Here is a 51,542-nt window from a genome sequence, read left to right on the forward strand (position 1 = left end):
CACGAGTTCGGCGAGGAGCACGAGGCCTGCCCCGGCCCGGGGGAGCCTGCCCCGGTGATGCAGCAGCAGACGTACGGCCTGCGCGGCTGTGTCGCGAACGCCTGGCCCTACGTCGACGGCCGTCGCTACGCGGGTGACATCGTCCCCTGATCGACCGGGTCGTCGGTTATTCCCGCTCCCGCATCGCGGACCAGTGTCGTCCCTCATGGCCGAGCGGGGCTCCCGCGAGCAACAATGGCGCGGTTCACACCGCCGATCCCGGGGAGTCCACCGTGTCGTTGCCCCCGCTCGTCGAACCCGCCGCCGAGCTGACAGTTGACGAGATCCGCCGCTACTCACGCCATCTGATCATCCCGGATGTCGGGGTGACCGGGCAGAAGCGGCTGAAAAACGCCCGGGTGCTCTGTGTCGGCGCTGGTGGCCTCGGCTCGCCCGCCCTCATGTACCTTGCCGCGGCCGGGGTCGGCACGCTCGGCATCATCGATTTCGACACCGTCGACGAGTCCAACCTCCAGCGTCAGATCATCCACGGCGTGTCCGACATCGGCCGGTCCAAGGCCGAGTCCGCCGCCGCGTCGATCCGCGAGATCAACCCGCTGGTCCAGGTGGAGATCCACAACACCGCGCTGGACCGGGAGAACGTCCGGGAGATCTTCGCCCAGTACGACCTGATCGTCGACGGCACCGACAACTTCGCCACCCGCTACATGGTCAACGACGCGGCGGTGCTGCTCGGCAAGCCGTACGTCTGGGGCTCGATCTACCGCTTCGACGGCCAGGCGTCGGTGTTCTGGGCCGAGCACGGCCCGTGCTACCGCTGCCTCTACCCGGAGCCGCCGCCGCCCGGCATGGTCCCCTCCTGCGCCGAGGGCGGCGTGCTCGGTGTGCTCTGCGCGTCGATCGGCTCCATCCAGGTGAACGAGGCGATCAAGCTGCTGACCGGCATCGGTGAGCCGCTTGTCGGCCGCCTGATGGTCTACGACGCCCTGGAGATGGAATACCGCAAGATCAAGGTACGGAAGGACCCGAACTGCGCGCTCTGCGGCGACAACCCGACGGTCACCGACCTGCTGGAAGACTACGAGGACTTCTGCGGCGCGGTCTCCGAGGAGGCCCAGGAGGCGACCCTCGACGCGACGATCACCGCGTTGGAGCTCAAGGAGTGGCAGGACGCCGGCAAGGACATCTTCCTGGTCGACGTACGGGAGCCCGCCGAGTACGAGATCGTCCGCATCCCGGGCGCCACCCTCATCCCCAAGGGCGACATCATCTCCGGCGAGGCGCTGGCGAAGCTCCCGCAGGACAAGCAGATCGTGCTGCACTGCAAGTCCGGCGTCCGCTCGGCGGAGGCCCTCGCCGCGGTCAAGGCGGCCGGTTTCCGCGACGCGGTGCACGTGCAGGGCGGCGTGCTCTCCTGGATCAAGCAGATCGATCCCTCGCTTCCCGCGTACTGAACGACGACCGGGGCCGGCGGCGGGCCACTCACCCGCCCCGGCCTCGGCCGATTCCCCGAGGCGCGACGACCTTTACGCAGGTAGCGTGACCGCCGTGGTGGACATGGACGCCGCTATCGGCTTCGTCGTGGCGCACGGGGACGCGGTCGACCGCGCGCGTCTCTCCCGGCTGCGCACCGGTGCGCCGGTGCCGGACCGCGTGCTCGACGCCGCCGAGACCGGGCAGACGCCCGACGGCGGCTGGCCGGCCGTCCTGGACGGTGCCGTCGGCTCCGTCGACGCGACCTGCTTCCGCCTGGCCGAGCTGGACGACCTCGGTGCCCTCGGCCGCCCGGCGGCCCGGCACGCGCTGGACTGGCTCGCCGCCTCCCAGCTGCCCGACGGCGGCTGGGACGAGGACCCGTCGCTGGCCGACCTCGCCCCGGAGTGGGCCCGGCCCGGCGACCCGGAGGCCCGCCTCTACCTCACCGCCAACGCCGGCTTCTGGCTCAGTGTCGGCGGGCTGGACGCCCGGGCCGCCGGGCCGCTGGACCACCGCGTCGGCGGGTCGTACGCCGGGGTGGTGCAGGCCGCCGCGCAGGCGCTCGCCGCGCAGCTCGCCCCGGACGGCCGGTGGCCCTCCTTCGTGCCCGCCGGCTGGCTGAGCGCGGCCGTGCTGCACCGGCAGGAGATGTACTACGAGTCGGCGCTGATCCAGTCGGTGCTCGCCGAGCGGATCCCCCAACTGTCCCCGGCGGACGTGGCCTGGCTGGCGGGGACGCTGCGCCGGGTCGACATGGGCGAGGAGCACTGGTTGCTCGTCGCGGCCCGCGAGCGGCTCACCAGGACCCAGCGGAGCGACGGGGGCTGGGACAGCGACGACGGTCACCAGTTCGACGTGCACACCACGCTGCGGGCGATCCGGGCCTGTCAGCCGGTCACGTCAACTGGCTGATCACCAGCGGCCACCAGCCGTCCGGGGCGAAGGCGGCCGGGTCGATGCCCTCCAACACCGTCCGCAGCGTCTCGGCCCGCTCCGCCCGGCCCGCCTTGCCCTCGTCCGCCTCGACGAAGAGCGCGAACTGGTAGAGGAACTCGACGAACGTGCGGAAGCTGCTGTTGACGCCCTGGATGTCCTTCTGGTTCAGATCGAACTGGAGGATCTCACCGTTGCGCGGGTCCAGCACGTAGAGCAGGTCGGGGTTGTCGGCGACCGCGCCCACCACGATCAGCCGGATGTCGAGCGAACCGTCCTCGGTGCTCAACTGCATGGTGTCGTACAGCTCGATGTCGTCTTCGAGGAAGGCCGTGTAGACGACCGCCACGTCGAGCGGGATCTCGTCACCGGCGGGGAGCAGGTCGGGGCTGAAGCCCCCGTCCAGCCACGCCTCGCGCGGGTACGGGATGAGCTCGTCCTCGTGCCACAGGGCACGGAACCGGGGGTCAGCGGCCATGACGATCCTTCGTGGTCACAGGAGTCGGGTCGGTCAGGACGACAGGCCGGCGGTGATCAGCAGACGCCGCCAGTTGTCGGCGTACTCGCCGGCGTGCCGGCCCTTGCGCAGCCGCTGCTCGGGGGCGGCGGGACCGAGGACGATGGCCGTCAGCTCCGGGTAGCGGGGGCCGAGCACGTGTTCGTCGAAGAACGTGGCGACGTCGGGGGCGATGATGGTGAACTCGACGTCCTCGTCGGGGTGCTCGTACTGGTAGACGTAGGCGCTGGACTCCATGTAGTACACGTCCAGGTCTTCCCGGTCGAGGTAGAGCGGGTCGCCGCCGCGGATCTCGGACCGTAGGCCGGTGGGGACGCTGTCGATCTCGTAGCCGACGATCAGCGGGCTGCCCATCGGGTCGGTCGGGTCGACCTCGTCCTCCGCCCAGGCCTGCGGGGTGAGGATCTCCTTCGGCGCGTGGAACCGGAAGTTGTCGCCCTCCAGGCGCTGGAACAGGGCGTAGACCTCGGCGACGCCGGGCAGGTCGGCGATCGGTTCCAGCGGGGCCGCCCCCTCGATACGCACACCGAAGCCGTGTTCGGCCTCGACCCGGGTGAGCAGCTCCAGCTTTTCGGCGATCCGGGCGAGGACGGTGGGGTCCGCGCTGGTCATGGCAGGAACTTCACGATGATCGGGGTGCCCTCGGGGACGTCGCGCAACGCCACGGAGATATCGCTGCCGAGCTGGCGGTTGGTCCAGGCGTCCATCAGCCTGAGGTTAGCGTATTCGTCCTTTCCGTCGAGTTGCAGCTCGTGGATATGGTCCGGGTCCAGTCCCTCGCCCCGGGCCCGGATCGGCCCCCGGCCGTCGTAGAGGCGATCGACGAGTTTCTTGTTGGCCAGGTACTGGTTGGTCGTCCGGTCACCGTGCTGCTGGGTCAGCTTCTCGTTCTTCGTCAGCCGACGGATCACCCGGTCCCGGAAGACGTTGGTGCGGGTCCGGGTGCCCGGCTTGGTCCCTCGGCCCCCGCGGTGGTAGACGTTGTTGGCCGTCCGGTCCGACTTCGCCTTGCTCAGCCGGCCCTCCTGGCCGAGCCGGACCAGGTCCCTGGCCTTGCGGTCGAAGTCCTTCTTGTCGAAGTCCGGGCGGTTGCGCAGCACCAGCACGGCCGGGCCGCGGGGGGTGGTGCCGGCCGTCTTGGCGGTGCGGAACACGTCGGCGTTCTCCAGGAACGCCGAGACGATCCTGGCGCCTTTCGCCTGCGTCTGCCGGGGCGGCGAGGTGCGCTTCTTAGCCATTGAGCACCGCGTCCACCGTCATGCCGATCAGCTGGTCGATGATCAACCCGGTGATCATCTTGAAGATCGGGATCTCCAGCAGCGACGCACCGAAGGTGACCACCGCGGTCGCGATCGCCTGCGCGATCTGGATCGCCAGCAGGATGAGCTGCACGATCACCTGGATCTTCAACGCCAGCACGACGCCCGCCCCGGCCATCAGCCCGATGGCGATGATGTTCGTCGGGTCGGTGGCGTCGGCGATGTTGCGCGCGGCCGACTCCCCGTCGTTCCACTCGTCGGCGAAGGCGGTGAAGCTCTCGCCCCGGTTGGTGTCCAGCACCGTCCGCGCGGCCGACTCCAGCTGGGCGACCGACCCGTTGATCCGGTCGGCCATGCCGGTCCACTCGCCGGCGAGCTGGAACAGTGCCGTCTCGTCCGACTCCGGCCAGTCGTACCCGATCATCGAGAGCAACGACACCAGCTCACCCGGAAGCGTCAGGCCCACCGTGACTCCTTTCCCCGTGCGGCGGGCTCAGCTGCCGAGCTTGCCGAGAATTGATTGGAAGAGATCGCCGACGCCCTCCTCGACGGCCCGGTACCCGTCCGCCATCGAGTGCAGGCCGGCAGCGTAGTTGTCCAACTCGACGAGGTTGGTGCTGAGGCACTCGGTCAGCCCGTCCACGCAGGCCTGGTGGGCGACGCCGAGCAGCATCCCGATCTCGTCGCCGCCGAAGGCCTGCGCGTAGCTGCCCACCGCCGCCTGGAACGCCTCGAAGGCCTGCCCGACCTGCTCCTTGGCCTGGGCCAACTGCTCCGCTCCGCGGCGTACCGAGTCGACGTCGACATCCAGCGGGTCCATCGTCAACTCTTCCCGTGCAGTTTCCGCATGGTCTCGCCGACCGCCAGGGTGATCTCCCGCATCTGCCGCAGGCCCTCGTCCTGGAGCCGCTCCACGGTGGCGGCCATCGCGGCCAGGTCGGGCATCGGCTCCGTCCCCGCCGCCGCCTCGTCCTGCCCGTCGAGGGCCGCGTTCACCGCCCGGCGCAACTCCTCGGCGAGCTGCTCCGAGCCCTCACGCAGCACCCGGGGATCGAGGTCGACGGCGCTGACCCGCCGGTCGCTGCCGACGGTGACCCGGATCCGCCCGTCGGCCGCCTCGCCCACCGACTCGACAGGTTCCGGGGGCGCGACGGTGCGGCTGACATCCCGCAGCGCGGCACGTGCCTGCGCCAGTTGCTCCTCCAGGGCCTTCTCGCCCAGCATGTCGCCTCCCCGGACTAGCCGCGCCGAATCGACCTCAGACTAGCGACCCGGCACACAGTGGTGGGACCACGTCCACGGAGGACTGTCAGTCGCGCAGGTGCCCGTCCCCGGTGACGACGTACTTGGTGCTGGTCAGCTCGGGCAGGCCCATCGGGCCACGGGCGTGCAGCTTCTGCGTGGAGATGCCGATCTCCGCGCCGAAACCGAACTCGCCGCCGTCGGTGAAGCGGGTCGAGGCGTTCACCATCACCGCGGCCGAGTCCACCCGCGCGACGAATTCCCGGGCCGCGCTCGCCGAGTCGGTGAGGATCGCCTCGGTGTGCCCGGTGCCGTAGCGCCGGATGTGCCCGACGGCCGCGTCCAGGGACTCGACCACCGCCACCGAGATGTCGGCGGACAGGTATTCGGTGGCGAAGTCCTCCTCGGTGGCCGGGACCACGGCGGCGGAGTACGCGGCCACCTCTGGGGAGCCGTGCACGGTCACCCCGGCCTCGGCGAAAGCGGCAAGCATCGGCGGCAGGAACGCGTCGGCGACGCCGGCGTGCACCAGCAGCGACTCGGCGGTGTTGCAGGTGGACAGGCGCTGCGTCTTGGCGTTCAACGTCACCGCGACGGCCTGTGACACGTCGGCGGCGGCGTCCACGTAGACGTGGCAGTTGCCCACCCCGGTCTCGATCACCGGCACCGTCGACTCCTCGACGACGGTGCGGATCAGGGACGCGCCACCGCGGGGGATGAGCACGTCGACGAGGCCACGGGCGCGCATCAGCTCCTTGACGGAGTCGCGGGAACTGGCGTCGAGCAGTTGCACCGCGTCGGCCGGGAGCCCGGCGCCGGCGACCGCGTCGCGCAACACCGCGACGAGCGCGGCGTTGGAGTGCGCGGCCGAGGACGACCCGCGCAGCAGCGCCGCGTTGCCGGACTTCAGGCAGATCCCGGCGGCGTCCACGGTCACGTTCGGCCGCGCCTCGTAGATGATGCCGACCACCCCGAACGGCACCCGGATCTGGCGCAGCTCCAGCCCGTTGGGCAGGGTGGAACCGCGGACCACCTCGCCGACCGGGTCGGGCAGCGCGGCCATCTGGCGCAGCGCGTCGGCGATGCCGGCCACCCGACCCGCGTCGAGGGCGAGCCGGTCCAGCACGGCCGCGCTCAGCCCGGCCTCCTGGCCGGCCGCCAGGTCCGTCTCGTTCGCGGTCAGGATCTCCGGGGTACGCGCCACGAGCGCGTCGGCCATCGCCACGAGCGCGGCGTCCTTGACCGTACGGGTGGCCACGGCCAACTCCGCGGCGGCGTCCCGCGCCCGGTGCGCCTGCTCGACGACGCTCATGCCAACTCTCCTCGTTCGTGGGAAGGTTCTCTGCTCACAGCAGGACGAGGTCGTCGCGGTGGACGACCTCTCGTTCGTACGCCGGGCCCAGCGCCGCGGCGAGTTCGGACGTGGAGCGGCCGAGCAGCCCCGGCAGCTCCACCGCGTCGTAGTTGACCAACCCGCGGGCGACCGACGCGCCGGCGGTGTCCACCAGGTCCACGGGGTCGCCAGCGGTGAAGGTGCCGTCCACGGCGGTGATGCCGGCGGGTAGCAGCGACTTGCGCCGCCCGACGACGGCCGCCACCGCGCCCGGGTCGAGGTGCAGCCGCCCCCGGGGTGACGTGGCGTGGGCCAGCCAGAACAGCCGGGCCGTCGGGCGTTGCCGTTGCGGATGGAACAGGGTGCCGACCGGGTCGCCGGCCAGGGCCGACGCGGCCAGGTCGGCGGCGGTGAGCACCACCGGGATGCCGAAGCCGGTGGCGATCCGGGCGGCCTCGACCTTCGTCACCATGCCGCCGGTGCCGACGCCGGAGCGGCCGGCCCCGCCGATGGTGATCCCGGCGAGGTCCGCGTCGTCACGCACCTCCGCGATCCGGGTCGAGTGCGGCTTGGTGGGGTCGCCGGTCCAGAGCGCGTCCACGTCGGAGAGGAGCACCAGCAGGTCGGCGTGCACCAGAGCGGCGACCAGGGCGGCCAGCCGGTCGTTGTCACCGAACCGGATCTCCTGGGTGGCGACCGTGTCGTTCTCGTTGACGATCGGCACCGCCCCCAGGTCGAGCAGCTTGCGCAGCGTCCGGTACGCGTTGCGGTAGTGCGCCCGTCGGGTCACGTCGTCGACGGTGAGCAGCACCTGCCCGACGGTGCGGCCGTGCCGGGCGAAGCTGGTCGCGTACCTGCCGATCAGGAGGCCCTGCCCGACGCTGGCGGCGGCCTGCTGGGTGGCCAGGTCGCGCGGGCGTCGGGGCAGCCCGAGCGGGGCGAGGCCGGCGGCGATCGCGCCGGAGGAGACAAGCACGACCTCGCGTCCCTCGCTGGTCAGCCGACCGAGGGTGTCGACGAGCGTGTCGACGCGCTCGTCGGCCAGCCCGCCGGTCGCGGTGGTCAACGAGGAAGATCCGATCTTGACGACGACCCGCCGGGCTGCCGTGACTGCGTCGCGCACCCGACCATTCTGCGTGGTCACGGCCGCTGCGCCCGGCGGCCTTCCCATATGGTGGCGGATTGTGACTCCTGACGAGTACGTCGAGGCGGTGCTCGACCTGGTCGAGCGGATCCCGGCGGGCCGGGTGATGTCGTACGGCGCGGTCGCCGATGCGCTCGCCGAGCGTTCGGGTCGTGCCTCCGCGCGGCTGGTGGGCAGCATCATGGCCCGACACGGCGGCTCGGTGCCGTGGCATCGGGTGGTGACGTCGGGTGGCCGGCTGCCACCCGGCCACGAACGGGAGGCGCGGTCCCGACTGCGCGCCGAGGGTGCGCCGCTGCGCGGCGAGGGCGTGGACATGTCGGCGGCGCGATGGTCGCCGGAGGAGAGGCCGTGACCACCGGCCCGTGGTGTGCGGGACGGGTGCCCCCCGGGCCGGGGGGCACCTCGGGGTTGTTCAGAGCGGGATGGGGGACCGCACCACGTTGTCGTCTGGCTTGAGGTCGGGCCACCAGCGGCCCTGGGCGTCGCCGTGCACGACGGAGAAACTCACGGTGCGGGCGTCGGCACCCGGCTGGGCAGGTACCCGTTGGACGAACGTGTAGCGGCGCGACTCACCAGCCGGTACGCCCGGTAGCAGGCACCCCGGTCTGGTCGTGTCCCACAGCTTTCCCGGCTCGCATCGGGCCCATTCGCCGCCCGCCCGTTCGCCGTGTTCGATGTTCTGGAACGACACCCGCGGCGCGTCGACCGGGCCGGCGTTGGTGACCGTGAAGACCGTGGTGAGTTCACGCAGGGCGTCCGTACCGGGGACCTCGACCAGCTCGTGGGTCATGCTCATCTTCAGGTTGGTGAGCCGGGGATCCGGGCCGAATGTCGTGGGGCCGTCGGTCTGCTCGAACCACTCCCCGTCCCACCGGTACGTCCGCACCTGTTCCCGCCGGAGATACGTGGGGACCTCGCAACACGGCACGATGTCGGCCACCGTCACCCGCACCGAGCCGGTCGAGGTGATCTCCGCCGCGAGGACGTCCTTGAACTCGTCGTCGGTCCGGACCACCCGGCCCACCGTCACGATCCGGTCGTCGGCGTTCCGCTCGAAGGCCACCACCTGCTTCGCCGACGCTTCGCCGTACCGACAGGCGACGATGGCGATGGTCTCGTCGGCTCCGTCGCCATCGACGTCGCCGTACTCGAACTCGTCGTCGGCCAGCTCCGACACGTAGGTCTTCTTCGTGTTGGTCTTCAGCCGGACGTTCGAGGTGGTGCAGCCGCCCTCCGCCATGCCCGCCGGCCAGTTCGGCAGATCCACAGGTGTGGCGAGCAGTTGCGCCCGACTTATTCGCCCGTCCGGGCCGGTCGGGGCGGTGCCGGAGGGTGTCGGCGTCTGCGTCGGCGACCCGGTCGGCGTGGGCGTCGGCGGGGCCGGCGTGGACGGGGCCGGCGGTGGGACGGACTCCACCGGCACCGGCGGAGTCCGGTCGGCGTGCAGCGCGGCGTTGATGACGACGGGGGTCACCCCCAGGACGACCGCCACCGCGGCGGCGGCCACCGTCATCCGTCGACGTCGGCGCAAGAGCTGCCGGGCCTTGTCGGGACCGGGACCGGCCACCTGGCTGATCACGTCATTGCGGTACGCGCCGAGCCGCTCGCGCAGCAGTGGGTCGAGGTCAGACATCGCGTACCCCCTCGGTGTTCTCGTCGAGCAGCGCGGCCAGGGCGGTCCGTCCGCGGTGCAACCACGACTTGACGGTGCCCTCGGCCACCCCCTCCTGCGCGGCGATCTGGCTGACCGACAGGTCGGCCAGGTAGTGCAGGATGACCGCGCGGCGATGGTTGGGCGGCAGTTGCGCCAGCGCCGCGTCGATGGCGACCCGGTCGGGTGTCGGCCCGGCCACCTCGGCCTCGGTGCGCCGTTGTCGCAGCAGGTAGTCGCGGGCGGTACGAAGGCGTCGCCAGCGGCTGTGTGCCAGGTTCCAGGCGACCTTGCGGACCCAGGCCACCGGGTCGTCGTAGCGGACCAGGCGGTCCCAGCGGGCCAGCGCTCGGTAGAACGCCTCCTGGGCCAGGTCCTGGGCGTGGCCCAGATCCCCCGTGTACGCGCAGAGCTGGGCGGTCACGCTTCCGAAGTGCGCGTGGTAGAAGTCGTCGAAGGTGATCGTCTCGACCGCCGAACCGGCCGTCCGTACCGCCGGTGGCTCGTTGGCGCGGGCTCCCATCGTTGACGTCACTGTCCCTCCCCCGTGACCGCCAGGCTGATCTGCCCTCGGCGGTGGTAACACTCCAAGACTGCGGACGCGGTTGCGGCCTTCACTGCCGGCAACCTGACTTGTTTGATGCCCGCCACGGGTGGCGGGTTCACGCCCGCGTTGATGCCCGCCACGGGTGGCGGGTTCACGCCCGCAGAAGGGGGATGTGAGCTGCACCGCAACGTGAGTAATATTCGGCCCCATGAAACCGCCGCCGGGCGCCGGCTCGCTGCCTCGACGGGTGCACGCCGGCTATGCGCTCGGTTCCCTGGCCACCGGCGCGTTCGGTACCGTGCCCGGTCTGCTGCTGCTGCCCTACCTCACCGACACGCTGGGCGTGGCCGCCGGCCTGGCCGCCCTGCTGGTGCTGCTGCCGAAGGCATGGGACGTGCTCGTCAACCCGGTCGCCGGGCGGATCTCCGACCGCACCCGATCGCGCTGGGGCGCCCGCCGGCCGTACCTGCTCGTCGGCGGTCTCGCGCTCGCCGTCCTGTTCGCGTCGATCTTCGCCGCGCCGTTCGGTAACGGCTCGGTCGCGTACGTGGCGTTCGCCTTCCTCGCCACCGCCACCGCGTTCGCCTTCTTCCAGGTGCCGTACGTGGCGATGCCGGCGGAGCTGACCGACGACTACGCCGAGCGCACCCGGATGATGACCTGGCGGATCGCGGTGCTGGCGCTGGCCATCCTGGTCTCCGGCGCGGTCGCGCCGCTCGTGGTGAGCGCCGGTGGGGGCGGCGTGGCCGGGCACCGGTGGATGGGCCTGTTCGTGGCGGCGCTGATCGCCCTCGGTGCCCTCGGCGCGTTCCTCGGCACCCGGTCCGCGCCGACCGGCGCGGTGGGCGGCAGCGAGCCCACGCTGCGCGCCCAACTCGCCGTGGCCGGCGCCAACCGCCCGTTCCGGGCGCTGCTGATCTGCTTCGTGGTGCAGTCCGCCGGGGTGGCGACGATCCTGGCCGGGGTCAACTACTTCGCGGCGCAGATCCTGCGCGACGAGCAGAGCGGGCCGACCCTGCTCTTCGTCTGCTTCGTCGGACCGGCGCTGCTGGTGATGCCACTCTGGACCCGGGTCGGTGCCCGGCTCGGCAAGCGGACCGCGCTCGTCGTCGGCTCGCTGATCCTCGCCGTCGGGGCACTCGCCCTGGTCGCCGCGCCGGTGCTGCCGCCGGTCGCGGTCTACCTGGTGGTCGCGCTCATCGGCGTGGGGTACGCCGGGCAACAGGTCTTCGCGTTGGCGATGCTGCCGGACTGCATCGCGTACGACACGGCGCGCACTTCTCGACGGCAGGCGGGTGTCTTCACCGGCCTGTGGACCGCCGGGGAGACCCTCGGCCTGGCGCTCGGCCCGGGCATCTACGGACTGGTGCTCCAGCTCGCCGGCTACGTGTCCTCGGACACCGGCTCGGCAGCCGCCCAGTCCGACACGGCGAGACTAGGCGTCCTCCTCGGCTTCACGCTGATCCCGGCCCTGCTGATCGCCCCACCAGTCCTCCTCCTGCGCCACTACACCCTGACCCCCGCCGCCCTGGCCGCCGCCACCCGCGCCGAACGGGTCGATCATGGAGTTGTGGTGGGGGACGAAAGCCGTTGACAGTCACGAGAAGGGCACCATAACTCCATGATCGACGAGAGCAGGGTCTTGCCTCCCGGGGTTGCCGCGGACGTGGCGCTCACCGAGGTGCGCCAGTTGCGCGCCGGGGACCGGCCGACCCACGGGGGGAGGCTGTTCGCGTACGTCTACGACCCGGCGGTGCCCGGGCTGGACGAGTTGGCTGCCGCCGCGCACCGGGAGAGCGCGCACGTCAACGGACTGGACCCGACCGCCTTCCCCTCGCTGCTGGCCATGGAGAACGCGCTTGTCGGCGCCGCCGGCCGGGTTCTCGGCGCCGGCCCGGGCACGACCGCCCCGGACGTCGTCGGCAGCGTCACCAGCGGCGGCACCGAGTCGCTGATCCTCGCCGTCAAGACGGCCCGGGACGCGCACCCGGAGATCGCGGCGCCCCGGATCGTGGTGCCGTCGACCGCGCACGCCGCGTTCGCCAAGGCGGCGCACTACCTGCGGGTGGCGCTTGACGTCGTGCCGGTGTCCCCGGACACGCTGCGCCCCGACCCGGCCGCGATGGCCGCCGCGATCCGCCCGGAGACGGTGCTCGTCGCCTGCTCCGCGCCGTCGTACGCGCACGGCGTGGTGGACCCGGTCGCCGAGATCGCCGCCGTGGCGGCCGCCGCCGGGGTGCGCTGCCACGTGGACGCCTGCTTCGGTGGCTGGACCCTGCCCTACCTGCGCCGCCTCGGCGAGCCGGTGCCGGCGTTCGACTTCGCGGTCGGAGGGGTCACCTCCATCTCGGTGGACCTGCACAAGTACGCGTACGCGCCCAAGGGGGTGTCGGTGCTGCTGCACCGCGAGGCCCGGCTGCGTGCCCCGCAGTACTTCGCGTACGCGGACTGGCCCGGCTACACCATGATCAATCCGGTGATCGCGTCCACCCGTTCGGGCGGGCCGATCGCCGCCGCGTACGCGACTCTGCGGCACCTCGGCGACGACGGCTACCTGCGGCTGGCCGAAGTCACCCGGGACGCGGTCGCCGGCCTGGCCGACGCGGTCCGCGCCGTCGACGGGCTGCGGTTGCTGGCCGAGCCCGAGTCCACTGTTGTCTGTTTCACCGCCGCCGAGGGCGGCCCCGACCTGTTCGTGCTCGTGGACGAGCTGACCGCGCGCGGCTGGCACACCCAACCCCAACTGTCGTACGCGGGACTGCCGGCGAGCGTGCACCTCACGGTGACCGCCTCGGTCGCGCCCCGGGTCGGCGACTTCGGCCCGGACCTGGTCGACGCGGTGGACGCCGCTCGGGCGGCCGGTCCGGTCCATCTGCCCGCGGAGTTGACGGCGCTGGCCGGTTCCCTCACCCCGGACGCGCTGACCCCGGAGCTGGTCGCGGGGCTGGCCGCCGGGCTGGGCCTGGGCGGTGAGCCGGACGGTTCCCCGCTGCCGGGGCGGATGGCGGTCGTGAACACCCTGCTGGACGCCGCGCCGCCGGCGCTGCGGGAGCGGCTGCTCGTCGAGTTCGTCGGGCTGCTGCAACGTCCCACCTGGTGACACCGCGCGGTCCGGTCCGCGCGTCGGACGACGGCGGACCGGACCGGACCGGCTCAACGGTAGGTGATCTCGACTGTGTTGTCCGGGTCGTAGACCTCCTCCACGACGTCGAAGTCCGCGTCCACCGGCCGCGCGTCCACGTCGGCCTTGCCCGTACCGACAGTGGTGCCCGCCGCGACCCGGAAGCCCAGCGTCAGCAGAACCTCCTTGCCGGCGCCGAGCCCGTCGAGGTCGCAGGCCACCGGCTCCCGGGTCGTCTCCGGGTCGTTGCGGCAGGCCGTCCAGCCACCGCCGTCCGGGCGTACCGCCGCCGGCAGGCCGAGCCGCAGGGCCACGTGGGCGGCCAGTCCGGTCTTGTTGCGGACGCGCACGGTCACCGTGCCGACCCGGGAGCCGTCCGGCGCGTCGGCCAGCACCAGGTTCGTGGCGGTGACGGCAAGGTTGACGTCGTGCCGGTTCGGGCCGAAGCTCGTCGGCCCGGAGACCTGGGCGAAGGCGTCGCCCTTCCAGCGGTAGCCCCGCCACTGCCGTTGTGACCACTCGGCGGGCCAACCGCCGCCGGGCGCGATGTCACCGACCTCTACGCGGACCGTGCCGTCACTCACCACGTCGAGCGCGATCAACCACTGCGGCTTGTCGATGGTGGTCGCGACCACCCGGTCCAGCGTGACCACCTTCCCACCCTCGTCCCGGTCGAAGGCGACCACCTGCGTCGGCCCCCCGGTGCCGAACACGCACTGCACGAGCGCCACGGTCTCCACCGCGCCGTCCCCGTCGACGTCGCCGTGGTCGAGCGCCGCGAGCCAGTTGACGCCCTCCCGGTTGTCGCCGCTGAGCCGCGTCTGCGACGTCGGGCAGTCCGATCCGGCCGGCCACGCCGGCAGGGTCACCGATGCGCCGAGCAACTGTGCCCGGCTGATCCGGCCGTCGGGTACGGCGGAGGCGGGACCGCCAGGTGTCGCGGACGGGCTGGGAGTCGGGGTGGCCGAGCCGCCCGGCGTGGGCGACACCGAGATGCTGGGCGTCGGCTCGACCGGATCCGGCCGGTGGTCCGGCCCGTTCATCGCCGCGTACCCGAGGGCCGACCCGCCGAACAGCGCGAGCGCCGTGGTGGCGGTGGTCGCCAGCCGACGCCGGCCGCGGCCTCGTACCGTCCGCCGGACGGCGGCCGGGCCGGGCACCTCGACCTCTTCCAGGAGGGTACGGCGGTAGCGGGTGAACTCTTCGGCCAGGCCGACGGCCTCCTGCTCAGACATCCCGCACCTCCTCGTTCGTGTCGCGTAGCTGGGTGGCGAGCGCGGCCCGGCCCCGGTGCAGCCAGGACTTGACAGTCCCCTCGGCGACCCGTTCCTGGGCGGCGATCTCCGCGACCGTCAGGTCGGCGAGGTAGTGCAGCACGACCGCCCGCCGCTGGTTCGGCGGCAACGTCGACAACGCGGCGTGCAGGGCCACCCGGTCGGGACTGGGCTCCGGGACGTGCGTCTCCCGCTGCCGCAGCAGCCACCTCTGGGCGGTCCGCAGCCGCCGCCAGCGGTTGTGGCCGAGGTTCCAGGCGACCCGGCGGACCCAGGCCACCGGGTCCTCGTATCCGGCGATCCGGTCCCAACGGGCGTACGCCCGGCAGAACGCCTCCTGGACCAGGTCCTGCGCCTGCCCGAGGTCACCGGTGTACGCGGTCAACTGCACCACGAGTCCCCGGAAATGGGCGTGGTAGAAGTCGTCGAAGACCAGTTCGGCGGCCTCCGGCGCGGAGTTGCCCGGCGGGTCGGGTGGACGTCCGCCCACCCGTACTCCTCTTGTCACAAGCACTCGTCCTCCCCGTGGTGGCCGCGGGCGGCGTGGGTCGCCAGCACCCGTCACACACCTGGGCGCGTCGGCAGGTTGCGGGTGAGCCGTTCGACGTTCCTGTCCGGTCCGGGACAGCGCACCGGATGGCACAGATCGGTCAATCGAACATCAGTCATCAATATTAATATGTATAACTATATGTAGGTTTCATCGCATTCGCCGGTTCCGTACGGTCAAGTCATCAAGCACCACCGAGACGGGGAGAGAAAATGACGATGCGTCAGATCCTGATCAGCGGAGTGACAGCGGTGGCCGGGCTCGCCTTGGGCCTGGGAGGCGCGGCGGCAGCCGTCACGGCGATCGGCCCCGGCCCCGGTGCGCCGGGCGAGATCGGCCCCGGCCCCGGTGCTCCCGGTGAGATCGGCCCCGGCCCGGGCGTGTCCCTCGCCATCGGCCCCGGCCCGGGTGCTCCCGGGAAGATCGGTCCCGGCCCGGGCGTGATCCTTGCCATCGGTCCCGGCCCGGGTGCTCCTGGGAAGATCGGTCCCGGCCCGGGCGTGATCCTTGCCATCGGTCCCGGCCCGGGTGCTCCTGGGAAGATCGGTCCTGGTCCGGGCGTGATCCTTGCTATCGGTCCCGGCCCGGGCACTCCTGGGAAGATCGGTCCCGGCCCGGGCGTCGCGGAGTTGACCGCCGGCGCCACGGTGACGGCCTGAGCGGTGCGTAACGGGCCCGGCCAGCACCGCTGGCCGGGCCCGACCGGCACCTCGATCCTTGTCTGGCGTGAGCTTTCACGATGATCCTCCCGCGACCCTCTTCGTCGGGTGACGCGCGTAGCCCGGAGAAGCCACGAACGAGGCTCGGAGCTGCTGTGGTTGACTGTCCCGTGGGGGACGGAAGGGGGCGGTCGTGCAGCTACCGGCAGTGGTGGGTGAGCCGATCCGGTTCGTGCTGAACTGGGGCCGCCGCTACTCGCTCTGGGTGTTCAACTTCGGGTTGGCCTGCTGCGCGATCGAGTTCATCGCCACCAGCATGGGTCGGCACGACTTCATCCGGCTCGGCGTGATTCCGTTCGCCCACGGTCCCCGCCAGGCCGACCTGATGGTGGTGTCCGGCACGGTGACCGACAAGATGGCTCCGGCGATCAAGCGGCTCTACGACCAGATGCCCGAACCGAAGTACGTCATCTCGTTCGGCGCCTGCTCCAACTGCGGCGGCCCCTACTGGGACTCGTACTCGGTGACCAAGGGTGTCGACCAGCTCATCCCGGTCGACGTCTACGTGCCCGGCTGCCCACCCCGGCCGGAGGCGCTGCTGCACGGCATCCTGCGCCTCCAGGAGAAGATCGCCGCCGAGCAGTCCGGCATCGGCGGTGTGCCGCAACGGGATCTGCTGGCCGCCCCGCTGGACGCGCCGCCCCGCGAAGCCGCCGCCCCGCGCTCCGTCGACTCGCTCACCGCCGCGCCGGTACGCCCACCCGCGACGAACTGACGACGGCCGAGCCGCCGCCCGGACTTCTCCGAGCGGCGGCCCGAGTGGCCGGTCAGCCGTTGGCCGCGACCGCCAGGGTGGTCCGGACGACGTTGTCGCTCGGGTCGGCGTCGGGAGTGGTCGGGTACCAGTTGGTCGCCACCTCGATGTCGATCAGTTCGCTGGCATCGGCCGGATCGGTCGGCGGGCTGACGACAAGCGCGAAGCTGTACTCCTCGCCGGGCATCAACCGCAGCTCCGGCACCGGCACCAGCGCGCCGCCGCCGTTCACCGGACCGCTCGTCGGGTCGGTGTGCCAGAACACGGATCCGGCGGGCAGGGAACTGACCCGCACCGAGAAGCTGACGTGCGGCGCGTCGCCGTCATAGCGGATCGTCACCGGCACCCGTAGGTTGCCCTCACCGTCCGGGAGGACCGTCACCGGGCCGTCCAGCCTGATCGAGGCGTCCGGCTGCGCGTCCTGGACGTACGGGCGGGGACGGGTCAGCGACCCGTTGGTGGACCGGAACAGCGCGCTGAGCGGGGTACGCGCCACCAGACCGTCGATGCTGGAGTAGACCTCGACCCAGCCCCCCTTCATGATCATCGGGTAGGTCCGGGGGTTTGTCAGCACGTGGAAGTCGAGCACGTTGCGGCTGCTCTCGCCCGGGGCCAGGTCGGCCCAGTTGTCCGTCAGGGAGCAGTTGGCCACCCGGCGGTTGTCCTCCACCCGCATGTCGAACATGTCGCACGCGGTGCCGTCGAACTGGAAGGCGCCCGGCACCGGCTCACGCAGCTTGTAGTAGAAGTAGTCGCTCTCGCTGCCGGTGTTGGTGACGGTCAGCGCGACGCTGCCCCGGTAGCCCCGCTCGGTCGGGCTCAGGATCAGCTTGCCCACCGACAGCGTGCGACCGTCGCGGTCCGCCGGCGCGGCCACCGCCGGGCCGGTGGTGGCGACGGTCGCGGTCAGGCCGAGCAGTACGGCGGTGAGCAGGGTCCCCGTTTTTCTGAACATGGATGGCTGGTCCTCCCGTGATGGTGGCCGGTGCGGATCGCATCGACTGCTTTGTTAGACACCGGCGAACCCAGGGAATGGTTGCCGTCGCACGACAATCAATTTGGTGTCGTCAAGCATCGGTGCCGGGATACGTGCGGGTGGCCGGGCCGGACTAGCCTGCGCATCATGAGCAGCTCAGTGGATCAGCGGTCCGCCCACATCGTCGACGTGCTCACCGACGAGTTCGGCGAGTCCATGGCGATCGACCCGGCCGCCTTCCGCCGCAAGTTCCGGAAGATGGCCGCCTCCCCGTTCGCCTTCTACCGGGGCAGCGCGGCGCTGTTCTACGCCGACCAGCGCGGTGACTTCGCCGACGACCGGTTCCTCGACGAGCGGACCAGCCGGGTGTGGATTCACGGCGACCTGCACGCGGAGAACTTCGGCACCTACATGAACGCCTCCGGGCAACTCGTGTTCAACGTCAACGACTTCGACGAGGCGTACGTCGGGCCGTTCACCTGGGACCTGCGTCGGCTCGCGGCCAGCGTGGCGCTGCTCGGCTACGGCAAGGCGCTCTCCGACACGGCGATCGGTGATCTGGTCGCCGGCTTCGCCCGGTCGTACCTGGCCGAGCTGCGGGCGATCGCCGCCGGCGGCGACGACGCGATCGGCTCGATCACGCTGGAGAACGCCGACGGTGTGCTGCGCCGGGTGCTCCAGCAGGCCCGGCTCAACACCCGCGTGGACCTGCTCGCCGCGCAGACCACCATCGACAACTACGAGCGGCGGTTCTCCATCGGGGACGGGGTCTTCGAGGTCGACGACGCCACCCGCGACCGGGTGCGCGCCGCCTTCCAGGACTACCTGGGCACCCTGCCGACCGCCTCGACGCAGCTCCGGCCGGTCGCGGCGCGGATCAAGGACGTGGTGCTGCGCAAGGGGGTGGGCATCGGTTCGGCCGGGCTGCCGTCGTACAACCTGCTGCTGGAGGGGCACACCCAGGCCCTGGAGAACGACGTCGTCATCTACATGAAGCAGGCGCAGGTGCCGGCCGTGGCGCGGTACGTCACCGACAAGTCGGTCCGCGACTACTTCCAGCACCAGGGGCACCGGACCGCCGAGTCGCAGCGGGCGTTGCAGGCGCACGCCGACCCGTGGCTGGGCTTCACCGAGCTGGACGGGGCCGGTCAGCTCGTCGCCGAGGTCTCCCCGTACGCCGCCGACCTGGACTGGTCGGACGTGAACGAGCCGGAGGAGCTGACCGGGGTGCTCGTCGACCTGGGCCGGGCGGTGGCCCGGATGCACTCGGTCGCCGACGACGAGTCCAGTCACGACCTGGTGGACTACTCCACGGAGGAGGCGATCGTGGCCGCGGTGGACGCCGACGAGCAGGGCTTCGTCGCCCACCTGGTCGATTTCGCGCACGCGTACGGGGTGCGCGCCCGGCAGGACCACCAGCTCTTCGTCGACCTGTTCCGCAACGGCCGGCTACCGGGCATCTGAGCGGGCGGGGCGGCACTCAGGAGGCGAACTCCAACACCACCTTGATGTCGTCCGGCCCGGCGGTGTACGCGTCGGCGTACCTGTTGGCCGGCACCCGACGGGTGATCAGCGACTCCAACCACACCTGGTCGGCGCGGGCCAGCGCCTGCGCCGCCATGTTCCAGTGCCGCCGGTTGGCGTTCACCGAGCCGAAGACCACGTTGTTCTCCAGCACCAACGCCCGGTTGAGCGCACCGGCGTCGAAGTCGATGCTCCGACCGCCGCTGGACACCCCGGCCAGGCAGACGATGCCGGTCGGGCCCGCCTTGCACATGACGTCGAGGACCACCGTGGGCGCGCCGGTGCACTCGATCACCACGTCCGGTTCGAAGGGCAGGTCGTTGACCGGCACCGTGTGGTAGGTGGCCCCGAGCCCGGCGACCAGCTCCGGCTTCGGCCCGTCGGTGGCCCGGTCCAACACGTGCACGGAGAGCCCGCGCTGGGTGCCGAGCAGGGCGGCCAGCAGCCCGATCGGCCCGGCCCCGGTCACCAGCACGGTCTGCGGCTGCCACTCGGCCCGGTGCCCGATCCGCTCGATGTGGTCCCAGGCCTTCGCCACCACGCTCGTCGGCTCCAACAGCACGCCGACCTGGGCCAGCGCCGGGTCGAGCCCGACCGCGAAGCGGGGTTCGATCCTCCACCGGTCGCGGGCGAACCCGGGTAGCGCCTTGATGCCGTGTTCGGTGTACAGGCCGTTGCGGCACATGTCCCACTCGCCGACCGCGCAGTTGGGGCAGGGGACCGGGTCGGGATGCCGAACGATCCCGGCCACCAGGTCACCCGGTTGCAGCGTGCCGCTGGAGTCCTCGATCACCCGGCCCAGCGACTCGTGCCCGATGACCAGGCGGTCCGCGCCCGGCGGCGCCTCGCCGTACTGACCGGCGATGATCTCGTGGTCCGTGCCGCAGATCCCCACCGCCAGTGCCTCGACCAGCACCGAGCCCTCCTCGGCAGCCGGCTCCGGCTGATCCTCGACGAGGCTCAGCGAGTTGGCGACTCCGGGTCTCACAGTCACAGCGCGCACGTGCTCATCTTTCCCCGCCGACGGCTGCGCCGCTCGCAAAGCCGGCAGATCACCGGGCCTCGGCGGCGGCCAGGCGCGCACCCGGCCGGCACTAGGATCAGCCACATGACTCCCGAAGCCCTCGGCGCTCGGCTGGTCGCGCTGCTCGCGCCGGTTGCGGCGACCCCGTCGGTCTCCGGCGGGCAACGGTTCGCCCGCGCCACCGTGGACGTCCCGCCGGAGAGCTGGCTGACCGCTGTTCGGGCCGCCCGCGACGACGAGGCGTTGGCCTGCGACTTCTTCGACTGGCTCTCCGCCGTTGACGAGTTGACCGACGGCTTCGACGTGGTGGCGCACCTCTGGTCGACGCGGCTGCGCCACGGTGTGCTGCTGCGGACCCGGCTGCCGCGCGACGCGGCCACGGTCGCCTCGGTGGTCCACGTCTACCCGGGTGCCGCCTGGCACGAGCGGGAGACACACGAGATGTTCGGCATCGGCTTCGCCGGCCACGGTGACCTGCTGCCACTGCTGCTGCCGCCGGAGTTCGAGGGGCACCCACTCCGGAAGGAGTTCGTGCTCGCCTCCCGGGTCGCGAAGCCCTGGCCGGGCGCGAAGGAACCGGGCGAGTCCGAGGCCGGCGGTGGACGCCGGCCGATCCGCCCGCCGGGCGTACCCGCTCCGGGCGAGTGGGGGACCACACCCACCCCGGCCGGCGCCGGTGGCGTGGGGGAGGGCCCGCGTGGCGGCACCCCGGCCCGCCCGGCCGGTGAGCGTCCGGCGCGGCCCGCTCCGGGGACCCGTCCGACGCGTACCCCCAGGTCCGCCGCGGGCGACAGCGACCCGGCCGCATCCACGCGGCCCGCGCCCGCCGACGGCCCGGCCGCGCCCGCGACGCCCGCGCCCGGTGGCGGGCCGGGCTCGGCCGACCAGCCGGGGTCGGGTCCGGTCGCGGACCCGGCGGCCCGCGACGGCCGCACCGACGACGACGGGGGTACGACCTGATGCCGCTCTGGGTGGAGCTGGTGCTGCGGGTGGGTGGCGTGCTCGTCGCGTTCCTCACCCTGCCGTTGCTCGTCGGCCAGGCCGAGCACAAGGTGATGGCGCACATGCAGGGCCGGCTCGGCCCGATGTACGCGGGTGGCTTCCACGGCTGGGCCCAGTTGGTCGCGGACGGGGTCAAGTTCGTGCAGAAGGAGGACGTGACCCCGCGCGAGGCCGATCGGGCGGTGTTCCGGCTGGCCCCGGCGGTGGCGCTGGTCCCCTACCTGCTGGTGCTGCTGGTCATCCCGCTCGGCCCGAACGACCTGGTCGGGCAACCGTTGGACATCGGCCTGTTCTTCGTGCTGGCCGTGGTCGGTGTCGGTGTGGTGGCGGTGCTCATGTCGGCGTGGGCGTCGGCAAACAAGTACAGCCTGCTCGGTGGGCTGCGCGGGGCCGCCCAGTTGCTCGGTTACGAGCTGCCGCTGGTGCTGGCCGCCGCCTCGGTGGCGATGGCGGCGGGGACGCTCAGCCTCTCCGGCATCGTCGAGGCGTGGCAGCCGTGGTGGTTGCTCTGGCAGGCGCCCGCGATGATCGTCTTCTTCGTCGCCGGGCTGGCCGAGATCCGCCGGCCGCCGTTCGACATGCCGGTGGCGGACTCGGAGCTGGTCTTCGGCTACATGACCGAATACACGGGTCTGCGCTTCGCGTTCTTCCTGCTCGCCGAGTACGTCGGCATCGTGGTCATCGCCGCGCTGACCACCGTGCTGTTCCTCGGTGGCTGGCAGGGGCCGTTCGCCGACGATCAGCTGGGCTGGCTCTGGACGCTGCTCAAGATCTTCGCGGTGTCCTTCGTGATCATTTGGCTGCGGGTGTCCTACCCCCGGCTCCGTGAGGACCAGCTCCAGCGCCTGTGCTGGCTGGTGCTGGTACCGGCATCCCTCGCACAACTGGTCCTCACGGCCGCAGTCCGCGTAGCCCTGTAAACAACCCGCCCCACCCCCGCCCTCACTCCCTGCCCACCCTCCCTGCCCTCACTCCCGCCTCACTCCCGCCTCCCTCCCGCCTCACTCCCGCGTCGATCTTGCACTTTCTGCTCCGACGAAAGTTGCCAAATGGGGCATCTCGACGACAGAAAGTGCAAGATCGGCGCGGACGAGGGGCCGGGATGCTCTGGTTAGCGCAGCGGGGTGTGGGCCGGGTCTACCGGCTCGGTCGGGGGTGGGGGCGGGGTGCCGTCGCCGAAGGGGCGACCGCCCAGGGCCTCCCGACCGTGCGGGGTGACCCAGTTGGACAGGTCCGGGCCGAGCGGCACGATCCCCGTCGGGTTGATGTCGCGGTGCACCTCGTAGTAGTGCCGCTTGATGTGGTCGAAGTCGATGGTGTCGCCGAAGCCGGGGGACTGGAACAGGTCCCGGGCGTACGCCCACAGCACCGGCATCTCGCTGAGCTTCTGCCGGTTGCACTTGAAGTGGCCGTGATAGACCGGGTCGAAGCGGACCAGCGTCGTGAACAGCCGCACGTCGGCCTCGGTGATGGTGTCGCCGACCAGGAATCGCTGGTCGGTCAGCCGCTCGGTCAACCAGTCCAGCCGGTCGAAGAGCCGGTGGTACGCCTTGTCGTACGCCTCCTGGTTGCCGGCGAACCCGCACCGGTAGACGCCGTTGTTGACGTCCCGGAAGACCACGTCGTTGACCTCGTCGATCTGCGCCCGCAGGTGCTCGGGATAGAGCTGCGGGGCGCCCTGACGGTGGTACGCCCGCCACTGGGTGGAGAGGTCGAGGCTCATCTGCGCGTAGTCGTTCGTCACGACCTGCCCGGTCGGCTCGTCGACGATCGCCGGGACGGTGATGCCGCGTTCGTAGCCGGGGAAGCGTTTGAAGTACGCCTCCTGGATGCGTTCGATGCCGAGCACCGGGTCCCGGCCACCCGGATCGAGGTCGAAGGTCCAGCTCCGGGCGTCGTGGGTCGGGCCGGCCACCGCCATCGAGATGGAGTCCTCGAGGCCGAGCAGCCGACGCACGATGATCAGACGGTTGGCCCACGGGCAGGCCCGGCTGACCGCCAGTCGGTACCGGCCCGGCTCCACCGGGTATCCGTCGCGCCCGTCCTCGGTGATCCGGGTGGCGATGTACCGCTGGTCGCGGGTGAACTCGCCACCCGGCTCGACGTACTTTCCGCCTGTGTCCTCGCCCACGTCATCCTCCGGTCCGTTGCCCGCCTCCGTCCCATCCTCGCTGATCTTCGGCCCGGCCGTGGGGTGCGGCGCAACCTGGCCCGTCTCGGGGCCGGACGGCCCGGTTACCCTGCCGGCATGACGGATGTGCAGGCGGCGGCCCGGCGGTTCATCACCGACGTGTGGAACGCGCGCCGGGAGGAGTCCGCGTACGAGTTGGTCGCCGAGGAGTGCCCGGGGCTGGGCGGCACCGGGCCGGAGGCGACGCTGGCCTGGCACCGGGAGCGGCGGGCGGCCTTCCCGGACCTGCGCTACAAGATCGTGGACGTGGTGGCGGCCGGCGAGCGGGTGGCCGTGCACTGGCGGGCCGCCGGCACGCACGCCGGGCAGTTCGGGCCGGTACCGCCGACCGGGCAGGTGGTCAGCTACTCCGGGGCGACGTTCCTGCGCTTCGACCCGACGGGCCGGATCGTCGAGGTGTGGGGCTGCACCGAGTTGTTCCAGTTGCTGCAACAGCTCGGCGTCGAGATGCTCCCGCCGGCCGTCAGCGGGCCCGGGGCGTAATCCGGCTGATCGGCAGATTGATCGGAAACGGCTCGCCGGTGTCGACGAACTTCGTCCACCGCCCGGTCTCCGTGTAGACCTCGTTCACCGCGTCGATCCGGTGGGTCACGACCTCCAACGCGCCTTCGGTCTCGATTCGCCAGTAGTACGGGATGCCGGCCTGGGCGTACAGCGCCGGCTTCAACACCCGGTCGAGCGTCTCGGTGCCCTCTCCGACGACCTCGACGGCGAGCACGACGTCCCGCGGGGTGTACCAGTGCCGGTGCCCCTCGTCGTTCACGGCGTGGATGATCACCCCGTCGGGCACGAACGTCCGCCTGTCGCTCAGCCGCACCTCCACGCCGTGGACGCCGTCGTACCCGTCTGGTGCCATGCCGTTCAGCGCCGCCATGAGACGTGCCGTGAGCTTCTGATGTGTGGTTCGAGGAGGCGGCGGCATGAGCAGAATGCCGTCGAGCAATTCGCGGCGGCGATTGTCGTCGGGGAGTCTGTCGGGATCGTCGGTGGTCCAGCCGCCCTCTGGAACGCGAAACGTTTCCAGTTCGTTCGTCATCGATCCTCCGGCCGGTTTGCGCATCCCACGGACACCCTGGGGTCGTCGACCTGTGGGTGGTGGTCGCGCGCGCCGGGGCCACAGGGCAGGATGGTCGGCATGACCCACCCCAGCGAGCACGGCGACCCGGCCGGCGCCACCGGCGCGCGCGGCCTGCCCGGCGCGGGCCTGGTAAAGGGGCTGGCGGTCACGCTCAAGACGATGACCAGCCGCTCGACCACCCAGCAGTACCCGGACGTGGCCCCCGAGCTGCCGCCCCGCTCGCGTGGCGTGATCGCGCTGTCGGAGGAGAACTGCACGGTCTGCATGCTCTGTGCCCGGGAGTGTCCGGACTGGTGTATCTACATCGACTCGCACAAGGAGGAAGTGGTGGTGCCCGGCGCCGCCCGCCCCCGCCAGCGCAACGTGCTCGACAAGTTCGACATCGACTTCTCGCTCTGCATGTACTGCGGCATCTGCATCGAGGTCTGCCCGTTCGACGCGCTCTACTGGTCACCCGAATTCGAGTACGCCGAGTACGACATCAAGGACCTGCTGCACGACAAGGACCACCTCGGTCAGTGGATGGCCACAGTTCCCGCGCCGCCCGCGCACGACCCGAACGGGGAGCCGGCCAAGGAGGAGACCGCCGCGGCCCGCAAGGCCGCCGCCGCGCGTCCGGCCCCTTCGGTACGCCCCGACGCCGACCAGGACCCCGCGTCGTGACCGCCCGAGGCGGAGAGTCTGCCCGGGTCGGAGAGGCGGGCCGGTGACCGGCGCGGACGTGCTGCTGCTCGCTCTCGGCGCGGTGGCGGTCGGTGCCGGAGTGCTGGTGGTGACCACGAAGCACCTGGTCCGGGCGGGGCTCTACCTGGTGGTGTGCCTGGGTGCGCTGGCCGGTGACTTCCTGGTGCTCAGCGCCGAGCTGGTGGCCTGGGTGCAGGTGTTGATCTACGTGGGCGCGGTGGTGGTCCTGCTGCTGTTCGCGGTGATGCTGACCCGTGCGCCGATCGGCGCTTCCGACGACCTGGACCGGCCCGGCTGGCCGGCCGCCCTGATCGGTGGCGGCGCCGGGCTGGGGCTGACCGTCCTGCTCGTCGACGCGTACCGCTGGAGCACCGTCGCGCTGCCCGCCGCGGGCACCGCCGAGCGGCTGGGTGAGCAGATCTTCCAGTCCTGGGTGCTGCCGTTCGAGGTGCTCTCGGTGCTGCTGCTGTCCGCCCTGGTGGGCGCGATCGTGCTGTCCCGGCCGGACATCGGCCGAGCTGGCCCGCACCGCGACGGCCGGGGAGCTGACCTGGCCGACAGCTCGCCCGGGGGGCGCCGGTGAGGCCGGTCATCCCGTACGTCACCGCCGCCCTGCTGTTCGGCCTCGGCGTCTACGGCGTGTTGCGCCGGCGCAACGCGGTGCTGGTGCTGATGTCTGTCGAGTTGATGCTCAACGCGGTGAACCTGATCCTGGTCACCGCCGACACCACCGCCCGCGCCGTGCTGCCGCACTCCGGGCAGGTCTTCGCGCTGTTCGTGATCGTCCTCGCCGCCGCCGAGATCGGGGTGGGGCTGGCCATCGTCCTGCAGCTCTACCGGCTGCGGGCCACCGTCGCGGTGGATGACGTGCCGTTGACCGAGCCGGCGCAGACCGTCGGCGGGCGAGAGCCGGCGCAGATTGTCGGCGGGCGAGAGCCGGCCGCCCTGGACACGGAGGCTCGCCGGTGACCGGGCTGCTCGGGGCGCTGCTGCCCGCCGTACCGCTTGTCGCCGGCCTGGCCGGCCTGCTGTTGCCGCCGGCTCCACGCCACAGCGACACGACGGGTGGCCGGGCGCGACAGGTGGCCGTGGCGCTCGGCGTCACCGGCGCGGCCGTCGCGTTGGCGCTGGCCGTCGCGCTGCTGCTCACCGTCGACAGGCCGACGGAGACGTCGACCACCTGGGTCGACGTCGGCGGGCTGGCGGTGACGCTCGGCGTACGGCTGGATGGCGCCGCCGCGCTTGTCGCGGTGGCGGTCACCGCTGTCGCGCTGGCCGTGCAGGTCTACTCGATCGGTTACCTGCGGCGCGGTCCACACGACGACGTCGACGTCGACCACCGCTACCCGCCGTACGCCGCGCAGATCAGCCTCTTCACCGGCGCCATGCTGCTGGTGGTGGTCGCCGGTGACCTGATCATGCTGTTGGTCGGCTGGGAGGTGATGGGCCTCTGCTCGTACCTCCTCATCGCCCACGACCGCCGACTGCCCGGCGCCCCCGCCGCCGCCATGAAGGCCTTCCTGGTGACCCGGGTCGGTGACGTCGGGTTCCTGCTCGGCATCGCGTTGCTGGGTGTGTCGACGGGCAGTTTCCGGATCGCCGACGTGCTCGCCCATGACCACTCCACGGCGACGTTGACCGCCGCCGGTCTGCTGCTGCTCGCCGGGGTGGCCGGCAAGAGCGCCCAGTTCCCGCTGCACACCTGGCTGCCGGACGCGATGGCCGGCCCGACGCCGATCTCCGCGCTGATCCACGCGGCGACGATGGTCGCCGCCGGGGTGTACGCCGTGACCCGCCTCTATCCGATCTTCACGGCCGCGCCGGTGACGCTGACGGTGCTGGGGGTGCTCGGCGCGATCACCCTGCTGCTGGGCGCGCTCGCCGCCACCGCGCAGGACGACATCAAGCGGGTGCTGGCCTGGTCGACGGTGTCCCAACTGGGCTACATGACCGGCGCGCTGGCGGTCGGCTCACCGGCGGCGGCGCTGTTCCACCTGCTCACCCACGCCGCGTTCAAGGCGTTGCTGTTCCTCGCCGCCGGCGCGGTGATCCACGCCGTGGGCACCACCCTGATGTCGGAGATGGGCGGGCTGCGGCGCGGCATGCCTGTGACGTTCTGGTGCACGGTGGTGGGCCTGGGCGCGCTGGCCGGGGTGCCGCCGTTGGCCGGGTTCTGGAGCAAGGACGGCGTCCTCACGGTGGCCGAGGCCGCCGCGCTGGACGGCACCGGCCCGGCACCGTCCTGGGTGGGCTGGATCGTCTGGATCTCCGGTCTGCTCGGCGTGGCGATCACCGCCTGGTACGCGGGCCGGCTGTTGCTCCGCGCCTTCTTCGGCGCCCCACGCCTGCCGCTGGTCCGGCCGCACGACCCGCCCGCGGTGCTGCGTTGGCCGGTGCTGCTGCTGACCGTGCCGGCCGCGCTGCTCGGCCTGGTCGGGTTCGTCGGCGCGTTCGCCGACCGCCTGCGGTTCCCGACGGTGCCGGTGGCGGGCTCCGAGGACGGCCTGGTCCATGTCGGGTCGGGAGTGCTGCTGCCGCTCGCGTTGCTGCTGGTCGGCGCGGGGCTCGTCACGCTGGGCTGGCGGCGGAACCCGGCCGCCGACCCGGCGGCCGCGCTGGGTCCGCTGCGGCCGGTCTTCGCCCGCGCGTTCCGGCTCGACGACGTCCAGCACACTCTCGTCGTACGCCCCGTCCGCGCGTTGGCCCGCGTCACCCGCCTCGGTGACGAGGTGGTGGTGGACGGTGCCGTCGAGGGCAGCGGCCGGGCCGCGACCGGTCTGGGTACGGGGCTGGCCGCGCTGCACCGGGCGGCGCTGCCCCGGGCCGCCGCCGGTGTGTTGGCCGGCGCGCTGCTGATCGGGCTCGCCGCCGCCGCGATCGGAGTGGTCCGGTGAGCGCGAGGAGTGCGCCGGGGTTGCGCGCCCCGCAGTCGCGAACAGCGGCGGGGCTTGTGAGCGCGAGGAGTGCGCCGGGGTTGCGCGCCCCGCAGTCGCGAACGAAGGCGGTCCGGTGAGGGTTGGGCAGGTGTTGCTGGTTACCGTGCTGGCGGTGCCGGCGCTGGGTGCGGTCGCGGTGGTGGCGACACCCCGGGACCGGGCGGCCCGGCTGGTCGGGACGGTCGCGGCGGCGCTGACCCTGGTGGCCGCGGTGGGGCTGGTGTTCGGCCGTCTGCAGTGGGTGGTCTGGTCGGACAAGCCGGCGGTGTTCCCGTGGCACTACCTGGATCGGCCCTGGGTGCCAGGTCTGGAGTTGCGTCTCCACCTCGGCGTCGACGGGGTCTCCTGGCCGCTCGTGGTGTTGACCGCGCTGCTCACGCTGCTCTGCTGCGCGTACACGCTGTGGCGGGTGCCGGACGGCGGCAGTGGCCGGGCGTTGGTCGCGTTGCTGTTGGTGGTCGAGGTGGGCATCCTGGGCACCTTCCTCGCCCTGAACCTGGTGCTGTTCTTCCTCTTCTTCGAGGTCGTCCTGCTGCCGATGTACGCGATCATCGCCGGCTGGGGCGGCGCGGACCGGCGTCGGGCGGCCCGCAAGTTCGCGCTCTACACGCTCTTCGGTTCGGTGCTGCTGCTGGTCGGCGTGTACGTCGTGGTCGCGGCCACCGGCACCGCCGATCTGATGTGGTTGACCGGCGGCGCGGGGATGTCCAGGGGCACCCAGTTGGCGGCGTTCACGCTGTTCGCGGTGGCGTTCGCGGTGAAGAGCCCGCTGTGGCCGCTGCACTCCTGGCTGCCCGACGCGCACACCCAGGCCCCCACGGTGGGCAGTGTCGTGTTGGCCGGGGTGCTGCTGAAGATGGGCACCTACGGTCTGATCCGGGTTGCGGTGGGGGTGGCGCCGGAGGGCGCCCGGTGGGCGGCGCCGGTGCTCGGCGTGCTGGCCGTCGCCGCGATCCTGGTCGGTTCGCTCGTCTGTCTGGCCCAGACCGACGTGAAGCGGCTGATCGCGTATTCCAGCGTGGGGCACATGGGCTTCGTGCTGCTGGGTGTGGCCACGCTGACCACCGTTGGCATCCAGGCGGCGTTGATCGGCAACGTCGCGCACGGCGTGATCACCGGCCTGCTGTTCTTCCTGGCCGGGGCGGTGAAGGACAGGACCGGCACGGGCACCCTCGCTGAGTTGTCCGGGTTGCGGGAGACCGCACCCCGGTTGGCGGGTCTGCTGGCGTTCGCGGCGATCGCGTCGCTGGGCCTGCCCGGGTTGGCCGGTTTCTGGGGCGAGGCGTTCGCGGTGATCGCCGCCGTGCAGGTGGGCGGCCCGCTCTGGACCACCCTAGGGGTGCTGGCGGCTGTCGGTGCGGCGCTCACCGCCGCGTACTTCCTGCGGTTGCTGCGCCAGGTCACCCACAATCGGCCGAGTGCCGCCGTCGGGCGGGTCGGTCCCGGCCTGGCCGGTGCGGAGCTGACCGCGTGGGTGCCGCTGGTGCTGCTCGCGTTGGCCATCGGGTTGGTGCCGACGCTGGTGCTCGGCGTGGCCGAGGGTCCCGTGAACGACCTGATCGGGGTGGTCTTCCCATGACCGGCGTGCAGAGCGTGGACAACGTCGCGCTGCTCCCGGCCTACCTGGCCGCCGGCACCGCCGTACTCGTGCTCATCACCGATCTGCTCCTGGCGCGACCACGGGCCACGATCGTGGTGGCGGCGCTCGGCGCGCTCGGCACCGCGGTCGGCGCCGCCCTGGTCGGAGCGGCCGGAGAGCGGCGGACGTTCTGTGTCGGCGGCGACTGCTCCTGGATCTTCGGCGGTCGGGCCGCTCTGGTCGGCGCGGTGGTGGCGCTGCTGACGCTGGGCGTGCTCGGGCTGTCCGTGCCGGCGCTGCGGGGCGGACGGTCGCCGGTGGGGGAGTACTGCTTCCTGCTGGCCTGCTCGATGACCGGTGGTGTGGTGCTCGGCGCGGCCGGCGACCTGATCACGCTGATCGTCGCCCTGGAGACGTTGACCCTGCCGCTGTACGTGCTCGTCGGCCTGCGTCGGGGCAGCCTCGCCAGCGCCGAGGCGGCACTCACCTTCTTCGTGGTCAGCGTGGTCGCGACCACCATCACGCTGCTCGGCGCGGCGCTGCTGTACGCGGTGACCGGTGGGCTGCACCTGGACCGGCTCGGCGCGCTGCTCGCCGAGCGGCCGGAGGTGCGGGACCTGCCGCTGACCACCGCAGCGGTGGCGTTGCTGCTTGTCGGGTTGGCGTTCAAGGTGGCGGCGGTGCCGTTCCACGCCTGGGCGCCGGCCACCTACGACGGGGCGCCGCTGCCGGTGGCCGCGTACCTGTCGACGGCGTCGAAGTTGGGTGGCCTCGTCGCGCTGCTCGCCGTAATGCGGCAGGCGCTGCCGGCGGAGCAGACCGGCCCGGTGCTCGCCGTGCTCGCGGTGCTCACCATGACCGTCGGCAACCTGGTCGCGCTGCGCCAGCGGCGTACCGTCCGGTTGCTCGCCTGGTCGTCCGTCGCGCAGGCCGGCTACATCCTCGCCCCGCTGGGGGCGCTGGCGCTGGCCGCCGGCCGCACGGACGAGGCACGCTCCGCCGCGTACGCCGCCGCGGTGGCGTACGCCGTCTTCTTCGTGGTGTTGGAGCTGGCCGCGTTTGCCGGGGTGACCGCGTTGCGCCCGACCGGTGCGGACGGCGGCACGCTCGACGACCTGCGCGGGGCGGCCCGCCGGCACCCGTGGCGGGGCGCGGCGCTCGGTCTCGCGCTCGTGGGTCTGGCCGGCCTGCCGCCCGGTCTGGCCGGCCTGTTCGCGAAGGTGACAGTGGTGCGGGCCCTGCTGGACGGTGGGGCGGCGTGGCTGGCGCTCGTGGTGGCGCTGAACGCGGTGATCGGGCTGGCGTACTACCTGCGGGTGACCGCCGCGCTCTGGGCACCGGCGACGACGGAGCCCGGCCCGGTCGCGGCGACAGGCGGGGGCGGTGCGGTCGCCGTACCCCTGGTGGGTGTGGTGGCCGTGGTGCTGGCGGTGACGACGGTGGCCGCCGTGGTGCTGGGTGTCGCCCCGCAGTTGGTGCTCGACCTCGCGGGCCGCTGACCTGCGGATTCCAGTCTCAGTGAACTCTCAGCGTTGAGACGGATGGTTGGCGGGTACCGGGTTGTTGCACCGGTCAGCGGATCCCGGCGATCCGTGCACCGAAGGAGAGATCGTGCACCACAACCGTCTGAAGACCGCCGCACTGCTCGGCCTGCTCTCCGCGCTGATCCTCGCGGTGGGCTACGGGTTCGGTGGCAGTGGCGGCCTGGTCATCGCCGTCCTCATCTCACTTGTCATGAACGGCGTCACCTACTTCTACTCCGACAAGCTCGCACTGCGCTCAATGGGCGCGCAACCGGTCACCGAGGCACAGTTCCCCGACCTGTACCGGATGGTGCGGGAGTTGGCGACCGACGCCCGGCAGCCGATGCCGCGCCTGTACGTCAGCCCGACCGCGCAACCGAACGCGTTCGCCACGGGTCGCAACCCGCAGCACGCGGCGGTCTGCGTGACCCAGGGCATCACCGAGATCCTCGACTACCGCGAGCTGCGCGGTGTGATCGGGCACGAGCTGTCGCACGTCTACAACCGGGACATCCTGATCTCCAGCGTGGCGGCAGGTCTGGCCAGCATCATCACCCTGCTCGCCAACCTCGCCTTCTTCATCCCGCTCGGTGGTGGGGACGACGAGGACCGGCCGAACCCGGCCGTGCTGTTGCTCACCCTGATCCTCGGCCCGATCGCGGCGACCGTGATCCAGTTGGCGATCAGCCGGAGCCGCGAGTTCCAGGCGGACGCCTCGGGCGCGGAGTTGAGCCGTGACCCGCTGGCCCTGGCGAGCGCACTGCGCAAGATCGACGCGGTGGCCCGCCGTCGGCCGTTGCCGGCTCAGGGCCAGCTCACCAGCACCGCCCACCTCATGATCGCCAACCCGTTCCGGGGTGGCGGCATGGCCGCGCTCTTCTCCACCCACCCGAAGATGGAGGACCGCGTCGCCCGGCTGGAGCAGATGGCCGCCAACGCGGGGCCGGTGCAGTTCCAACGCTGACCCGCTGATCCACCGCCTCCGCCCGTACCCGCGCACCCCGGGTACGGGCGGAGCGCTGTATTTCGGTTGTCGGCCGGCACTTCGGTGGCGTTAGGGTCGTAACGGCTCACGCTCATTACATCCCCGGGAGGTTCACGGTGTCCGCGCTGCGTCAGTACCTGGGTGTCTGGCGGATTCCCGGCGCCCCGATGCTGCTGATCCTCGGCATCGTCGGGCGGCTCGGCATCGGCATGACCCCGCTGGCGCTGCTGCTGGTGGTCGAGCAGGTGACCGGGCGGTACGCGCTGGCCGCCGTCGCGGGCGGGATCTACGCCGTCGCCGGTGCCGCCCTCAGCCCGGTGGCCGGGCGGATCGCCGACCGGGTCGGCCCCAGCCCCGTCCTGCTCGTCACCGCCGTGACCCACCCGCTGGCGCTCATCGGGCTGCTGCTGGCCAGCCGCTCGGGCGACGACGCCCTGCTCACCATCTACCTCGCCAGCGCCGTGGCCGGCGCCACCTACCCGCCGCTCACCGCCGCCATCCGTGGCGCCTGGAACGACCTGACCAACCCGGGATCCGGCCGGTACCCCCTGCGCAACACGGCGCTCGCCGCCGAGACCTCGCTGTTCGAAATCGTCTTCGTGCTCGGCCCACTGCTCGTCGCCGCCTTCGTGCTCATCGCCGACGCGGCGGCCGCGCTGATCGGTGCCGCCGTCGTCACCCTTGTCGGCACCACCGCCGTGGCCCTCGGCCGGGTGATGCGCGGTTGGCAACCGCACCCCCGCGAGCACCACGCCCGAGGGCTCGGCCCGCTGCGGGTCGCCGGCTTTCCCGCCCTGCTGATCTGCGTAGCCGGACTGGGCATCGCCTTCGGCGCCGCCGGGGTGATCGTCCCCGCGTTCGCCAGCGGCCACACCACGGGCGACCCGGAGAGCCTGGCCGGCCTCCTTTTGGCCGTCCGGGGATCGGCAGCGCCATCGGCGGGTTCTGGTTCGGCGTCCGCAAGCCGGCGGTCAACATGACCCGACAGTTCGCCCTGCTGCTCGCCGCGTTGGCCGCCACCTTCGCCGTGTTCGCGGTGATGCCCACCCCGCTGGCGCTGGGCGTCGCCCTGGTCGTCGGCGGAGCCACCATCGCGCCCGCGCTGACCCTGGAGAACACCCTGGTCGGCCGCATCGCCCCGGCCGGCATGCTGAACGAGGCGTACACGTGGGTGGTCACCGTAGCGGTAGCGGCGAGCGCCGCCGGCGGCTCGGTGGCCGGCCTGATCGTGGATCACGCCGGCGGTGTCCGGTGGGCGTTCCTGTTCGCCGGGGCGGCCGTCGCCGTCGGCGCCGGGGTCGCGGCCCTGCCCGCCGGGCCCATCGCCCGCGCCGAAACCACAGCGGTACGCGCCGAAGCCCCCGTCCCGGTCTGACGCTCTCGTGCCTGCCTCGGGTCGGGCGTGCCCCCGCTGGGCTTGATCCACTCGGCTTCCTTGATGTCGGGCTATCGCGGGCGCGAAGATGCCCCGACATCAAGGAACTGCGAACTCAGCCGGTATCTCGCTCGGCGATGGCTGGCATCATCGCCCGGATGCGAACAAGCGAGCTGCTGCGCCGACAGGACGAGCTACAGCGTGAGGCGCTGGAGGTGCGTGCAGACCTCGGTCTGGACGCCCACCTCTCCGCCCACGGCGAGGTTGTCTGCGTCGGCAGCGCCGCGCTCGGCCTGATGGTGTGGCGCGACCTCGACCTCACCGTGATCTCGACCCGGCTCGACGCCGAGGCTGTGGCAACGACAGGCGCGCGGATCGCAACACATCAGCGCGTACGTGAGGTGACCTTCCGCAACGACACCGGTCGCTGGAACATCGACCCTACCTATCCCGACGGCCTGTACCTGAAAGTGCAGTGCGCCAGCCAGCTCGGCGAGATGTGGTCGGTCGACATCTGGTTCGTCGACGAGCCAGACCGCCAGCCCGACCTGGAGCACCTGCGGACGCTGCCGCAACGACTGACCACCGCGAGCCGCGCGGCGATCCTGACGATCAAAGACGCGTGGGCAGGTCGAGCGGAGTACGGCCAACAGGTGCGAAGCTGGGACATCTACACGGCGGTGCTCGACCACGGAGCGCGCACCGTCGACGACTTCGACGCGTGGGTACGTGGGGCCAGGCCAGATCGTCGCGGTTAAGGCCTGTTTCATCAGGGCGGTCGTGCCGAGGCGGAGTCCGGGCGGCGATCCGGCAAGGCGCCGTTTCGGTCCGATTCCGGTGTTGTATCCGGGCGGAACCGCAACGCCGCCGGTCGTCGTCCGGGCCCGCCGCAGGCCGGCCAGCTCTTCTGACAACAGGCCTTAGTCGGAGGTTGTGGGGCCGCCGCCAGGCCGCCGGGGGCCGAACAAAGCCAGCCAACGATGACCAGTGGCGACGACATCTGCGCAGGCCGCGGGGCCCAGGTGAGCCAGCGACCTGCGGTGGAGCGGTTGCCCTACCGGTAGTTGTCGAACTGTAGGGCGACGCCGAAGTCCTCGCCCTTGAGCAGCGAGATGACCGCCTGGAGGTCGTCCCTCTTCTTGCCGGTGACCCGCAACTGGTCACCCTGGATCTGCGCCTGCACGCCCTTCGGGCCCTCGTCGCGGATCTTCTTGCTGATGGCCTTGGCCTTGTCGGCCTCGATGCCCTGGACGACCTTGCAGTCAATCTTGAAAATCTTGCCCGACGGGCGCGGCTCGCCCGCGTCCAGCGCCTTCAGCGAGATGTTCCGCTTGACGAGCTTCTCCTTGAACACGTCCAGTGCGGCGCGCACACGCTCCTCGGTCTCTGCCTGAAGGCCGATCGCCTCGTCGCCAGACCAGGAGATCTCCGCCCCGGTGCCGCGGAAGTCGAACCGAGTCGCGAGCTCCTTAACCGCCTGCCGGAGGGCGTTGTCGACCTCTTGACGGTCAACCTTGCTCACGATGTCGAACGACGGGTTCGCTGCCATGTTTCTGCTCCTGCTGTCCGGCGGTCTGGGCCTGCCGTCGGCCGCCGACCAGCGGCACGACCCCCTGACCGTACCCGGTTGCGCCGGTACCGGGGGGAGCCGCTATCCTTGCTTCCGCCGCCGCGTTACGACGCGGTGGGGTGCCCTGGCGGGTTGCCCGAGCGGCCAATGGGAGCGGACTGTAAATCCGTCGCGAAAGCTTCAGAGGTTCGAATCCTCTACCCGCCACCAGGGAACGGCAAGGCCTCTGAACTGCGGAAACGCAAGTCAGGGGCCTTCGTCGTCCCCGGCACGGCTTAGCCCTGGTGAGGTCGTCTTGTCCAGCGACCCCGCCACCCTGCCGGCGTCGGAGCGCGATCAGCCGAAGGGCAATCGGCCCGTCGAAACCCGCGCCGCCGGCTCCGGTGATGCCGCCGGCATCAGTCGCCGTGCTGCCTCCGGTCGGCGTCGTTCAGCACAACCGGCCTCAGGTCGTCGGGATCATCCGATGACGGCCACCCTCGCCGCCGGCTGGCGGCTACCGGAACTCGTGCACGACCTCGATCAGTCCGACGATGTGCGCGTTGAACTCGTCCAGATCCTCGGCCGGCACCCACAGCTCCAGAATGGTCTTACCGCCAGCCTGGCGGACCGGGTACCGACTCAGGAACTCCGACTCGACCCGGAAGCGGGTCACGTAGCCGACGCCGGACGCGGGCACGTTCCAGTCCCGGGCGATCATCACCGCGTAGTCCTCGTTGAGGACCGGGTAGAAGATCGGTTGATCCGGCAGGCGCGGTGGCCACGCCCGCCATCCGGACTCGCGGACGAGATCCAGCTCTTTCGGTCCGGTTGGGCGCCACAGCACCGTCGTACCGTCATCGCTGTTCATGTATGTCGACCTCGCCGCTCGGATTCCTGGTGAGCCCGGACAGTACCGGCGGGCCGGCACGCGGAACCACCGCATTCGACCTGCGGTCGGGGTAGGTCGGTGACCGCTGTTGGAGGTTCATCCGCGAGAAGGCGCTGACCGAATCGAAGGCGCTTAACCGTTCGTACGCCGGCCCTCCGACCTGCGCCACGCGGCGGCCTCGCTCTGCCTTAGTGCCGGCGTCCCGCCGACCGAGGTCGCCCGGCGCCTGGGCCACGGCGTGCCGTCCTGCTCCCGGGTCCACGCCAACCGCATCGACGGCGGGAACGACACCAGGAACGACAAGATCGGCGAGGCCCCCGGTTGATTAGGGTGGACCTATGGGGCAGGGGGACGACGACAGCGCGCAACTGAGCTTGGGAACGCTTGAGCGTGGCCAGGTCGCCGCTGGCGTGGTGGTCCAGATCGAGAATTTCGGGGTGTTCGTGGAGCTTGGCGGTGTCACCGGCATGGTGAACTGCCCGGAGTTGTCCTGGAGGCACTTCGATCACCCGACCGACGTCGTGGACGTGGGGGACCGGCTCACCGTCATGGTGCTGGACGTCGACCTCGACCGCGAGCGGGTGTCGCTGTCGCTGAAGGCGTTGCAGCCCGACCCCATGGCCGAGTTCGCCCGGACAGGTCTCGGCGCCGTCCTGGTTGGTGAGGTGACACAGATCGTGCCGTTCGGTGTCCTCGTGGCCGTGGAAGACGGCATCCAGGGGTTGGTCCACAAGTCCGCGCTCGCCCACGATCCTCAACTCGGCGAGCGGATGTCGGTGGAGGTGGTCGACATCAACCTTGTTCGCCGCCGGGTCCGGCTCCTGCCGAACAGGCGCAAACCGTCGTAGATCTGGGCTGCCCCGCGTAGCTGGGCAGAGACGGTCTACCCGGACCTCTCGTACGTCAACGAGGCCGACCGCGGCGGCCACGGCGCCGCGTGGGAGGAGTCGCGGAGCTGCGGGCCGCGTTCCGGCCGCTGCGCAACTCCTGAGCCCGACCCGGGAGTGGATCAGCGTCCGGGCGATCGGGGCGCCGGGCGCGGTCACCAGATAGATGACAGTGCCCTGTTGCCGCGAGGTAGCGGCGAGTAGTGTGCGTATCCGGGACAGAGGGGCGGCAGTTCAATTCAACTGTTACGTCTAGTAGGTGCGCTTTCCCCTGCTAGGTCGTTTCTTGGCCGTGCCAGCGTGGGTCGAACAGCAGATGGTCTGGCCGGACGTTGTGCCTGCCCGGCCGAGCGGGTCAGCTCGCAGGTCGGTCGGCCTGATCGCGGGTCGGGAACTTTCCTGGCGGACGTCGCTGTGGCACCATCGTGGAATCTCCATCCCCGCACTGCCCCCCTGCCGACAGGAGTTCCCAATGTCTGGTCGAAACTTTGGCCGGCTGCGTATGGCGTCCCTTACCCTCGCCGCGCTGGCCGTTGGCCTCCTAGGTGCCCAATTCGGTGGCGCCTTCCAGTCCACCTCCGTCGAATGGGGCGCGCCCACGGGCCACAGCGTTTCGGTTCCGAGTGGAGCGCAGTCCGCCGTCCTCCGGTGACTCCGGTGCGGCGATGACGTGAGCGATGACAGGGCGGTGCGGTGTCACCTAGGGCTGTCCGACGTCGTACAACCGAACACGCCTGGCTGATCACAGCTCCACTCGCCGGGATGGCGTTGGTGGGATGTCTGGTCATCGCCCTGTCGGTGCCGAGCCACCTGGCGGACTGGCCGATTGCTGTTGCGCTGCTGGTGGTGATGGTCGCTGCCGGGATACCAACGCTCAGCATGGTGGCCCGCCGCCAGGCGGTCGTGGTGACGCTCAGCGAGATCCCGCTGGTGCTGGTGGCGTACTGGTTGTCGCCGCTCCTCGTGGTCGTCGTCGCCACGGCAGCCGAGCTCTTCACCCAGATGCAGCGAGGCTACGCCCCGCCGAAGTTCTGGTTCAACGTCGCCCGGGCGGCGGCCGGCAGCTCGGTGGCCGGCCTGGTGCTGGCCGCTGTGCCGCATCACGAGCGAGTGGGGCCCGCAACCTGGGGCGTGCTCTTCGCCGCCGTCACGGCCAACACGCTCATCAGCCTTGTTGCCGTGGTCGGCGTGATCACGCTCCTGCAGGGCTGGCAGGGCACGCGGGAGACGGTGCGCACGGCCGTCCAGGTCCTGCTGACCACGGTGCTGAACGTGGCGATCGGGCTGATCATCCTCATCGCGCTGGCGACGACCTTCTGGTCGAGCCTGCTCCTGCTGGCCCTCGGGGCGGCCGGCTTCGTGCTCTACCGTTCATACTCGCAGTTCATCCGGCAACACCGCACCCTGGGCGATCTGTACGAGCTGACCCGGGCGATGAGCGAGGCGGGTCAGGCCGGCAACCTGACAGACGTGCTGCTCGGCCGGGTCCGGTCTCTCATGCAGGCGGAGTACGCCACGCTGTGGCTTCCGGCGCAGGGCCGGCACCCCGAAGTCCTGCTGAGCGCACGCCTCGACGACCGGGGTCTGCTCGACGTCGCCCCGACGCCGCCGGTGCTTCGGGAGAAGACGCGTGCTTCAGGTCGGACGGTCGCTCTCGGCCGGGCCTTCGGCGGTGACCCGATGCTGCGGTCCGCGCTCGCCGACTCCAAGGTCAAGGACGTCATCGCGGTGCCGCTGCGTTCCGGGCAGGCGGTGATCGGCACGCTGGAGGTGGTCAACCGGCTCAGCGACGTGGGTCACTTCGCTCCGGCTGACATTCCCATCTTCGAGACCGTGGCGGCGCATGCCGCCGTCGCCCTGGAGAATTCGCGGCTTGTCGACAGGCTCCGGCACGACGCGTACCACGACGCGCTGACCCGGTTGCCCAACCGTCGGCGGATCACCGGCGCGCTCGCGGAGTCCTTCACGATCGCTGCCCCCGGCGAGGTGGTGGCACTGCTGCTCTTCGACGTGGACGGGCTGCGTCAGGTCAACGAGTCCCTCGGGCACGCGGCGGGGGACAAGGTCCTCGCCGAGGTCGCCAGCCGGTTGCGGGCCAGCGCGCCGTCGTCGGCTCTGGTGGGCCGGGCCGGCGGGGACGAGTTCCTGGTGACCCTGCGGTTGGAGAGCGCGGAGGCGGCGCTCGAGTTGGCCGCCCAGCTACGCGACCAGATCCGTGACGAGATGGTCTTCGACGCGCTCACCCTCGATGTGAACACCGCCGTCGGGGTGGCCGTGCACCCGGAGCACGGCAGCGACGCGGCGACCCTGCTGCTCAGGGTCGACCTGGCCGCCACGGCAGCCAAGTCGGTGCCGGGCAGCGTGCAGCTGTTCAACCCCGCGCTGGAGTCCCGATCGTTGCGCCGGCTGGGTCTGGCGGGCGATCTGCGCCGCGCGCTGGACCAAGACGAGCTGGAGGTCTACTTCCAGCCCAAGGTGACGCTGCGGGATCGGCGTCTGGTCGGTGTCGAGTGCCTGGCCCGGTGGGAGGACCCGACGCACGGCACTGTCGCTCCCGAGGACTTCGTGGCGGTGGCCGAGCACACCGGCCAGTTGAGCCGGCTCACCGAGGTGGTGCTGCGCGAGGGGCTGCGCCGCAGCCGGGACTGGGCGCTGGCCGACCAGCCGCTGCCGATCGCGGTGAACATCGCGGCCCGTACGCTCACCGACCAGCACTTCCCGGACCGGGTCCAGGAGCTGCTGACCGAGTACGGGGTGCCGGCGCAGCGGCTGACCCTGGAGATCACCGAGGCGGGGGTGCTGGACGGCACCGACCGGCCCATCCCGACCCTGCGGCGGCTACGTGACCTGGGTGTCCGGCTGTCGGTGGACGACTTCGGCACGGGCGACTCGTCGCTGGCGCACCTGCGCCGACTGCCGGTGCACGAGGTGAAGGTGGACCGCTCCTTCGTGCAGGGCATGGCGACCGACCCGGGGGATCTGGCCATCGTCAACGCCGTGGTGACCCTCTCCCAGCAGTTCGGCCTGGCGGTGGTCGCCGAGGGCGTGGAGTCTGAGCTGACCCTGGAGCTTCTGCAGGACATCGGCTGCGAGATCGGGCAGGGCTTCCTGTTCAGCCGTCCGCTGCCGTACGAGCGGCTGGCCGCCTGGTTCGGCGCCCAGGTCGAGCCGGAATCGATCTCCAACGGGGAGCTGCCGCGCCTTCGTGTCGTGCCCTGACCAGGGCGTAGACGATCACCGGGGATCCGATTTCACCTGTCGAGCCGGGCCGTGTACTCTTACTTCTGCGCGCCCCACGGGGAGTTCGCGCAGGCCCCCTTAGCTCAGTCGGCAGAGCGTCTCCATGGTAAGGAGAAGGTCTACGGTTCGATTCCGTAAGGGGGCTCGAGGGTTCAGCTGGACCCATCGCAGCGGTGTAGCTCAGATGGTAGAGCAAGCGGCTCATAATCGCTGTGTCGCCGGTTCAAGTCCGGCCACCGCTACTCTCGTCTTCCGGGCTCGTTGCCGGTGGTCGTAAGAAAAATGGGCGCTTCCGGCGCCCACTTTGCATGTCCGCGCTGTCAGCGTCTAGGCTGGCGCGTCGTAGTTGTTTCCGTTAGCGAGGAAGGCACTCCGCCGTGGCGAAGGCTACCGATGTCCGGCCGAAGATCACTTTGGCGTGTGTGGAGTGCAAGGAGCGCAACTACATCACGCGCAAGAACCGGCGCAACGACCCCGACCGCATCGAGCTGAAGAAGTTCTGCCCGCGCGACGGTCGGCACACGGTCCACCGCGAGACCCGCTGATCCCGGGCCGGCCTCGTGCCGGCCGGTGTGCAAGCTTTCCAATCGCCGATCTGACCGGTGTGGTGCGGCTCCGCCGCAGCCTGCCGGCCAGGTCGGCGATTGTGCTATCCGTGTAGGTTCGCGGCATGTCCCTGGACCCTTCCTTCGTCGGCCGGACCTATCCGCCGACCGCCCCCTACCAGGTGGGCCGAGAAAAGATCCGCGAGTTCGCCACCGCCATCGGCGCCACCGACCCGGCCCACCACGACCGGGAGGCCGCGCAGGCGCTCGGTCACCCCGACGTGGTGGCTCCGCCGACCTTCCCGGTGATCGTCACGATGGCCGCGAGCCGCCAGATCATCGAGGACCCGGCCCTGGGTATGGACTACAGCCGTGTGGTGCACGGTGACCAGCGGTTCGCGTACACCCGACCGGTGGTCGCCGGCGACGAGCTGGTCTGCGTCAACACCATCGAGGACGTCAGCACCAGGGGTGGGCACGGCTTCCTGACCACGCGCACCGACGTGCACACAGTCGCCGGGGAACCGGTCGTGGCCGTCTGGTCGAAGATCGTCGTACGCGGGGAGGCCTGAGATGGAGTTGTCCGCCAAGACGTTCCAGGTGACCCGCGCGGACCTGGTCCGCTACGCCGGTGCCTCGGGTGATTTCAACCCGATCCACTGGAGCGACAGGTTCGCCACGAACGTCGGTCTGCCCGGGGTGATCGCCCACGGCATGTTCACCATGGCGCTTGTCGGCCGGGCGATCACCGAGTGGGCCGGGTCGCCGGACGCGGTGGTCGAGTACGGCGTGCGTTTCACCCGGCCGGTGGTCGTCCCGGACGATGACCTGGGGGCCGAGATCGAGGTCACGGCGCGGGTCCGTGAGGTGACCGAGGACGGGCTCACCCGACTCGACGTGACCGCGACCTGTGGGGGCGAGAAGGTGCTCTCACAGGCCCGCGCGACCATCCGGACGACGCGCTGAAGCAGGCCCGCCACGCGAGGCGGAGAGACCGGTTGGGAAAGTCGGGCGGCTACCCGTACACTGGTCCGCCGTGGGGCAAGTGACCCCTGTTCGGTCGTCTGTGACCGGGTGGGGCGAGTGTTGCCGCACAGGGGTGTAGCTCAATTGGCAGAGCAGCGGTCTCCAAAACCGCAGGCTGCAGGTTCAAGTCCTGTCACCCCTGCGCCTCAGGCCTGACCGTTCCCGTGGGTCGCGCCGCCAGCTTGGCGGCGTCCGGCCCGTGGTGGTGGCATCGGCGGGGTGGTTCCGAGGCAATCGGGCCCTCCGGATGATCCACCGGCCGCGGCCCGTCGCGGGACGGTTAGGCCCGGCCGGCGTGACCAGCGCCGCGTACGCCACTCGGCGTGCGACCCGAGATTCCGCGACGGAGGGCGAAGTGGCCGACAACAAGCGGCACGGCGAGGACGCCGGCGACGATCGTCTGGACGACGAGGTCGTCGACGACGTAGCCGACGACGACGCCTCCAGCGCGGACGAGCCGGTTTCCCGGGGAGGCACCGCCACGCGGTCCCGTGCCCGGGCAGAGTCGGCGGACAGCCGGCCGACCACCCGGTCGGAAACGGGTCGGGTGGGCGTGTTCGGCCGCATCGCCCGGTTCTTCCGCGAGGTCGTAGCCGAACTGCGTAAGGTCATCTGGCCGACCCGCAAGGAGTTGCTGACGTACACGGCTGTGGTGGTGACGTTCGTCGCGGTGATGCTGACGATCGTCGGCCTGCTGGACTACGGCTTCGCCAAGGTCGTGCTGTTTGTCTTCGGCAACTCGGACTGACCGGCTGCCTCCAGCCGATAGTGATGGAAGTGAGCGAGCGTGCCTGAGTACGACGAGACCGCCGGACCCGTGGACGAGCAGTCGACGGTCGCGACGGCGGCTGGTGACGAGTCGATTGAGGCCGCCAGCGAGCCGGAGTTCCCCATGACTGAGCCCGAGCCGGACGAGGAGTTCGACCCGGTCGCCGAGTTGAGGCAGAAGCTGCGCTACGCGCCGGGTGACTGGTACGTCGTGCACTCGTACGCCGGCTACGAGAACAAGGTCAAGACCAACCTCGAGACCCGGATCACGAGCCTCGACATGGAGGACTTCATCTACCAGGTCGAGGTGCCGACCCGGGAAGAGGTCGAGGTCAAGAACGGCAAGCGTTCGCAGATCCAGGCCAAGGTCTTCCCCGGCTACATCCTGGTTCGGATGGAGCTGACCGCCGAGTCCTACTCGTGTGTTCGCAACACCCCGGGTGTGACCGGCTTCGTCGGCGCGACCGACCGGGCCGACCGGCCCGCCCCGCTCTCGCTCGACGAGGTGCTGAAGTGGCTGGCGCCGGCCGTCGAGACCGAGCAGAAGAAGTCGAAGCCGGAGATCAAGGTCCTCGACTTCGAGGTGGGCGACTCGGTCACCGTCACCGACGGCGCGTTCGCGTCGCTGCCGGCCACGATCAGCGAGATCAACGCCGACCAGCAGAAGCTCAAGGTGCTGGTGTCGATCTTCGGTCGCGAGACGCCGGTGGAGCTCAACTTCAACCAGGTCGCCAAGATCTGATTGGTCGTCGGCGGCGGGTCCGACCCGCCGCCGACGTCGGCGTACGCCCTCCCGCTCGACCTCGGCGGACGAGTGGGCTGCGGCCTGCGCTACTCTTGAATGTCGCCGCTGTCGCACCGCGCTGACCGTGCGCGCTCCGAGGGCGGCGACAGCCGCATTTTCCCAGCTCCAAGCCCCAGGAAGTGACATGCCTCCGAAGAAGAAGCTCGTCAAGACGTTCACGCTTCAGTTGCCGGCGGGCCAGGCCACGCCGGCGCCGCCGGTCGGCCCCGCGCTCGGCCAGCACGGCGTCAACATCATGGAGTTCTGCAAGTCCTACAACTCGCAGACCGAATCCCAGCGGGGCGACATCGTCCCCGCCGAGATCAGCGTGTACGAGGACCGGTCCTTCACGTTCGTGCTGAAGACCCCGCCCGCCGCCCGGCTGCTGATCAAGGCCGCCGGTGTGCAGAAGGGTTCGGGTGTTCCGCAGTCCGAGAAGGTCGGCTCGGTCAGCCGCGCCCAGCTGCGTGAGATCGCCGAGAAGAAGATGGCCGACCTCAACGCCAACGACATCGCCCAGGCCGAGAAGATCATCGCCGGCACCGCCCGGTCGATGGGCATCACCGTCAACGACTGACGTCGGCCCAGGCCGTCGACCCGACCGTGGGAGGGCCCGCGCCGAGCGGCCCGCCAGAGACCACAGGAGTAGTAAGCAATGCAGCGCAGCAAGAGCTACCGCAAGGCCGCCGATGTCATCGACCGGTCCAAGCTCTACACCCCCGCCGAGGCCGTGAAGCTGGCCAAGGAGACCACCAACGTCAAGTTCGACGCCACGGTCGAGGTCGCCATGCGCCTCGGCGTCGACCCCCGCAAGGCGGACCAGATGGTCCGCGGCGTGGTCAACCTGCCGCACGGCACCGGTAAGACCGCCCGCGTGATCGTGTTCGCCAGTGGCGCGAAGGCCGAAGAGGCCGCCGCCGCGGGTGCGGACGAGGTGGGCACCGACGAGCTTGTCGCCCGGATCCAGGGTGGTTGGCTCGACTTCGACGCGGCGATCGCCACGCCGGACCAGATGGCCAAGATCGGCCGGATCGCGCGGATCCTGGGCCCGCGCGGTCTCATGCCGAACCCGAAGACCGGCACGGTGACCATGGACGTCACCAAGGCGGTGCAGGACATCAAGGGCGGCAAGATCACCTTCCGGGTGGACAAGCACTCCAACCTGCACCTGATCATCGGCAAGGCCTCCTTCACGGAGAGCCAGCTGGTGGAGAACTACGCTGCGGTGCTCGACGAGGTGCTGCGTGCCAAGCCGTCCGCGGCCAAGGGCAAGTACCTCCGCAAGGTCATCGTGACCTCCACGATGGGCCCGGGTGTTCCGGTCGACCCGAACCTGGTGAAGAACCTCACCGGGGACCCCGCCGAGGCCTGAGCCGACAGATCGCTCCACCGGGGCGCCGCCACGACCGTGGCGGCGCCCCGGCGCGTCCAGGCGTCTAGATGTGGCACCCTCTATCCCATGCGGCTGGAGGATGTCTGGTTGCGGTACCACAGGCGTGGGCCGTGGGTGCTGCGCGGCGTGGACGTGCGGATCGGTCCGGGCGAGGTGGCTGTCGTCCTGGGTCGCAACGGGGTCGGTAAGTCGACGCTGCTCCAGGTGGCCGCGGGGGTGCTGCGCCCCGGCCGGGGCCGGGTCACCGACCGGCCGGCACGGGTGGGCTGGGTGCCGGAGCGGTTCCCCGCCGACCAGCCGTTCACGGTGACCCACTACCTGACCGGAATGGCCCGGATGGCGGGGCTGGGCGCGGCGGCGGCCGACGAGGCGGTCGCCTCCTGGACCGACCGGCTCGGGTTGTCCGCCTTCCGCTCGGTCCGGCTGCCGGAGCTGTCCAAGGGCACCGCCCAGAAGGTGGGCCTCGCCCAGGCGATGCTGCGACCACCGGGCCTGCTGGTGCTCGACGAGCCGTGGGAGGGGCTGGACGCCACCACCCGCGAGCTGGTTCCCGAGCTGATCTCCGAGGTGCTCGCCGCCGGCGGTGCCGTGCTGGTCAGCGACCACCGCGGGGAGACGGTCCGGCTGCCGACCGCGCGCCGCTGGTCGGTGGCCGACGGGGCACTGACCGAGGAGGCGTCGGCGGCGGAGGAGACGTTCGCGGTGGTCGAGGTCGCGGTCCCGACCGCGCGGGTCGCCGGCACCGTCGCCCGGTTGCGCGCCGAGGGCCACCACATTCTTCGGGTACGCGCCGACGCCTCCACCACCGCGCCGCAGGCTCGACCGGCCGAGCCGCCGCAGGTGGCCGGTCCTGCCCGACCCGCCGAGCCGCCGCTGACGGCAGCCGGGGAGCCCGAGACCGTCCCCGCGGTCGAGCAGGCAGCGGAGGAGGCCCGATGATCGCCCTGGTGCGGATGCGGCTTGCCGGCTTGCTGCGGACCGGTCGGGCGTTGGCGCCACTGCTCGCCGGCCTCGTCGTGCTCGGCACGCTCTACGGCGGCGGTCGAGCCCAGCCGGACGAGGCGTACGGCGTCTCGGCCGTGGTGCTCTTTCCGGTGCTCGCCTGGCAGACCAAGATCCTTCTCGACGTCGAGCCGGACGTGCAGCGCCGGCTGGCCCAGGTGACAGTCGGGGTGGCCCGCGAGCGGCTTGCCGGATTCGTCGCCGTGGGCGTGGCGGCGTTGGTGGTGGTGGCCGTCGCGCTGATCTTCCCGTGGCTGGTCGGCGGGGTCACCGGCCCGGTGGAGCCGGAGCACAGGTCGATCCCGGTCGGGCTCGCGCTGGGGTTGTGGGCGCACCTGCTCGCCGTACCCGCAGCGGTTGCCCTGGGCGCGTTGGCCAGCCGGGCGTCGGCGGGCGGTGCCGCGTACGGCGTCGCGGTGTTGACCCTGGGCGGTGTCGGCGCGGTGGTGCTCGGCCTGAGCGACTCGGTGGCGCCCTGGCTGGCACCGCCGATCATGGCCGCCGCGCGCACCACCGCGGGCGACGCGGCCGCGCTCACGCTGCTGGGGCTGACCGGGTGGGCGCTGGCCTGGAGCACCGTGGTCGTCGGCGGCTACCTGTGGCGGCGGCGGGCCCAGGGCTGAGCGGCGCCGGCGTCCGGTGGTGTGGCTCACCAGGCGCGATTTGGCGCTGGTGGCCGGGGGCGCGTAGTCTTCACCGAGTCATCCGTGTTCTCATGGATGAGGAACCACCCAAAGACCGCTGGTCACCGTGCTCCGGCACGGTCGAAGGTCCCGCGACAACGGGCGACCCGCGTAGGGCGGCAAGCGTAACTCGGCAGTGAGACATGGTCCGCCGACTGTGTTGATCCACCGGTTCTCGCCCCGTGCGCCCTGCGCCGGGGCTTTTTCGTTGTCGTGCTGCCTCCGCCCCCGTTCCGGTTTCGGCCGTGACGGGGACCAGCCTCGAGTAACGAGAGAGGAGGGACATGGCGGACAAGCCGATTCGGGCCGACAAGGCCACGGCCGTCGCTGAGCTGACCGAGAGCTTCCGCAGCTCGGGCGCCACCGTGCTGACCGAGTACCGCGGTCTGACGGTTTCGCAGCTCACCCAGCTTCGGCGCTCGCTCGGCGCCGAGACCAGTTACACGGTCGCGAAGAACACGCTGGCGAAGCGTGCTGCGACGGACGCGGGCATCACCGGCCTCGACGAGCTGTTCACCGGTCCTACCGCGCTGACTTTCGTTTCGGGCGACGTCGTCGAGGCGGCGAAGGGGCTTCGCGACTTCGCGAAGGCCAACCCGAAGCTCGTCATCAAGGGCGGTGTCTTCGAGGGCAAGGCCATTTCCGCGGCCGAGGTCACGAAGCTGGCCGACCTGGAGTCCCGCGAGGTGCTGCTGGCCAAGCTGGCCGGCGCGATGAAGGGCAACCTGAGCAAGGCCGCGGCCCTGTTCCAGGCCCCGCTGTCGAAGACCGCCCGTCTGGCGGCCGCACTGCAGGACAAGCGCGAGAAGGAGAGCGCCGAGGCGGCCTGAGGCCCCCACGGCGCACCAGTTCTTACTTAACAGAATCAGGAAAGGACGCCAGATATGGCGAAGCTCAGCACCGACGAGCTGCTCGACGCGTTCAAGGAGATGACGCTGATCGAGCTCTCTGAGTTCGTGAAGCAGTTCGAGGACACCTTCGAGGTCACCGCTGCGGCTCCGGTCGCGATCGCGGGCCCGGGTGGCGGCGGCGGCACCGCTGCCCCGGTCGAGGAGGAGAAGGACGAGTTCGACGTCATCCTCGAGGCCGACGGCGGCAAGAAGATCCAGGTCATCAAGGTCGTGCGTGAGCTGACCGGCCTGGGCCTCAAGGAGGCCAAGGACGCGGTCGAGTCCGCGCCGAAGGCCATCCTGGAGAAGGTCAACAAGGAGACCGCCGACAAGGCGAAGGCCAAGCTCGAGGGTGAGGGCGCCAAGGTCACCCTCAAGTGACCTGAGCTCCACCTGCGCGTACCTGGCTCGTGAGCTGGGACACGATCGCGTCGCGGCGGGCGGTGATCCGACACGGATCACCGCCCGCCGTGTCTGTGGTTGCGGGGCCGACCTGCCTCTGAGCTGGGCGCCGACAGTCGCGACTGTCTATCCGAACGCGCTCGGCGGGTCGCCCTTCGGTGGGAAAGAAGGGCCGACCCGGATACCGGCCCTTGACGCGGCCCCAGGCTGCCAGGCACGCTGGCACCAGCAAGACACCGCGCTTGCGACGGCCACGACGTGGGTATGACAGCGGCGGCACCATCGGCCGCGTCGACCTGAGCGGCCCAGTGGGGACGTTGCGTTCTGAGCGGCCCGGCAGACCCCGGTTCACGGGGGCCGAGGCACGTTCCGCAAACGACCTGCGGGGTGGGCTGGACAGCGGTTAGCCTCTCGGCTACACTGCTAGTTTGCGCTGCCTTCCGACTTGACCCCTGCTCGGAAATGTCCGTTTACGGATATTTCTGGTGGGGTCATTGGAGTGCACGCGTACCAGCCGTTCTGCAGCACCGGTCCTCGGAAGGACGCATCTTGGCAGCTTCCCGCCCTGCGAAGACCAGTCGTACGTCGAGCGCATTCGCTCCCCGCCGAGTTTCATTCGGCAGGATCACCGAACACCTCGAGGTCCCCAACCTCCTTGCCATCCAAAACGAGTCCTTCGACTGGCTCGTCGGCAACGAGGCTTGGCAGGGCCGGTCGGCGGACGACCCGCACGCACGCTCGGGTCTCGCGGAGATCCTTGAAGAGATCAGTCCCATTGAGGACTTCTCCGGCACCATGTCACTTTCCTTCTCGGCGCCGCGCTTCGACGAGGTCAAGGCCTCGATCGAGGAGTGCAAGGAGAAGGACCTGACCTACTGCGCTCCGCTCTTCGTGACCGCGGAGTTCACCAACAACACCACTGGCGAGATCAAGAGCCAGACGGTGTTCATGGGTGACTTCCCGATGATGACGCCCAAGGGCACCTTCGTCATCAACGGCACCGAGCGCGTCGTGGTCAGCCAGCTCGTCCGGTCCCCGGGCGTGTACTTCGACAAGCAGCCGGACAAGACCTCCGACCGCGACCTCTCCAGCGTCAAGGTCATCCCGAGTCGGGGTGCCTGGCTGGAGTTCGACATCGACAAGCGCGACACGGTCGGCGTACGCATCGACCGCAAGCGTCGGCAGGCCGTCACGGTCCTGCTCAAGGCCATCGGCTGGTCGGCCGAGCGGATCCGTGAGAAGTTCGGCTGGTCCGAGCTGCTGATGACCACGCTCGAGAAGGACCACATCGCCGGCCAGGACGAGGCCCTGCTCGACATCTACCGCAAGCTGCGCCCTGGCGAGCCGCCGACGCGCGAGAACGCCCAGACCCTGCTCGACAACCTCTTCTTCAACCCGAAGAGGTACGACGTCGCCAAGGTCGGGCGCTACAAGTTCAACAAGAAGCTCGAAGTCGGCGTTCCGATCACCACCGGCACGCTGACCGAGGACGACATCGTCGCCACCGTGGAATACCTGTGCCGGCTGCACGCCGGTGAGGACGGCTACGAGGCCGACGACATCGACCACTTCGGCAACCGGCGCCTGCGCACCGTGGGTGAGCTGATCCAGAACCAGGTCCGAGTCGGCCTGTCCCGGATGGAGCGGGTCGTCCGCGAGCGGATGACCACGCAGGACGTCGAGGCGATCACCCCGCAGACCCTGATCAACATCCGCCCGGTGGTGGCGGCGATCAAGGAGTTCTTCGGGACGTCGCAGCTGTCCCAGTTCATGGACCAGACCAACCCGCTGGCGGGTCTCACCCACCGGCGCCGGCTGAGCGCGCTCGGCCCGGGTGGTCTGTCCCGCGAGCGGGCCGGCTTCGAGGTCCGCGACGTGCACCCGTCCCACTACGGCCGGATGTGCCCGATCGAGACGCCGGAAGGCCCGAACATCGGTCTGATCGGCGCGCTGTCCACCTTCGCCCGGGTCAACCCGTTCGGCTTCATCGAGACGCCGTACCGGAAGGTCGTCGAGGGTCGGGTCACCGACCAGATCGACTACCTGACCGCGGACGAGGAGGACCGGTTCGTCAAGGCCCAGGCCAACGCGCGTCTGAAGGCGGACGGCACGTTCGCCGAGGAGCGGGTGCTCTGCCGTCGTAAGGGCGGCGAGACCGAGGACGTCCTCCCCGGCGCCGTCGACTACATGGACGTCTCGCCCCGGCAGATGACCTCGGTCGCGACCGCCATGATCCCGTTCCTCGAGCACGACGACGCCAACCGGGCACTGATGGGCGCGAACATGCAGCGCCAGGCGGTGCCGCTGGTCAAGGCCGAGGCGCCGCTCGTGGGCACGGGCATGGAATACCGGGCCGCGGTCGACGCTGGCGACGTGGTTGTCGCCGAGGTCGGCGGTGTGATCGAGGATCTCTGCGCCGACTACGTCACCATCCACCAGGACGACGGCCACCGCCGGACGTACCTGCTGCACAAGTTCCGCCGCTCCAACGCCGGCTCCTGCGTCAACCAGAAGCCGGTGGTCTTCGAGGGCGACCGCGTCGAGGCCGGTCAGGTCATCGCCGACGGGCCGTGCACCGACGAGGGCGAGATGGCACTCGGACGCAACCTGCTGGTGGCGTTCATGTGCTGGGAGGGTCACAACTACGAGGACGCGATCATCCTGTCGCAGCGCCTCGTGCAGCAGGACGTGCTCACCTCGATCCACATCGAGGAGCACGAGGTCGACGCTCGGGACACCAAGCTCGGCCCGGAGGAGATCACCCGCGACATCCCGAACGTCAGCGAGGAAATGCTCGCCGACCTCGACGAGCGCGGCATCATCCGGATCGGTGCCGAGGTCGTCCCCGGCGACATCCTGGTCGGCAAGGTCACGCCCAAGGGTGAGACCGAGCTGACCCCGGAGGAGCGTCTGCTCCGCGCGATCTTCGGTGAGAAGGCGCGTGAGGTTCGGGACACCTCGCTGAAGGTGCCGCACGGCGAGACCGGCACGGTCATCGGTGTGCGCACGTTCTCCCGCGAGGACGGCGACGAACTGCCGCCGGGTGTCAACGAGCTGGTCCGGGTCTACGTCGCCCAGAAGCGCAAGATCCAGGACGGCGACAAGCTCGCCGGCCGGCACGGCAACAAGGGTGTCATCTCGAAGATCCTGCCGATCGAGGACATGCCGTTCCTTGAGGACGGCACCCCGGTCGACATCGTGCTCAACCCGCTCGGTGTGCCGAGCCGGATGAACATCGGCCAGGTCCTGGAGACCCACCTCGGTTGGGTCGCCAAGACCGGTTGGAAGGTCGAGGGTGACGACGCCGACTGGAAGCGCCAGCTCCGCTCGATCGACGCGCACGAGTCCGTGGGGGACACGAACGTGGCCACCCCGGTCTTCGACGGCGCCCGCGAGGAGGAGATCTCCGGTCTGCTCGAGTCGACCCTGCCCAACCGGGACGGCAAGCAGCTGATCGGCCGCACCGGCAAGGCACAGCTGTTCGACGGTCGTTCCGGCGAGCCGCTGCCGGACCCGATCGCGGTCGGCTACGTCTACATCCTGAAGCTCAACCACCTGGTCGACGACAAGATCCACGCTCGGTCGACCGGCCCGTACTCGATGATCACGCAGCAGCCGCTGGGTGGTAAGGCGCAGTTCGGTGGTCAGCGTTTCGGTGAGATGGAGTGCTGGGCGATGCAGGCGTACGGCGCCGCGTACGCCCTGCAGGAGCTGCTCACGATCAAGTCCGACGACGTGCTCGGCCGCGTGAAGGTCTACGAGGCCATCGTCAAGGGCGAGAACATCCCGGAGCCGGGCATCCCGGAGTCGTTCAAGGTGCTGCTCAAGGAGCTGCAGTCGCTGTGCCTCAACGTCGAGGTGCTGTCCAGCGACGGTGTGGCCCTGGAAATGCGCGAGACCGACGACGAGGTGTTCCGGGCCGCCGAGGAGCTGGGCATCGACCTGTCCCGGCGCGAGCCGAGCTCGGTCGAAGAGGTCTGAGGTGAGCGGTCGGGGGGGGGGGGGGCGGGGCCCCCCCCCCCCCCCCCCCCCACCCAAAAAAAAAAACCAAACAGAAGAACAAAACCACGAAAACAAAAAA

General features: G+C 70.8%; 51 protein-coding genes, 4 tRNA genes and 2 pseudogenes (1 of these 57 only partly in view). 39 read left to right on the forward strand and 18 right to left on the reverse strand.

Annotated elements, in window-relative coordinates; translation table 11 throughout:
• The 3 genes from ACPXBU_RS28010 to ACPXBU_RS28020 all read left to right on the forward strand — a co-directional run.
• A protein-coding gene (locus tag ACPXBU_RS28010; RefSeq protein WP_425760362.1) for a DUF3152 domain-containing protein crosses the window boundary here: on the forward strand, window positions 1–150 show its final stretch. The gene continues 684 nt to the left of window position 1, outside the view; only the last 150 of its 834 coding nucleotides appear in the window; its start codon lies off the left edge, out of view; the stop codon is at window positions 148–150.
• A 122-nt stretch (window positions 151–272) separates the two neighbouring features.
• The gene (moeZ, locus tag ACPXBU_RS28015) at window positions 273–1,454 is read left to right on the forward strand and encodes an adenylyltransferase/sulfurtransferase MoeZ (RefSeq protein ID WP_393370105.1); all 1,182 of its coding nucleotides are present in this window, start codon (window positions 273–275) and stop codon (window positions 1,452–1,454) included.
• Between the two features lie 85 nt (window positions 1,455–1,539).
• The gene (locus ACPXBU_RS28020) at window positions 1,540–2,388 is read left to right on the forward strand and encodes a prenyltransferase/squalene oxidase repeat-containing protein (protein WP_393370108.1); all 849 of its coding nucleotides are present in this window, start codon (window positions 1,540–1,542) and stop codon (window positions 2,386–2,388) included.
• Here the strand turns inward: ACPXBU_RS28020 and ACPXBU_RS28025 are convergent.
• The 8 genes from ACPXBU_RS28025 to proB form a co-directional block, all read right to left on the reverse strand.
• The gene (locus ACPXBU_RS28025; protein ID WP_425760364.1) at window positions 2,372–2,887 is read right to left on the reverse strand and encodes an SUKH-4 family immunity protein; all 516 of its coding nucleotides are present in this window, start codon (window positions 2,885–2,887) and stop codon (window positions 2,372–2,374) included. The two genes, ACPXBU_RS28020 and ACPXBU_RS28025, sit on opposite strands and share 17 nt — an antisense overlap.
• 33 nt (window positions 2,888–2,920) lie before the next feature.
• Window positions 2,921–3,538: a hypothetical protein gene (locus ACPXBU_RS28030; protein WP_425760365.1), complete on the reverse strand. Its 618-nt coding sequence runs from the start codon at window positions 3,536–3,538 to the stop codon at window positions 2,921–2,923.
• Window positions 3,535–4,164, reverse strand: a complete 630-nt coding sequence (locus tag ACPXBU_RS28035) for a hypothetical protein (RefSeq protein ID WP_425760366.1) — start codon at window positions 4,162–4,164, stop codon at window positions 3,535–3,537. The genes ACPXBU_RS28030 and ACPXBU_RS28035 overlap by 4 nt, the downstream gene beginning before the upstream one ends.
• A complete protein-coding gene (locus ACPXBU_RS28040; protein ID WP_393370119.1) occupies window positions 4,157–4,651 on the reverse strand; it encodes a hypothetical protein in 495 nt (164 codons plus the stop codon). The genes ACPXBU_RS28035 and ACPXBU_RS28040 overlap by 8 nt, the downstream gene beginning before the upstream one ends.
• 27 nt (window positions 4,652–4,678) lie before the next feature.
• Window positions 4,679–5,005 (reverse strand): hypothetical protein, encoded by a 327-nt coding sequence (locus tag ACPXBU_RS28045; protein ID WP_393370121.1) that lies wholly within the window; start codon window positions 5,003–5,005, stop codon window positions 4,679–4,681.
• 2 nt (window positions 5,006–5,007) lie between these two features.
• Window positions 5,008–5,409: a YbaB/EbfC family nucleoid-associated protein gene (locus ACPXBU_RS28050; protein WP_425760368.1), complete on the reverse strand. Its 402-nt coding sequence runs from the start codon at window positions 5,407–5,409 to the stop codon at window positions 5,008–5,010.
• Between the two features lie 85 nt (window positions 5,410–5,494).
• Window positions 5,495–6,739, reverse strand: a complete 1,245-nt coding sequence (locus tag ACPXBU_RS28055) for a glutamate-5-semialdehyde dehydrogenase (protein WP_425760369.1) — start codon at window positions 6,737–6,739, stop codon at window positions 5,495–5,497.
• 34 nt (window positions 6,740–6,773) lie between these two features.
• Window positions 6,774–7,883 carry a glutamate 5-kinase gene (gene proB / locus ACPXBU_RS28060; protein ID WP_425760370.1) on the reverse strand — a complete coding sequence of 370 codons (1,110 nt, stop codon included), beginning with the start codon at window positions 7,881–7,883 and terminating at the stop codon, window positions 6,774–6,776.
• Window positions 7,884–7,944: 61 nt separating this feature from the next.
• On the opposite strand from proB, the gene ACPXBU_RS28065 reads away from it, so the two are divergent.
• Entirely contained in the window at window positions 7,945–8,259 is a 315-nt protein-coding gene (locus ACPXBU_RS28065) for an MGMT family protein (protein ID WP_393370130.1), read from the forward strand.
• Window positions 8,260–8,319: 60 nt separating this feature from the next.
• Here ACPXBU_RS28065 and ACPXBU_RS28070 read toward each other — a convergent pair whose 3' ends face one another.
• Window positions 8,320–9,540 (reverse strand): hypothetical protein, encoded by a 1,221-nt coding sequence (locus tag ACPXBU_RS28070; protein WP_425760371.1) that lies wholly within the window; start codon window positions 9,538–9,540, stop codon window positions 8,320–8,322.
• Complete coding sequence (locus tag ACPXBU_RS28075; RefSeq protein WP_393370136.1) at window positions 9,533–10,093, reverse strand: SigE family RNA polymerase sigma factor; 561 nt, start codon at window positions 10,091–10,093, stop codon at window positions 9,533–9,535. Before ACPXBU_RS28075 ends, ACPXBU_RS28070 begins: the two co-directional genes overlap by 8 nt.
• 220 nt (window positions 10,094–10,313) lie before the next feature.
• Between ACPXBU_RS28075 and ACPXBU_RS28080 the strand changes: the two genes are divergently transcribed.
• Window positions 10,314–11,699: an MFS transporter gene (locus ACPXBU_RS28080; RefSeq protein ID WP_425760372.1), complete on the forward strand. Its 1,386-nt coding sequence runs from the start codon at window positions 10,314–10,316 to the stop codon at window positions 11,697–11,699.
• A 27-nt stretch (window positions 11,700–11,726) separates the two neighbouring features.
• Window positions 11,727–13,205: a pyridoxal phosphate-dependent decarboxylase family protein gene (locus tag ACPXBU_RS28085; RefSeq protein ID WP_425760374.1), complete on the forward strand. Its 1,479-nt coding sequence runs from the start codon at window positions 11,727–11,729 to the stop codon at window positions 13,203–13,205.
• A 53-nt stretch (window positions 13,206–13,258) separates the two neighbouring features.
• Here the strand turns inward: ACPXBU_RS28085 and ACPXBU_RS28090 are convergent, their stop codons facing one another.
• Together ACPXBU_RS28090 and ACPXBU_RS28095 are read right to left on the reverse strand one after the other, a co-directional pair.
• Entirely contained in the window at window positions 13,259–14,461 is a 1,203-nt protein-coding gene (locus ACPXBU_RS28090; protein WP_393370144.1) for a hypothetical protein, read from the reverse strand.
• A complete protein-coding gene (locus ACPXBU_RS28095) occupies window positions 14,454–14,990 on the reverse strand; it encodes a SigE family RNA polymerase sigma factor (RefSeq protein ID WP_425760375.1) in 537 nt (178 codons plus the stop codon). The genes ACPXBU_RS28090 and ACPXBU_RS28095 overlap by 8 nt, the downstream gene beginning before the upstream one ends.
• A gap of 272 nt (window positions 14,991–15,262) precedes the next feature.
• Here ACPXBU_RS28095 and ACPXBU_RS28100 point away from each other — a divergent pair, with 272 nt between their 5' ends.
• Together ACPXBU_RS28100 and ACPXBU_RS28105 are read left to right on the forward strand one after the other, a co-directional pair.
• Window positions 15,263–15,709: a hypothetical protein gene (locus ACPXBU_RS28100; RefSeq protein WP_425760376.1), complete on the forward strand. Its 447-nt coding sequence runs from the start codon at window positions 15,263–15,265 to the stop codon at window positions 15,707–15,709.
• A gap of 193 nt (window positions 15,710–15,902) precedes the next feature.
• On the forward strand, window positions 15,903–16,484 hold the full coding sequence (locus ACPXBU_RS28105; protein WP_393370152.1) for an NADH-quinone oxidoreductase subunit B: 582 nt from the start codon (window positions 15,903–15,905) through the stop codon (window positions 16,482–16,484).
• A 52-nt stretch (window positions 16,485–16,536) separates the two neighbouring features.
• Here ACPXBU_RS28105 and ACPXBU_RS28110 read toward each other — a convergent pair whose 3' ends face one another.
• Window positions 16,537–17,478, reverse strand: coding sequence for a hypothetical protein (locus ACPXBU_RS28110; RefSeq protein WP_425760378.1), 942 nt, complete (start codon window positions 17,476–17,478; stop codon window positions 16,537–16,539).
• A gap of 168 nt (window positions 17,479–17,646) precedes the next feature.
• Here ACPXBU_RS28110 and ACPXBU_RS28115 point away from each other — a divergent pair, with 168 nt between their 5' ends.
• On the forward strand, window positions 17,647–18,963 hold the full coding sequence (locus tag ACPXBU_RS28115; protein ID WP_393370157.1) for a DUF2252 domain-containing protein: 1,317 nt from the start codon (window positions 17,647–17,649) through the stop codon (window positions 18,961–18,963).
• Between the two features lie 16 nt (window positions 18,964–18,979).
• Here ACPXBU_RS28115 and ACPXBU_RS28120 read toward each other — a convergent pair whose 3' ends face one another.
• Window positions 18,980–20,026 carry a glucose 1-dehydrogenase gene (locus ACPXBU_RS28120; protein WP_393370160.1) on the reverse strand — a complete coding sequence of 349 codons (1,047 nt, stop codon included), beginning with the start codon at window positions 20,024–20,026 and terminating at the stop codon, window positions 18,980–18,982.
• A 105-nt stretch (window positions 20,027–20,131) separates the two neighbouring features.
• On the opposite strand from ACPXBU_RS28120, the pseudogene ACPXBU_RS28125 reads away from it, so the two are divergent.
• A pseudogene (locus tag ACPXBU_RS28125) lies at window positions 20,132–20,728 on the forward strand (NADH-quinone oxidoreductase subunit C); the annotation flags it as partial.
• Window positions 20,729–21,006: 278 nt separating this feature from the next.
• On the forward strand, window positions 21,007–21,969 hold the full coding sequence (locus tag ACPXBU_RS28130) for a complex I subunit 1/NuoH family protein (protein WP_357807644.1): 963 nt from the start codon (window positions 21,007–21,009) through the stop codon (window positions 21,967–21,969).
• 191 nt (window positions 21,970–22,160) lie between these two features.
• Here ACPXBU_RS28130 and ACPXBU_RS28135 read toward each other — a convergent pair whose 3' ends face one another.
• Window positions 22,161–23,225: a glutathione S-transferase family protein gene (locus ACPXBU_RS28135; protein ID WP_425760403.1), complete on the reverse strand. Its 1,065-nt coding sequence runs from the start codon at window positions 23,223–23,225 to the stop codon at window positions 22,161–22,163.
• A gap of 72 nt (window positions 23,226–23,297) precedes the next feature.
• Here ACPXBU_RS28135 and ACPXBU_RS28140 point away from each other — a divergent pair, with 72 nt between their 5' ends.
• Window positions 23,298–23,723, forward strand: coding sequence for an ester cyclase (locus tag ACPXBU_RS28140; RefSeq protein WP_425760379.1), 426 nt, complete (start codon window positions 23,298–23,300; stop codon window positions 23,721–23,723).
• Here ACPXBU_RS28140 and ACPXBU_RS28145 read toward each other — a convergent pair.
• Entirely contained in the window at window positions 23,704–24,276 is a 573-nt protein-coding gene (locus ACPXBU_RS28145; protein WP_425760380.1) for a Uma2 family endonuclease, read from the reverse strand. The two genes, ACPXBU_RS28140 and ACPXBU_RS28145, sit on opposite strands and share 20 nt — an antisense overlap.
• 90 nt (window positions 24,277–24,366) lie before the next feature.
• Here ACPXBU_RS28145 and ACPXBU_RS28150 point away from each other — a divergent pair, with 90 nt between their 5' ends.
• From ACPXBU_RS28150 to ACPXBU_RS28190, 9 genes and pseudogenes are all read left to right on the forward strand, one after another.
• On the forward strand, window positions 24,367–24,981 hold the full coding sequence (locus ACPXBU_RS28150; RefSeq protein ID WP_425760382.1) for a NuoI/complex I 23 kDa subunit family protein: 615 nt from the start codon (window positions 24,367–24,369) through the stop codon (window positions 24,979–24,981).
• Window positions 24,982–25,024: 43 nt separating this feature from the next.
• On the forward strand, window positions 25,025–25,585 hold the full coding sequence (locus ACPXBU_RS28155) for an NADH-quinone oxidoreductase subunit J family protein (RefSeq protein ID WP_393370168.1): 561 nt from the start codon (window positions 25,025–25,027) through the stop codon (window positions 25,583–25,585).
• Entirely contained in the window at window positions 25,582–25,971 is a 390-nt protein-coding gene (nuoK, locus tag ACPXBU_RS28160) for an NADH-quinone oxidoreductase subunit NuoK (RefSeq protein WP_425760383.1), read from the forward strand. Before ACPXBU_RS28155 ends, nuoK begins: the two co-directional genes overlap by 4 nt.
• Window positions 25,968–27,896 (forward strand): NADH-quinone oxidoreductase subunit L, encoded by a 1,929-nt coding sequence (locus ACPXBU_RS28165; protein ID WP_425760384.1) that lies wholly within the window; start codon window positions 25,968–25,970, stop codon window positions 27,894–27,896. The genes nuoK and ACPXBU_RS28165 overlap by 4 nt, the downstream gene beginning before the upstream one ends.
• A 115-nt stretch (window positions 27,897–28,011) precedes the next feature.
• Entirely contained in the window at window positions 28,012–29,517 is a 1,506-nt protein-coding gene (locus tag ACPXBU_RS28170) for a complex I subunit 4 family protein (protein WP_425760385.1), read from the forward strand.
• Window positions 29,514–31,016, forward strand: a complete 1,503-nt coding sequence (locus ACPXBU_RS28175) for an NADH-quinone oxidoreductase subunit N (protein ID WP_425760386.1) — start codon at window positions 29,514–29,516, stop codon at window positions 31,014–31,016. The genes ACPXBU_RS28170 and ACPXBU_RS28175 overlap by 4 nt, the downstream gene beginning before the upstream one ends.
• Before the next feature lie 112 nt (window positions 31,017–31,128).
• Complete coding sequence (gene htpX / locus ACPXBU_RS28180) at window positions 31,129–32,004, forward strand: zinc metalloprotease HtpX (RefSeq protein WP_393370181.1); 876 nt, start codon at window positions 31,129–31,131, stop codon at window positions 32,002–32,004.
• A 137-nt stretch (window positions 32,005–32,141) separates the two neighbouring features.
• A pseudogene (locus ACPXBU_RS28185) lies at window positions 32,142–33,400 on the forward strand (MFS transporter).
• A gap of 158 nt (window positions 33,401–33,558) precedes the next feature.
• The gene (locus ACPXBU_RS28190; protein WP_425760388.1) at window positions 33,559–34,158 is read left to right on the forward strand and encodes a hypothetical protein; all 600 of its coding nucleotides are present in this window, start codon (window positions 33,559–33,561) and stop codon (window positions 34,156–34,158) included.
• 296 nt (window positions 34,159–34,454) lie between these two features.
• Here ACPXBU_RS28190 and ACPXBU_RS28195 read toward each other — a convergent pair whose 3' ends face one another.
• Complete coding sequence (locus tag ACPXBU_RS28195; RefSeq protein ID WP_393370188.1) at window positions 34,455–34,949, reverse strand: YajQ family cyclic di-GMP-binding protein; 495 nt, start codon at window positions 34,947–34,949, stop codon at window positions 34,455–34,457.
• 147 nt (window positions 34,950–35,096) lie between these two features.
• Between ACPXBU_RS28195 and ACPXBU_RS28200 the strand changes: the two genes are divergently transcribed.
• Window positions 35,097–35,180, forward strand: a tRNA-Tyr gene (locus tag ACPXBU_RS28200).
• A 286-nt stretch (window positions 35,181–35,466) separates the two neighbouring features.
• Here the strand turns inward: ACPXBU_RS28200 and ACPXBU_RS28205 are convergent.
• Window positions 35,467–35,820: a hypothetical protein gene (locus tag ACPXBU_RS28205; RefSeq protein ID WP_393370218.1), complete on the reverse strand. Its 354-nt coding sequence runs from the start codon at window positions 35,818–35,820 to the stop codon at window positions 35,467–35,469.
• 359 nt (window positions 35,821–36,179) lie between these two features.
• Here ACPXBU_RS28205 and ACPXBU_RS28210 point away from each other — a divergent pair, with 359 nt between their 5' ends.
• The 17 genes from ACPXBU_RS28210 (at window position 36,180) to ACPXBU_RS28290 (ending at window position 51,442) form a co-directional block, all read left to right on the forward strand.
• The gene (locus ACPXBU_RS28210; RefSeq protein WP_425760390.1) at window positions 36,180–36,689 is read left to right on the forward strand and encodes a S1 RNA-binding domain-containing protein; all 510 of its coding nucleotides are present in this window, start codon (window positions 36,180–36,182) and stop codon (window positions 36,687–36,689) included.
• Between the two features lie 801 nt (window positions 36,690–37,490).
• Window positions 37,491–39,947, forward strand: coding sequence for a putative bifunctional diguanylate cyclase/phosphodiesterase (locus ACPXBU_RS28215; RefSeq protein ID WP_393370223.1), 2,457 nt, complete (start codon window positions 37,491–37,493; stop codon window positions 39,945–39,947).
• A 93-nt stretch (window positions 39,948–40,040) separates the two neighbouring features.
• Window positions 40,041–40,113: transfer RNA gene (locus ACPXBU_RS28220), tRNA-Thr, on the forward strand.
• 24 nt (window positions 40,114–40,137) lie between these two features.
• A tRNA-Met gene (locus ACPXBU_RS28225) sits at window positions 40,138–40,210 on the forward strand.
• A gap of 135 nt (window positions 40,211–40,345) precedes the next feature.
• Window positions 40,346–40,513: a 50S ribosomal protein L33 gene (rpmG, locus tag ACPXBU_RS28230; protein WP_007073056.1), complete on the forward strand. Its 168-nt coding sequence runs from the start codon at window positions 40,346–40,348 to the stop codon at window positions 40,511–40,513.
• Between the two features lie 125 nt (window positions 40,514–40,638).
• Entirely contained in the window at window positions 40,639–41,085 is a 447-nt protein-coding gene (locus ACPXBU_RS28235) for an FAS1-like dehydratase domain-containing protein (protein ID WP_425760391.1), read from the forward strand.
• Window position 41,086: 1 nt separating this feature from the next.
• Window positions 41,087–41,479 carry a MaoC family dehydratase gene (locus tag ACPXBU_RS28240; RefSeq protein ID WP_393370228.1) on the forward strand — a complete coding sequence of 131 codons (393 nt, stop codon included), beginning with the start codon at window positions 41,087–41,089 and terminating at the stop codon, window positions 41,477–41,479.
• Between the two features lie 129 nt (window positions 41,480–41,608).
• Window positions 41,609–41,681: transfer RNA gene (locus ACPXBU_RS28245), tRNA-Trp, on the forward strand.
• Between the two features lie 213 nt (window positions 41,682–41,894).
• The gene (gene secE, locus ACPXBU_RS28250) at window positions 41,895–42,287 is read left to right on the forward strand and encodes a preprotein translocase subunit SecE (RefSeq protein WP_393370230.1); all 393 of its coding nucleotides are present in this window, start codon (window positions 41,895–41,897) and stop codon (window positions 42,285–42,287) included.
• 39 nt (window positions 42,288–42,326) lie between these two features.
• Window positions 42,327–43,049 carry a transcription termination/antitermination protein NusG gene (gene nusG, locus ACPXBU_RS28255; protein ID WP_393370233.1) on the forward strand — a complete coding sequence of 241 codons (723 nt, stop codon included), beginning with the start codon at window positions 42,327–42,329 and terminating at the stop codon, window positions 43,047–43,049.
• A 187-nt stretch (window positions 43,050–43,236) separates the two neighbouring features.
• A complete protein-coding gene (rplK, locus tag ACPXBU_RS28260) occupies window positions 43,237–43,668 on the forward strand; it encodes a 50S ribosomal protein L11 (protein WP_357079466.1) in 432 nt (143 codons plus the stop codon).
• 78 nt (window positions 43,669–43,746) lie between these two features.
• Window positions 43,747–44,463 carry a 50S ribosomal protein L1 gene (gene rplA, locus ACPXBU_RS28265; RefSeq protein WP_393370235.1) on the forward strand — a complete coding sequence of 239 codons (717 nt, stop codon included), beginning with the start codon at window positions 43,747–43,749 and terminating at the stop codon, window positions 44,461–44,463.
• An 87-nt stretch (window positions 44,464–44,550) separates the two neighbouring features.
• Window positions 44,551–45,423 carry an ABC transporter ATP-binding protein gene (locus tag ACPXBU_RS28270; RefSeq protein WP_425760392.1) on the forward strand — a complete coding sequence of 291 codons (873 nt, stop codon included), beginning with the start codon at window positions 44,551–44,553 and terminating at the stop codon, window positions 45,421–45,423.
• Complete coding sequence (locus tag ACPXBU_RS28275; protein ID WP_425760394.1) at window positions 45,420–46,109, forward strand: hypothetical protein; 690 nt, start codon at window positions 45,420–45,422, stop codon at window positions 46,107–46,109. Before ACPXBU_RS28270 ends, ACPXBU_RS28275 begins: the two co-directional genes overlap by 4 nt.
• Window positions 46,110–46,453: 344 nt before the next feature.
• Window positions 46,454–46,999, forward strand: a complete 546-nt coding sequence (gene rplJ / locus ACPXBU_RS28280) for a 50S ribosomal protein L10 (protein ID WP_393370242.1) — start codon at window positions 46,454–46,456, stop codon at window positions 46,997–46,999.
• Between the two features lie 54 nt (window positions 47,000–47,053).
• Window positions 47,054–47,440 carry a 50S ribosomal protein L7/L12 gene (gene rplL, locus ACPXBU_RS28285; RefSeq protein WP_393370244.1) on the forward strand — a complete coding sequence of 129 codons (387 nt, stop codon included), beginning with the start codon at window positions 47,054–47,056 and terminating at the stop codon, window positions 47,438–47,440.
• Between the two features lie 570 nt (window positions 47,441–48,010).
• A complete protein-coding gene (locus ACPXBU_RS28290; protein ID WP_393370247.1) occupies window positions 48,011–51,442 on the forward strand; it encodes a DNA-directed RNA polymerase subunit beta in 3,432 nt (1,143 codons plus the stop codon).
• Window positions 51,443–51,542: the final 100 nt, after the last annotated feature.

This window comes from Micromonospora sp. DT231, from assembly GCF_049847025.1.
In the GTDB taxonomy this organism is placed as follows: domain Bacteria; phylum Actinomycetota; class Actinomycetes; order Mycobacteriales; family Micromonosporaceae; genus Micromonospora.

Coding starts and splice junctions, on each gene's coding strand:
- ACPXBU_RS28275 (WP_425760394.1), top strand. CDS start 45,420: ATGATCGCCCTGGTGCGGATGCGGCTTGCCGGCTTGCTGCGGACCGGT.
- ACPXBU_RS28130 (WP_357807644.1), top strand. CDS start 21,007: ATGCCGCTCTGGGTGGAGCTGGTGCTGCGGGTGGGTGGCGTGCTCGTC.
- ACPXBU_RS28085 (WP_425760374.1), top strand. CDS start 11,727: ATGATCGACGAGAGCAGGGTCTTGCCTCCCGGGGTTGCCGCGGACGTG.
- ACPXBU_RS28090 (WP_393370144.1), bottom strand. CDS start 14,461: ATGTCTGAGCAGGAGGCCGTCGGCCTGGCCGAAGAGTTCACCCGCTAC.
- ACPXBU_RS28175 (WP_425760386.1), top strand. CDS start 29,514: ATGACCGGCGTGCAGAGCGTGGACAACGTCGCGCTGCTCCCGGCCTAC.
- ACPXBU_RS28080 (WP_425760372.1), top strand. CDS start 10,314: ATGAAACCGCCGCCGGGCGCCGGCTCGCTGCCTCGACGGGTGCACGCC.
- ACPXBU_RS28045 (WP_393370121.1), bottom strand. CDS start 5,005: ATGGACCCGCTGGATGTCGACGTCGACTCGGTACGCCGCGGAGCGGAG.
- ACPXBU_RS28190 (WP_425760388.1), top strand. CDS start 33,559: ATGCGAACAAGCGAGCTGCTGCGCCGACAGGACGAGCTACAGCGTGAG.
- ACPXBU_RS28115 (WP_393370157.1), top strand. CDS start 17,647: ATGAGCAGCTCAGTGGATCAGCGGTCCGCCCACATCGTCGACGTGCTC.
- ACPXBU_RS28195 (WP_393370188.1), bottom strand. CDS start 34,949: ATGGCAGCGAACCCGTCGTTCGACATCGTGAGCAAGGTTGACCGTCAA.
- ACPXBU_RS28145 (WP_425760380.1), bottom strand. CDS start 24,276: ATGACGAACGAACTGGAAACGTTTCGCGTTCCAGAGGGCGGCTGGACC.
- rplJ (WP_393370242.1), top strand. CDS start 46,454: ATGGCGGACAAGCCGATTCGGGCCGACAAGGCCACGGCCGTCGCTGAG.
- ACPXBU_RS28215 (WP_393370223.1), top strand. CDS start 37,491: ATGGCGTTGGTGGGATGTCTGGTCATCGCCCTGTCGGTGCCGAGCCAC.
- ACPXBU_RS28150 (WP_425760382.1), top strand. CDS start 24,367: ATGGTCGGCATGACCCACCCCAGCGAGCACGGCGACCCGGCCGGCGCC.
- ACPXBU_RS28240 (WP_393370228.1), top strand. CDS start 41,087: ATGGAGTTGTCCGCCAAGACGTTCCAGGTGACCCGCGCGGACCTGGTC.
- ACPXBU_RS28100 (WP_425760376.1), top strand. CDS start 15,263: ATGACGATGCGTCAGATCCTGATCAGCGGAGTGACAGCGGTGGCCGGG.
- ACPXBU_RS28035 (WP_425760366.1), bottom strand. CDS start 4,164: ATGGCTAAGAAGCGCACCTCGCCGCCCCGGCAGACGCAGGCGAAAGGC.
- ACPXBU_RS28140 (WP_425760379.1), top strand. CDS start 23,298: ATGACGGATGTGCAGGCGGCGGCCCGGCGGTTCATCACCGACGTGTGG.
- ACPXBU_RS28030 (WP_425760365.1), bottom strand. CDS start 3,538: ATGACCAGCGCGGACCCCACCGTCCTCGCCCGGATCGCCGAAAAGCTG.
- ACPXBU_RS28235 (WP_425760391.1), top strand. CDS start 40,639: ATGTCCCTGGACCCTTCCTTCGTCGGCCGGACCTATCCGCCGACCGCC.
- ACPXBU_RS28025 (WP_425760364.1), bottom strand. CDS start 2,887: ATGGCCGCTGACCCCCGGTTCCGTGCCCTGTGGCACGAGGACGAGCTC.
- ACPXBU_RS28210 (WP_425760390.1), top strand. CDS start 36,180: ATGGGGCAGGGGGACGACGACAGCGCGCAACTGAGCTTGGGAACGCTT.
- rplL (WP_393370244.1), top strand. CDS start 47,054: ATGGCGAAGCTCAGCACCGACGAGCTGCTCGACGCGTTCAAGGAGATG.
- ACPXBU_RS28270 (WP_425760392.1), top strand. CDS start 44,551: ATGCGGCTGGAGGATGTCTGGTTGCGGTACCACAGGCGTGGGCCGTGG.
- ACPXBU_RS28055 (WP_425760369.1), bottom strand. CDS start 6,739: ATGAGCGTCGTCGAGCAGGCGCACCGGGCGCGGGACGCCGCCGCGGAG.
- ACPXBU_RS28050 (WP_425760368.1), bottom strand. CDS start 5,409: ATGCTGGGCGAGAAGGCCCTGGAGGAGCAACTGGCGCAGGCACGTGCC.
- ACPXBU_RS28070 (WP_425760371.1), bottom strand. CDS start 9,540: ATGTCTGACCTCGACCCACTGCTGCGCGAGCGGCTCGGCGCGTACCGC.
- ACPXBU_RS28110 (WP_425760378.1), bottom strand. CDS start 17,478: ATGTTCAGAAAAACGGGGACCCTGCTCACCGCCGTACTGCTCGGCCTG.
- rplK (WP_357079466.1), top strand. CDS start 43,237: ATGCCTCCGAAGAAGAAGCTCGTCAAGACGTTCACGCTTCAGTTGCCG.
- rplA (WP_393370235.1), top strand. CDS start 43,747: ATGCAGCGCAGCAAGAGCTACCGCAAGGCCGCCGATGTCATCGACCGG.
- ACPXBU_RS28205 (WP_393370218.1), bottom strand. CDS start 35,820: ATGAACAGCGATGACGGTACGACGGTGCTGTGGCGCCCAACCGGACCG.